The sequence below is a fragment of the Cedecea sp. Ae19-4 genome (genome assembly GCF_059801165.1).
This window is the reverse complement of the sequence record NZ_JBCHWG010000005.1, coordinates 1-55,385: the sequence shown is the minus strand read 5'-3', so window position 1 is coordinate 55,385 and position 55,385 is coordinate 1. Positions and strand designations below refer to the sequence as shown.

General features: G+C 56.5%; 60 protein-coding genes and 5 pseudogenes (1 of these 65 running past the window's edge). 7 read left to right on the top strand and 58 right to left on the bottom strand.

The window, feature by feature from the left end; all coding sequences use genetic code 11:
- From AAIE02_RS22985 to traM, 29 genes are all read right to left on the bottom strand, one after another.
- Positions 1-37 carry the 5' end (the start) of a fertility inhibition protein FinO gene (locus AAIE02_RS22985; RefSeq protein WP_498533341.1) on the bottom strand. Its footprint begins 686 nt before the window's first position, so only the first 37 of its 723 coding nucleotides appear in the window; its start codon is at positions 35-37; the stop codon falls past the left edge of the window.
- Positions 38-103: 66 nt separating this feature from the next.
- Complete coding sequence (traX, locus tag AAIE02_RS22980; protein WP_498533340.1) at positions 104-841, bottom strand: type-F conjugative transfer system pilin acetylase TraX; 738 nt, start codon at positions 839-841, stop codon at positions 104-106.
- 1 nt (position 842) lies between these two features.
- Positions 843-6,083: a conjugative transfer relaxase/helicase TraI gene (gene traI, locus AAIE02_RS22975; protein ID WP_498533339.1), complete on the bottom strand. Its 5,241-nt coding sequence runs from the start codon at positions 6,081-6,083 to the stop codon at positions 843-845.
- Positions 6,083-8,242 (bottom strand): type IV conjugative transfer system coupling protein TraD, encoded by a 2,160-nt coding sequence (gene traD, locus AAIE02_RS22970; RefSeq protein WP_498533338.1) that lies wholly within the window; start codon positions 8,240-8,242, stop codon positions 6,083-6,085. Before traD ends, traI begins: the two co-directional genes overlap by 1 nt.
- 371 nt (positions 8,243-8,613) lie before the next feature.
- Positions 8,614-9,345 (bottom strand): conjugal transfer complement resistance protein TraT, encoded by a 732-nt coding sequence (gene traT, locus AAIE02_RS22965; protein ID WP_498533337.1) that lies wholly within the window; start codon positions 9,343-9,345, stop codon positions 8,614-8,616.
- 69 nt (positions 9,346-9,414) lie between these two features.
- Entirely contained in the window at positions 9,415-9,912 is a 498-nt protein-coding gene (gene traS / locus AAIE02_RS22960) for a conjugative transfer entry exclusion protein TraS (protein ID WP_498533336.1), read from the bottom strand.
- 18 nt (positions 9,913-9,930) lie between these two features.
- Positions 9,931-12,789, bottom strand: a complete 2,859-nt coding sequence (gene traG, locus AAIE02_RS22955) for a conjugal transfer mating-pair stabilization protein TraG (protein ID WP_498533335.1) — start codon at positions 12,787-12,789, stop codon at positions 9,931-9,933.
- Entirely contained in the window at positions 12,789-14,159 is a 1,371-nt protein-coding gene (traH, locus tag AAIE02_RS22950; protein ID WP_498533349.1) for a conjugal transfer pilus assembly protein TraH, read from the bottom strand. Before traH ends, traG begins: the two co-directional genes overlap by 1 nt.
- Positions 14,159-14,707 carry a type-F conjugative transfer system pilin assembly thiol-disulfide isomerase TrbB gene (gene trbB / locus AAIE02_RS22945; RefSeq protein WP_498533334.1) on the bottom strand — a complete coding sequence of 183 codons (549 nt, stop codon included), beginning with the start codon at positions 14,705-14,707 and terminating at the stop codon, positions 14,159-14,161. The genes traH and trbB overlap by 1 nt, the downstream gene beginning before the upstream one ends.
- Entirely contained in the window at positions 14,697-14,945 is a 249-nt protein-coding gene (gene traQ, locus AAIE02_RS22940; protein WP_498533333.1) for a type-F conjugative transfer system pilin chaperone TraQ, read from the bottom strand. Before traQ ends, trbB begins: the two co-directional genes overlap by 11 nt.
- Before the next feature lie 16 nt (positions 14,946-14,961).
- Positions 14,962-15,705 carry a type-F conjugative transfer system pilin assembly protein TraF gene (gene traF / locus AAIE02_RS22935; RefSeq protein ID WP_498533348.1) on the bottom strand — a complete coding sequence of 248 codons (744 nt, stop codon included), beginning with the start codon at positions 15,703-15,705 and terminating at the stop codon, positions 14,962-14,964.
- Positions 15,706-15,726: 21 nt separating this feature from the next.
- The gene (traN, locus tag AAIE02_RS22930) at positions 15,727-17,580 is read right to left on the bottom strand and encodes a type-F conjugative transfer system mating-pair stabilization protein TraN (protein ID WP_498533332.1); all 1,854 of its coding nucleotides are present in this window, start codon (positions 17,578-17,580) and stop codon (positions 15,727-15,729) included.
- Positions 17,577-18,206, bottom strand: coding sequence for a type-F conjugative transfer system pilin assembly protein TrbC (gene trbC / locus AAIE02_RS22925; protein WP_498533331.1), 630 nt, complete (start codon positions 18,204-18,206; stop codon positions 17,577-17,579). Before trbC ends, traN begins: the two co-directional genes overlap by 4 nt.
- Positions 18,207-18,222: 16 nt before the next feature.
- Positions 18,223-19,218 carry a conjugal transfer pilus assembly protein TraU gene (gene traU, locus AAIE02_RS22920; RefSeq protein ID WP_498533330.1) on the bottom strand — a complete coding sequence of 332 codons (996 nt, stop codon included), beginning with the start codon at positions 19,216-19,218 and terminating at the stop codon, positions 18,223-18,225.
- Positions 19,215-19,862 carry a type-F conjugative transfer system protein TraW gene (gene traW, locus AAIE02_RS22915; protein ID WP_498533329.1) on the bottom strand — a complete coding sequence of 216 codons (648 nt, stop codon included), beginning with the start codon at positions 19,860-19,862 and terminating at the stop codon, positions 19,215-19,217. Before traW ends, traU begins: the two co-directional genes overlap by 4 nt.
- Positions 19,862-20,209: a type-F conjugative transfer system protein TrbI gene (gene trbI, locus AAIE02_RS22910; protein ID WP_498533328.1), complete on the bottom strand. Its 348-nt coding sequence runs from the start codon at positions 20,207-20,209 to the stop codon at positions 19,862-19,864. The genes traW and trbI overlap by 1 nt, the downstream gene beginning before the upstream one ends.
- On the bottom strand, positions 20,206-22,836 hold the full coding sequence (gene traC, locus AAIE02_RS22905) for a type IV secretion system protein TraC (protein ID WP_498533327.1): 2,631 nt from the start codon (positions 22,834-22,836) through the stop codon (positions 20,206-20,208). Before traC ends, trbI begins: the two co-directional genes overlap by 4 nt.
- A 78-nt stretch (positions 22,837-22,914) precedes the next feature.
- Positions 22,915-23,430: a conjugal transfer protein TraP gene (locus AAIE02_RS22900; protein WP_498533347.1), complete on the bottom strand. Its 516-nt coding sequence runs from the start codon at positions 23,428-23,430 to the stop codon at positions 22,915-22,917.
- A complete protein-coding gene (locus tag AAIE02_RS22895) occupies positions 23,423-23,653 on the bottom strand; it encodes a hypothetical protein (RefSeq protein ID WP_498533326.1) in 231 nt (76 codons plus the stop codon). The genes AAIE02_RS22900 and AAIE02_RS22895 overlap by 8 nt, the downstream gene beginning before the upstream one ends.
- A gap of 178 nt (positions 23,654-23,831) precedes the next feature.
- Positions 23,832-24,056 carry a TraR/DksA C4-type zinc finger protein gene (locus AAIE02_RS22890; protein WP_498533325.1) on the bottom strand — a complete coding sequence of 75 codons (225 nt, stop codon included), beginning with the start codon at positions 24,054-24,056 and terminating at the stop codon, positions 23,832-23,834.
- A gap of 119 nt (positions 24,057-24,175) precedes the next feature.
- Positions 24,176-24,703: a type IV conjugative transfer system lipoprotein TraV gene (gene traV, locus AAIE02_RS22885; RefSeq protein WP_498533346.1), complete on the bottom strand. Its 528-nt coding sequence runs from the start codon at positions 24,701-24,703 to the stop codon at positions 24,176-24,178.
- Between the two features lie 32 nt (positions 24,704-24,735).
- Entirely contained in the window at positions 24,736-26,130 is a 1,395-nt protein-coding gene (gene traB / locus AAIE02_RS22880) for an F-type conjugal transfer pilus assembly protein TraB (protein ID WP_498533324.1), read from the bottom strand.
- Entirely contained in the window at positions 26,117-26,860 is a 744-nt protein-coding gene (traK, locus tag AAIE02_RS22875) for a type-F conjugative transfer system secretin TraK (protein WP_498533323.1), read from the bottom strand. Before traK ends, traB begins: the two co-directional genes overlap by 14 nt.
- Positions 26,847-27,413, bottom strand: coding sequence for a type IV conjugative transfer system protein TraE (gene traE, locus AAIE02_RS22870; protein WP_498533322.1), 567 nt, complete (start codon positions 27,411-27,413; stop codon positions 26,847-26,849). The genes traK and traE overlap by 14 nt, the downstream gene beginning before the upstream one ends.
- A 14-nt stretch (positions 27,414-27,427) precedes the next feature.
- Entirely contained in the window at positions 27,428-27,733 is a 306-nt protein-coding gene (gene traL, locus AAIE02_RS22865; RefSeq protein WP_498533321.1) for a type IV conjugative transfer system protein TraL, read from the bottom strand.
- A gap of 146 nt (positions 27,734-27,879) precedes the next feature.
- Positions 27,880-28,230, bottom strand: coding sequence for a type IV conjugative transfer system pilin TraA (traA, locus tag AAIE02_RS22860; RefSeq protein ID WP_498533320.1), 351 nt, complete (start codon positions 28,228-28,230; stop codon positions 27,880-27,882).
- Positions 28,231-28,287: 57 nt separating this feature from the next.
- On the bottom strand, positions 28,288-28,512 hold the full coding sequence (locus tag AAIE02_RS22855) for a TraY domain-containing protein (RefSeq protein ID WP_498533319.1): 225 nt from the start codon (positions 28,510-28,512) through the stop codon (positions 28,288-28,290).
- Positions 28,513-28,598: 86 nt separating this feature from the next.
- The gene (locus AAIE02_RS22850) at positions 28,599-29,288 is read right to left on the bottom strand and encodes a PAS fold family protein (protein WP_498533318.1); all 690 of its coding nucleotides are present in this window, start codon (positions 29,286-29,288) and stop codon (positions 28,599-28,601) included.
- 188 nt (positions 29,289-29,476) lie between these two features.
- Positions 29,477-29,869, bottom strand: a complete 393-nt coding sequence (traM, locus tag AAIE02_RS22845; protein ID WP_498533317.1) for a conjugal transfer relaxosome DNA-binding protein TraM — start codon at positions 29,867-29,869, stop codon at positions 29,477-29,479.
- 431 nt (positions 29,870-30,300) lie between these two features.
- On the opposite strand from traM, the gene AAIE02_RS22840 reads away from it, so the two are divergent.
- Entirely contained in the window at positions 30,301-30,777 is a 477-nt protein-coding gene (locus tag AAIE02_RS22840; protein WP_498533316.1) for a transglycosylase SLT domain-containing protein, read from the top strand.
- A gap of 500 nt (positions 30,778-31,277) precedes the next feature.
- Here the strand turns inward: AAIE02_RS22840 and psiB (AAIE02_RS22835) are convergent, their stop codons facing one another.
- From psiB (AAIE02_RS22835) to ssb, 7 genes and pseudogenes are all read right to left on the bottom strand, one after another.
- Positions 31,278-31,700: a conjugation system SOS inhibitor PsiB gene (gene psiB / locus AAIE02_RS22835; protein ID WP_498533315.1), complete on the bottom strand. Its 423-nt coding sequence runs from the start codon at positions 31,698-31,700 to the stop codon at positions 31,278-31,280.
- A gap of 226 nt (positions 31,701-31,926) precedes the next feature.
- A complete protein-coding gene (locus AAIE02_RS22830; RefSeq protein WP_498533314.1) occupies positions 31,927-32,295 on the bottom strand; it encodes a hypothetical protein in 369 nt (122 codons plus the stop codon).
- Positions 32,296-32,356: 61 nt separating this feature from the next.
- On the bottom strand, positions 32,357-32,680 hold the full coding sequence (locus AAIE02_RS22825; protein ID WP_498533313.1) for a theronine dehydrogenase: 324 nt from the start codon (positions 32,678-32,680) through the stop codon (positions 32,357-32,359).
- Positions 32,677-33,405 (bottom strand): plasmid SOS inhibition protein A, encoded by a 729-nt coding sequence (locus AAIE02_RS22820; RefSeq protein WP_498533312.1) that lies wholly within the window; start codon positions 33,403-33,405, stop codon positions 32,677-32,679. The genes AAIE02_RS22825 and AAIE02_RS22820 overlap by 4 nt, the downstream gene beginning before the upstream one ends.
- Positions 33,402-33,833, bottom strand: coding sequence for a conjugation system SOS inhibitor PsiB (gene psiB, locus AAIE02_RS22815; protein WP_498533311.1), 432 nt, complete (start codon positions 33,831-33,833; stop codon positions 33,402-33,404). The genes AAIE02_RS22820 and psiB (AAIE02_RS22815) overlap by 4 nt, the downstream gene beginning before the upstream one ends.
- Before the next feature lie 42 nt (positions 33,834-33,875).
- Entirely contained in the window at positions 33,876-35,885 is a 2,010-nt protein-coding gene (locus AAIE02_RS22810) for a ParB/RepB/Spo0J family partition protein (protein ID WP_498533310.1), read from the bottom strand.
- Between the two features lie 193 nt (positions 35,886-36,078).
- Positions 36,079-36,486: pseudogene (gene ssb / locus AAIE02_RS22805) on the bottom strand (single-stranded DNA-binding protein); the annotation flags it as partial.
- Positions 36,487-36,771: 285 nt separating this feature from the next.
- On the opposite strand from ssb, the pseudogene AAIE02_RS22800 reads away from it, so the two are divergent.
- A pseudogene (locus AAIE02_RS22800) lies at positions 36,772-36,913 on the top strand (hypothetical protein); the annotation flags it as partial.
- A 371-nt stretch (positions 36,914-37,284) separates the two neighbouring features.
- Here the strand turns inward: AAIE02_RS22800 and AAIE02_RS22795 are convergent.
- From AAIE02_RS22795 to AAIE02_RS22785, 3 genes are all read right to left on the bottom strand, one after another.
- Positions 37,285-38,160: a DUF4942 domain-containing protein gene (locus AAIE02_RS22795; RefSeq protein ID WP_498533309.1), complete on the bottom strand. Its 876-nt coding sequence runs from the start codon at positions 38,158-38,160 to the stop codon at positions 37,285-37,287.
- Positions 38,161-38,215: 55 nt separating this feature from the next.
- Positions 38,216-38,446 (bottom strand): hypothetical protein, encoded by a 231-nt coding sequence (locus AAIE02_RS22790; protein WP_498533308.1) that lies wholly within the window; start codon positions 38,444-38,446, stop codon positions 38,216-38,218.
- A 91-nt stretch (positions 38,447-38,537) separates the two neighbouring features.
- Positions 38,538-38,756 carry a hypothetical protein gene (locus AAIE02_RS22785; protein ID WP_498533307.1) on the bottom strand — a complete coding sequence of 73 codons (219 nt, stop codon included), beginning with the start codon at positions 38,754-38,756 and terminating at the stop codon, positions 38,538-38,540.
- Positions 38,757-38,921: 165 nt separating this feature from the next.
- Here AAIE02_RS22785 and AAIE02_RS22780 point away from each other — a divergent pair.
- Positions 38,922-39,194, top strand: a pseudogene (locus AAIE02_RS22780) (hypothetical protein); the annotation flags it as partial.
- 193 nt (positions 39,195-39,387) lie between these two features.
- Here the strand turns inward: AAIE02_RS22780 and AAIE02_RS22775 are convergent.
- The 9 genes and pseudogenes from AAIE02_RS22775 to AAIE02_RS22735 form a co-directional block, all read right to left on the bottom strand.
- On the bottom strand, positions 39,388-39,759 hold the full coding sequence (locus AAIE02_RS22775) for a DUF1380 family protein (RefSeq protein WP_498533306.1): 372 nt from the start codon (positions 39,757-39,759) through the stop codon (positions 39,388-39,390).
- Positions 39,760-39,822: 63 nt separating this feature from the next.
- Positions 39,823-40,254 carry an antirestriction protein gene (locus AAIE02_RS22770; RefSeq protein ID WP_498533305.1) on the bottom strand — a complete coding sequence of 144 codons (432 nt, stop codon included), beginning with the start codon at positions 40,252-40,254 and terminating at the stop codon, positions 39,823-39,825.
- A 421-nt stretch (positions 40,255-40,675) separates the two neighbouring features.
- Entirely contained in the window at positions 40,676-41,443 is a 768-nt protein-coding gene (locus AAIE02_RS22765; protein ID WP_498533304.1) for a YubG family protein, read from the bottom strand.
- Between the two features lie 48 nt (positions 41,444-41,491).
- The gene (locus AAIE02_RS22760; RefSeq protein WP_498533303.1) at positions 41,492-41,902 is read right to left on the bottom strand and encodes a DUF1380 family protein; all 411 of its coding nucleotides are present in this window, start codon (positions 41,900-41,902) and stop codon (positions 41,492-41,494) included.
- 45 nt (positions 41,903-41,947) lie between these two features.
- Complete coding sequence (locus AAIE02_RS22755) at positions 41,948-42,169, bottom strand: YubE family protein (protein ID WP_498533302.1); 222 nt, start codon at positions 42,167-42,169, stop codon at positions 41,948-41,950.
- Positions 42,169-42,870: a DNA methylase gene (locus tag AAIE02_RS22750; RefSeq protein WP_498533301.1), complete on the bottom strand. Its 702-nt coding sequence runs from the start codon at positions 42,868-42,870 to the stop codon at positions 42,169-42,171. Before AAIE02_RS22750 ends, AAIE02_RS22755 begins: the two co-directional genes overlap by 1 nt.
- Before the next feature lie 390 nt (positions 42,871-43,260).
- A complete protein-coding gene (locus AAIE02_RS22745; protein WP_498533300.1) occupies positions 43,261-43,596 on the bottom strand; it encodes a hypothetical protein in 336 nt (111 codons plus the stop codon).
- Positions 43,593-43,826 (bottom strand): annotated as a pseudogene (locus tag AAIE02_RS22740) (hypothetical protein); the annotation flags it as partial. The pseudogene AAIE02_RS22740 and the gene AAIE02_RS22745, both read right to left, overlap by 4 nt.
- Positions 43,827-43,860: 34 nt before the next feature.
- A complete protein-coding gene (locus AAIE02_RS22735) occupies positions 43,861-44,805 on the bottom strand; it encodes a DUF1281 domain-containing protein (RefSeq protein WP_498533299.1) in 945 nt (314 codons plus the stop codon).
- Between the two features lie 530 nt (positions 44,806-45,335).
- On the opposite strand from AAIE02_RS22735, the gene AAIE02_RS22730 reads away from it, so the two are divergent.
- A complete protein-coding gene (locus tag AAIE02_RS22730) occupies positions 45,336-45,536 on the top strand; it encodes a hypothetical protein (RefSeq protein WP_498533298.1) in 201 nt (66 codons plus the stop codon).
- A gap of 32 nt (positions 45,537-45,568) precedes the next feature.
- Here the strand turns inward: AAIE02_RS22730 and AAIE02_RS22725 are convergent, their stop codons facing one another.
- Together AAIE02_RS22725 and AAIE02_RS22720 are read right to left on the bottom strand one after the other, a co-directional pair.
- Positions 45,569-45,799 carry a plasmid partition protein ParG gene (locus tag AAIE02_RS22725; protein WP_017694173.1) on the bottom strand — a complete coding sequence of 77 codons (231 nt, stop codon included), beginning with the start codon at positions 45,797-45,799 and terminating at the stop codon, positions 45,569-45,571.
- A gap of 52 nt (positions 45,800-45,851) precedes the next feature.
- On the bottom strand, positions 45,852-46,472 hold the full coding sequence (locus AAIE02_RS22720) for an AAA family ATPase (protein ID WP_498533297.1): 621 nt from the start codon (positions 46,470-46,472) through the stop codon (positions 45,852-45,854).
- A 510-nt stretch (positions 46,473-46,982) separates the two neighbouring features.
- Between AAIE02_RS22720 and AAIE02_RS22715 the strand changes: the two genes are divergently transcribed.
- Positions 46,983-47,900, top strand: a complete 918-nt coding sequence (locus AAIE02_RS22715) for an Rpn family recombination-promoting nuclease/putative transposase (protein ID WP_498533296.1) — start codon at positions 46,983-46,985, stop codon at positions 47,898-47,900.
- A gap of 159 nt (positions 47,901-48,059) precedes the next feature.
- Here AAIE02_RS22715 and AAIE02_RS22710 read toward each other — a convergent pair whose 3' ends face one another.
- From AAIE02_RS22710 to AAIE02_RS22685, 6 genes and pseudogenes are all read right to left on the bottom strand, one after another.
- Positions 48,060-48,836: a site-specific integrase gene (locus AAIE02_RS22710; RefSeq protein ID WP_498533295.1), complete on the bottom strand. Its 777-nt coding sequence runs from the start codon at positions 48,834-48,836 to the stop codon at positions 48,060-48,062.
- Entirely contained in the window at positions 48,833-49,555 is a 723-nt protein-coding gene (locus tag AAIE02_RS22705) for a hypothetical protein (protein WP_498533294.1), read from the bottom strand. Before AAIE02_RS22705 ends, AAIE02_RS22710 begins: the two co-directional genes overlap by 4 nt.
- A gap of 70 nt (positions 49,556-49,625) precedes the next feature.
- Positions 49,626-49,937, bottom strand: a complete 312-nt coding sequence (locus tag AAIE02_RS22700; RefSeq protein WP_498533293.1) for a hypothetical protein — start codon at positions 49,935-49,937, stop codon at positions 49,626-49,628.
- Positions 49,938-50,681: 744 nt separating this feature from the next.
- Positions 50,682-51,554 (bottom strand): restriction endonuclease, encoded by an 873-nt coding sequence (locus AAIE02_RS22695; protein WP_498533292.1) that lies wholly within the window; start codon positions 51,552-51,554, stop codon positions 50,682-50,684.
- 225 nt (positions 51,555-51,779) lie between these two features.
- Positions 51,780-52,265, bottom strand: a complete 486-nt coding sequence (locus tag AAIE02_RS22690) for a GNAT family N-acetyltransferase (RefSeq protein WP_498533291.1) — start codon at positions 52,263-52,265, stop codon at positions 51,780-51,782.
- Positions 52,253-52,553, bottom strand: a pseudogene (locus AAIE02_RS22685) (type II toxin-antitoxin system TacA family antitoxin). The gene AAIE02_RS22690 and the pseudogene AAIE02_RS22685 overlap by 13 nt, the downstream one beginning before the upstream one ends.
- Before the next feature lie 855 nt (positions 52,554-53,408).
- Here AAIE02_RS22685 and AAIE02_RS22680 point away from each other — a divergent pair.
- Both AAIE02_RS22680 and AAIE02_RS22675 read left to right on the top strand, forming a co-directional pair.
- Positions 53,409-53,642 carry a DUF2164 family protein gene (locus AAIE02_RS22680; protein WP_498533290.1) on the top strand — a complete coding sequence of 78 codons (234 nt, stop codon included), beginning with the start codon at positions 53,409-53,411 and terminating at the stop codon, positions 53,640-53,642.
- Positions 53,639-54,001 (top strand): nuclear transport factor 2 family protein, encoded by a 363-nt coding sequence (locus tag AAIE02_RS22675; protein ID WP_498533289.1) that lies wholly within the window; start codon positions 53,639-53,641, stop codon positions 53,999-54,001. The genes AAIE02_RS22680 and AAIE02_RS22675 overlap by 4 nt, the downstream gene beginning before the upstream one ends.
- Positions 54,002-54,027: 26 nt before the next feature.
- Here AAIE02_RS22675 and AAIE02_RS22670 read toward each other — a convergent pair whose 3' ends face one another.
- Complete coding sequence (locus tag AAIE02_RS22670) at positions 54,028-54,924, bottom strand: JmjC domain-containing protein (RefSeq protein ID WP_498533288.1); 897 nt, start codon at positions 54,922-54,924, stop codon at positions 54,028-54,030.
- Positions 54,917-55,339, bottom strand: a complete 423-nt coding sequence (locus tag AAIE02_RS22665) for an ATP-binding cassette domain-containing protein (protein WP_498533345.1) — start codon at positions 55,337-55,339, stop codon at positions 54,917-54,919. Before AAIE02_RS22665 ends, AAIE02_RS22670 begins: the two co-directional genes overlap by 8 nt.
- Between the last annotated feature and the right edge of the window lie 46 nt (positions 55,340-55,385).

Genomic DNA, 55,385 nt, shown 5'->3' with positions numbered 1-55,385 from the left:
GGCGCAGCGTCAGCGTGGGGCGCCCCTGCTCTTTCATCCTGCCTCCGGATAAATCTGTTTCACGTGTATCCCCCTGACTGACCTTATTCTGACACGGCAGATATCACATCACCATCAGTCCGATGACGGCCAGGTGCACCGCGTAGAACAGCGGGAAAAATTCGCGCGGCCAGAAGCGCGGCACGCGGTAACAGGTCCGGCTCAACACCGTCAGGGTAACGCCGGATATCACCAGACCCGCGATGGCAAAGGCGGCGCTGTCCGCGGCATTCAGCGCGAGTATGGCCAGCGCCAGACACAGCACCAGTCCCTTGCGCGTGGTGCGCCGGCCCGTCATACAGACGCCGCAGGCCAGCATCAGCATCACTACTCCCGCCAGCCCGTAGCTTCCCCCCGAAAACGGCAGCCAGGCCAGAACCAGCATCAGGGAGAGCGGCCACGTGCGCGGCCCGTGCCGCTGCATCAGCGCCAGTGCCTGTCCGCTGACCGCAAAGGCAAACAGGATATTGCCCAGGTCCGGGCGAAGCCCGGCCAGTATCCAGCCGCCCTGCGCCACCCCGGCCCATATCCAGAGCCGGTTCAGGGCGCGCTGCTCAATCTGCGGATGGCGGGCGAGATTCATGGCCCAGACCAGGCCAAAGAGCGGAAACGCTCCCCGACCGGCAAGACGCAGCCAGTCATTATCCAGTCCGCACAGCATGCTGATGTGGTCGGCCACCATCAGCAACAGCGCCACGGTTTTGATAAGGTCGGTCTGGCCCGGCGTCCACACAAGCAGACGCTGCTGCCAGCAGTCGGCCACCACCACAAGGGGGAAGAGCGGATGGTTTTCAGCGCGCATGTCAGTCTCCCCCCAGAGTTTTCTCACGCTCAAGGTCTCGCACCGTTTCGCGCTCCATCTGCTGCAGGCGGTCCCGCTGCACATTCTCGCGCACCACCTGAGACACCGCCTCATCCCGGCGGCGTTCTTCCGGCGCATCCGGCAGCGTGAGGGGAGGTGCCGGCGTTTCTTTTATCCGATCCATATCCCGCACCACATCCCGGACGGCGACGTCAGCCCCTCCGGCCGGCCTGTCGCCGCTGCGGGCCATCTCGCGGACCGCCTCTTCGGCACGCCTCTCCATCTCGCGCATCTGCCGCGCCTCGAGCGCCTGCTGTGCCAGCACCTCCGGCGGAACCGCCTCTCCGGGCTGCGTACCGGTGCCGTCGGGCAGGCTGTCGGCCCAGACCTGACCGCCGGTAATGGCGCCAGGGTTCCACGGTCGCGCCTCGCCTTCGAGCCGCACCACCACGCCGCTCTGCGGATTCTCCCTCGCGAGCCGCACGCCCTCTTCCATATCCCGCGCCAGCAGCGACTCGCCGTTACGGCTGGCCTGCAGACCCGCAAACGCCGCGTCCCCGCTGCCCATCACCCGGCCTTCACCAGCGAGCCCCTTAAGCTGCCCGTCTCCGGACGTCAGGGCGCTCAGCCAGACGCCCGCCTGCCTGCCGTTGCGGTCGAAGGCCGGGAGCGCCACGTGCGGCTGCGGGTATTTACGCCCCGGCGAGATAAATTTCGCCATTGAGCCCTCCGGTTGCAGCCCGGCCTGGCGCAGCGCGGCGCGACCGGCAGGCACCTCACCCAGCGCTTTAGCCGTCGCCGTCAGGCGGGCGGCATGCGCGACGGCGCGGTCGCCGCGCGGTTCGAGAATGTCATGCGCCGTACTTTTCGCCTGCGATTCTTCCATCGCGGCCACCCACTTATCCCGGTTGTCGGTATAAACCTGCGCGTGCTGCTTCATGCGGCTCAGCGCCACGTAGGCCGACTCGAAGCTCACCATCCGCTTACGTCCGCCGTCCGTGCCCTGCAGGGAGATGGAGAACGGCTCACTCGCCCCCTGAGAGCCGTTGACGGTGACGGCGTAAGCCAGGTCGATGTGCTGCTCTGCCTGCTCGGCTGACGGGGTGACCGTGCGGGTCTGTTTTCCGTCCGACAGCGTGACGCTGTCACCTTTTATCTGACTGACTTTCCAGACGCTGTTGGCCACAAAGCCCCGTTCATTGTCGCTTTTCGAAAAGCGCATTCTGTCGCCTTCCGACACGCTGATGGTGTCCTGCCTGTACAGCGTGACGCCCTCTGTCGCCGTCTGCGCGGGCGACAGGCTGCGGGTGTTGCCCTGCGCATCCTTCAGCGTCACCAGGTGCGCCTCCCTGTCCAGCGCCTCAATGTTGTAATAGGTGCTGTCCAGCAGGACCAGGCTGTCGCGCGATGCCTCCCAGGTATCCATGCGCCGCAGCTCGCCGTCGCGGATATTGGCAGGTGTAAGGACCGGCAGCGTGACCTCTTTTTCACCCACCTCGCCGGCACCTTTACGGGCATCATGAATCATGACATTCACCTGGCGGCGGTCGGCGTTCAGGGCAGTGATGACGATGGTCTGCGCCTGCGCCTCTGGCGTGCGCCCCGTGTAGTCCTTCACGATGGCCTCCAGCAGCGTCGCGGGCTGCCCGCCGGGCATCAGGTCGCCGGCCGCCACGGCTTTCGCGATGGCCTCCTCCCGTTCGCGGCTGAACTCCATGACGGAGCCGTCAGGCTGCCAGGCATCCGCCCTGCGCGGCACCTGTGCCGGGGCCACGTTCTCAATGGTCGTCAGGGCGCTGCCGATATCCCGGTCAATCAGGCTGTAGACGGCAGGTTTAAGTTCCGGCGTCTGGCGGACAATCTCCTGCATCACCGCCACGTCGATGGCGCTGCGCGTCTGCAGCAGGCGGAAGGGCTGACCCGGCGCGATGGACTGCAGCTGGTCGCTATCACCGCTGGAGACCGCCCGTCCCCCACCCCCGGCAATCAGGCTGTACGCCTTCGCCATGTCGGCGTTACCGACCATCGAGCTTTCATCCACGAGAAACAGCACGTTGCTGAAATCAGGATGCTCTCCGCCGCGCAGCTGCTGCTGCGTGTCGTGAATAAAGGCCGCCAGCGTCTGCGTTTCGGGCACGCCCGCATCGCGCATCTCGCTCACCGCGCGGTGGGTGGGCGCCACGCCGATAACGCGCGGCTGTTCTTTTTCAGGCAGCGTGCCAATGGCTGATATAACGGCACGGAACTGCGTCGTCTTCCCCACCCCCGCGTAGCCCTGCACCAGAGTAAAGCGGTCGGGGGACTCCAGTATCATGCGCGTGGCGTTTTGCTGCCCGTCGGTCAGGCCCGCCAGCTGCGCGTCCGGAACCTTATCCATCAGCGGGGTGACGGCCTCCTTTCCCTCAAGGACGTGGCGGATAATGCTTTTTTCAGCATTGTACGACTGGCGGGAGACCAGCAGCTGCAGGCCGTTTCCCGGCGAAACCGGCACCGACAGCAGGGCGCCGCTGCGTATCTGCCGGTCCGCCTCCTTTTCGATGACCTGCAGGCTGAGGCTGTCCTGCTCAAACTCTTTCGCGGCGGCCATCAGCTGCGGCTTCGTGAACGCCAGGCCGCTCCCCTCCAGTACCGGAATGGCCAGATGGATAGCCTGCTGCTCCGGCGTGTGCAGACCGGTTTTCTGGTGCGCCAGGGCATCAGAAAGCCTGTCATGCCCCGCCGCATCCTTAATCTGTTCAGACACGACGCTCCAGGCAGACTGACGCGACAGCTTCTCCGTCGTTTTCTGCGCCGTCTGCGCGGAGTACAGCCGCACCTGCGGACCGCTGAGCGCCAGCTTGTTCAGCGTGGTGTTATCCAGCTCGCGCTGCGACAGCGAGGCAAAGACCGTGGCGCTGTCGCTCACCGAGCTGCCCGGCGACTCCACCCAGCCCTGACCCACCTTCGCGGCGGTAAACGGGCTGTCGCCGGCGGGCAGGACCACGTCCGCCTTACGCCCGGGCAGGCTGACGACGAGCCCCGCCTCCCCGAGCGCCTTAACGGTCACCGTATCGCCTCCCCTGAGCCGCGTCCCCTGCGCCTGGCCCAGCACCGCCAGACGGTCGCCTTCGGCCACCTGCAGCGTGCCGGTGCGGTACAGCGACCAGCTGCTGTTGAGTTCAGACAGGCGGGTCACCCGCGTCTCACCCTGCGCGTTGCGCAGCGTCAGGCTGTTGTTGCGGCCCGTCACGCGGTCAATGACAAAGCGCTCCCGGCTGCTTGCTTCGGCATTCCAGCGCTCCATGACCATCCCCTCGCGGTAGTGGTCGCGCACCTGCTGATGGCGGCTGTCGAGCCAGACCGGCTCCAGCGTGGTGATACTGACCTCCCGCTCGCCCAGCACCTTTTCCGCCTTCAGCGCCTCGCGGACAGCGCCTGCCAGCACCGCCTGCTCGCGCGGACCGGAGACCTGCGCCACGCTGTGTTCACCTGCGCGGACGCTTCGGGCAAAGTCAGCGGCCAGGCGGTCATACCGCTGCCGCCGGTCAGGATCGCTGATAACCGCGACCTGCGTCTTCTCTCCGCCCTGCCACGCGAGCGTGCGCACCCCGGCCTCCTTCATGACGGTGAGGGCGCTGCCGGTCCCGGTGCGCTGGCCGCTGTCGGCTATCAGCAGCTGGACGTTATGGCGCAGCGCGCCGTCAAGCAGCGTGAGCGTTTCTTTCAGGGTCAGCTTCTCCCCCTGGTCAACAATCAGCGTGCTGCCGGGCGTAAAGGCCATGCCCTCCGTCAGCCCCCGCCTGTCGGTGATATGCTCGCCGCTGAGGCGCTCATCCTGCATAAGGGCGCTGCGCGAGCGCCTGTCGGCGGAGATAATCTGCACGTCACGCCCCTGCTCGCGCGCCATCATCGTCAGTTCCGCCACGCGCTCACGCTGACCGGCCGCCCCGCCCCGACCCGAAATGATGGCCACCGGCGGACGGTCCTGGGCCAGGACGCTCACGGCATCGCTGTATGACCGGCTGCGGGGCACGCCCCTCTCCGGAAAAATGTCAGCCTGCCCCGTCCGCTGTAAATCGCGGGTCATCGCCGACACCGACAGCTCGTCCAGCACGTGGATGTTCGAGGTAAACAGCCCCTTCTCTTTATCCAGCGGGATGAGCTGCTCATTTTTTATCGCCGCATCGATGCCGTCACGCGCCATCTCCACCATGCCCGACCGCGCGGGCAGCTGCCCGATGGTGGTGGCCAGCAGTTCGGAATACGTGAACCGCGCCCGCCGGTCGCTCAGCATCGCGATGGCCTGCCCGACGCTGCTGTTAATATCAATGGCTTCAGACATCGTTGCGGGGATATTCCCCTGCATAACCCGCAGGTCAGCCGCCTCCCGGTAGGACCGGATATCAAACCCCGTCTCTTTCAGGGTCTGCATCCACTCGACAAGACGCTGTTCGGGGTCAACCTTCTGCTTGGACTGGCGGGTATCGAGCGCCGCCACGTCGCGGGACTTCAGGGACGCGTCATCCCCGACCGCCGACTGAATGGCTTTGCTGCGGCTCGAAAAGGGCTCAGTGGGGACGTCTTTAAGCTCCCACATACCGTGTTTGCCGACCGTTTGCGGCTCATAGCCCATCGCCGTGACATCATCCTTCAGCGCGGCACGGTACAGGCGGCCAAAGGCAATCTGGTTCGCGTAGATATTCTCAATAAACCCGGTTTTACCCACTTTGTCGCTGCTGAGCGTGCGCCACTCATCGCCATGCAGAGTGGCATTGGCCACCACGGTGTGGGTATGCAGCTGCGGCTCCTGGTCGCGGCTGGTATCGTGGTTAAACAACGCCATCACCAGGTTGCCGGTCAGCTGCGTCTCGTTCCTGCCCTCCGTCATCACCCGCGTGGAAGCCATCGCCTCTATCTGCTTAATGGCGGTCTCCACAGCGCGGTTGTGGGCCTCAATAAGACGCTTGTCGCCACCGAGCATCGCCATCACGGAGACACTTTTGGGCGCTGAGAAGGTGAAGTCGTAGCCCGGGCGGTGTTTGTTCGCCCCGTCCTGAGTCCGGCTGAGGTCGCTGCCGTCCGGCAGGCGTCCCTCCAGAACCTTCGTAAAGATCTTCTGGTCCACCCCGCCACTGAGCCCCAGCGCTTCAGCCCCTTTTCCGGCCCAGCGCTCACCCATACTGCCGATAACGTAGTAGTTGTCCTTGTCGGTGTAATAATTACCCGCGCTGCCGGCGGATTTTACCGATCCGATGCTCATCATCAGATGTATCCTCCCGGCTCAAGATCCTTTTCAGTCACCCGGTGAACGTTGATGTTCACTTCTTCCCGACGCTGTCTCTCCTGAGGAGACTGTTCGTCCTGCTCCGCCTGCCACGCCTCCCATGCCGCCATATCCACCACTTCACCGCTTTCACTGATGCCGGGCGGCAGCTGCTCAGCCTCTTCCGCCTTTGTCTTCAGCTCAGGCTCCACGCCGCCGGTGCCTGCGGCACCCGCTGCGGATGCCGAAGCGGATGCAGTGTCTGCAGCGCAGGTCACAGACAACGGCTGTTGTGGCTGGCCGGCATTCTCAGCACCGCCCTCTGGCGCGATAACGTCTGCATCCGGTTCAAAGAGCATGCCGATGCTGCGGGATTCATGCTCACGTGCCGCCAGCGCGGCACTGAGACGCTCTTCAGCCTTACCGTCGAGAGGGCGAGGTATAAATTCCGGCGCCACCTTCGGCCGTGGCTGGTACTTCAACGCCATCTTCACAGCCGGATAAGGCCCGGGAAGCGTGACGTAGCAGGAGAGGTCAGGCAGCGTCTGGATATCGGAGTAGCTCACCAGGGTGACGCGCTCCATGTCCTTGCCGACCGAGGTACCGTCACGTACCGGGTCCACGCCGTAGGAATACTGCTCGGATGCCTTGAGGATTTCTTTTTCACCGATTTCGCCGGCGGCGAACTCGGCGATATTGCGCGACGGCGAGCGGAAGAAGGCCCGGGTGTTCAGCACGTCGAACAGCGTTTCCGCCGGCTTCTGCCCGTAAATATCTTCCAGCTGGGCGTAGGACTGAATGCCAATGACGTAGCAGCCGCCAAACTTACGCGCCTCCGGCAGGATCTCAACCAGGTCCGGCAGCTTGTGCAGGGTCGGCAGCTCGTCGCCGAAGATCCACACGCGACGGTTACGGTTCTCCCCCATCGCCAGCAGCCCGCGAATAGCGATGGACAGCCACATGGAGATAACCGGCTTGAGGGAAGCGTGGGTGTCGGCGTTGGAGGAGATAAACAGCCAGCCGTTTTTACCGTCCTCACGCACGCCGCGCATCCAGTCGCGGATGGTGAATGACTCGCCGTTATTTTCGATGCCCTGCAGGTAGCGGATGGCCTTGACGTAGTTGGTCAGCACGGCGCGGATGGAGATGGCCGTTTTCTCGATTTTCTCTTCCACCAGGTTCGCCGCCGGGGAGTTTTTCAGGTACGAGCGCAGCTTCTCAATCTTGATGGAAAGCAGCGTGTCGACCAGCTTGCTGTAGCTGCGGTCCTTATCGTTGCGCATCAGATAGGCGGCTTCGGCGAAGATGGTACGCCCCGACCCCTGCCAGAAGGGATCTTCTTTTGTCCCCATAGGGATAAGCGTGTTGGAAACATTGTCGAAGTCAGGCTGCGTCAGGCACTCCCGCCACAGGTCCCAGGCCGCGCAGCGCGCATCCAGCGGGTTAAGGATTTTATCCGTGGCCGGATCATAGTAGCTTTTGACGAACTCACAGGAGCGGTCATAGACGATAACCATATCGCCACGCTGGCGGGCATAGTTCATCAGGCGACGAATAACCTCGGATTTACCGGCCCCGACGGTGCCGTGCAGACAGAAGTTCTGGATCTCCGAGTCCTTAATAAGCGGCAGCTCGCCAATTTTGATGTCAGATGCGAGACCGACGCGCTTCAGCATTCTGGCGACCTCCTTTGGATCGTCAGTCAGCTGGCGTCCACCGGTTATCTCATCCTCACTCTGCTGTCTGCCGTGGCGGCCCAGAATCCAGGTGGTGAGAAAGAAGGTAATAACACACACCACGGCCGCGATAATGGCGGCAAGAATAAAGGCCGTCCAGACCTGGTCGGCGCACCACTGGATATACTTGTCCTGTAATATTTGTTGCGCGTTGTACTTCAGCTCATGGCCGTAATAACGGATGGTGTAGACAGGCTGGGATTTAAAAATATCGCGCATGGGGGCCAGCGTCTGACACCAGTAATACACCGAGCCGTTCACAAATGTCTGCCAGGTCAGTTTAACCGACAGCGTAATCGCGACAATGATGCCGAAGAGAATAACGAGGCAGTACACGATGATATTGGCGATCTGACTGAACATACGGATGCGCATGCTCGCGATCTGACCACCCTGGGTCATATCCTTTGCATTAAAACTCATGATGTATGGGTCCGGTATAAATGGAATTTAGACGGTTATGATAAGGCTACATTCAGGAACGGCTATTTACTGGCCCGGCAAATAAGAGATCACTTACGAAAAAAGGATATCCACAGCAGTATTAACAGAACTAAAAATGGAACAGCAAATAAAGCATTAGGATAATCACTTTCGATACTCACGACTAATGCAAATAGCGACATATTAATTCCTTTATTCACCGGCCCTACCGGCAACCCTTCCCGGCAGCACAAAGGATTTGCGCCACCGTTCAGCGTTTATCTGATATCAACAGAGAATGAGGAAAACAGATGCTATTCGGACTGAGTGACCCAGGGAAAAGGGCGGAAGAAACCGCCCCCTGGTATTAATTAAAGAATGTTCGCGATAGATTTAGCCAGCTGATCTTCAAGCACAGGCTGGGCTTCGGGGAATTTCAGATTAACTTTGTTCGCATTTGATACCACACGGGTCTGATATTTATGCTGGTTCCCCTGCTCGGTGCTGGTCTGAATTTTGGCGCCAGAAGTTCCCTGGCGAAGGGCGGCGATGTTGTCCGTGGTCACGGTCGCTTTGGTACGCTCGGCAATCTGCACATCCGTGATCATGGTGTAGTTGATGTCTTCGACCATCGCATCAGCGGCCATGCCAACAAGGCCGGCAGCAAGTCCTACGCCCAGAGTGGCTCCGGCAGAGCTGGAATTATAGGCGGTAATACCGGCACCCAGCGCGGCCCCTGCCGCTGCACCTTCGTAGCCACGGCTGAGCCAGCTTTGTGACTCACGAAGGTCCATTTTGTCGGCCTTAAGTACGTTCGCCTGAATCCAGTAGTAGGCTTTATCCGGCGAGGTCACGACCTGGTAGCCTTTGGCTTTAACAGCTTCGGTAATTTTAGACTGGAGACCGCTCATGTCTTTATCAGACGTGTTTTTGATCTGCAGGAAAACGGTACGCTCGCTTGATGGTTCAAGCCAGACCGTTTCGCTCATCTGCGTTTTGACCTCAAGGTTACGTTTCTTAATTGCTGTGCTCATCGCACCACACCCTGAAAGGGCCAGCGTGGAACTGACCAGAGCTACCATCATCATCTTTTTCATTAACATTATTTCCTTTGTTTATTATATCCATTCATAGCTTGGCGATTACCCATAATCTAATATAGGTAATGATATCTAACTGTCCGAGCTTCTGTATGATCCAGATGAACACCCATAAAAATTACCAGAAGTATCAACTAGCCCGCACATTGGCAATCCTGTAGCTGGATTCAATCCCACTGCCGCAGAATCGTGTGATTCGGATTCATAAGGAAATGGATCACATTGAAACGTACTGTCAAAATAAAACTGTTCTTTAAGCGATTCATCTCCAACCGTCACAGCACCTATTACACAGACCCTGTAGACCGAGAGTCCGATAAATATCAGTAGGGCCAGCACAGGGAAACAGAGCGCGGGAACTGAAAGGACCATGTACATTACCGGTGAGACATCGTTCTTACTATGCAAGTACTTCTGCTTGCGAACTCGATTATTAATCCATGCAAATATACCCTGCCATATAATTAACAACGCAAGTGTCAGGAGTATGACGGATGTTTCCCACCCTGCAAGCCAGCAGGCAATATACTGTATGAGCAGAACCCACATAATTCGTATCAGTTCTTTCATATCCGACAACCTCCCTGATTATTTTTTTCGATTATTCTCCAGTTTCTTTGCTTTTTCCAGAAGTTCTTCAGAACTGTCCGCCCCCGGAATAGCGTTCTGTGAGGATTTCTCTTTATCGTACATAATATTCTGATTATTCGCTTCCGACTGATGATGACGCTCCAGTGCCGAATACTGATTATCGACAGGCGTTGAAGCGCCCTTTATTTCACTTTGTGTTCCTGAAATATTATTTCTCGTCTCAGCCATCATACCGTCTACCGAGCCTTTCACATTCCCTTTAATACCAGCCCCCGACGTTGCACTCTCAATGGTATCCTGATGCGCCGCATGGTCGGATAACAAGTCCTGACGCCCGCCTCCCGCAGACACATTGTCCATACTTTGCCCCAGCCCGCCTTTCGCATCAGAATATGCATTCTCCACCGAAGGCTGAACCTGACTTTGCACAAATGACCAGGCGAGATCTCTGCGTTTTGCCGCAACCTCTGGTGAACCGGTATCCGTCAGCAAAGTATCGGCCTCATGCGGCGCCTGCTTACGAACATATTGGGCAAATTGTTGGTTGAGATCTTCGTTAACCTGCCCGCTCATGGTTTCCGTCCGGGATGCCATTTCAGCATATTCCTTGCTGCGTGCCTGGCTGGTCGAATACTGTTCAAGGCTTTGTTTTGCCGAACTCAGTGATGCGGACAACTGGTCCGCGCGTGAGGCGGCGTTGTTATCCGTATGACTGCCCGATTCATTTATCTTACGGCTGGTAAAGTAGTCGCTGGCTTCCTTAAAATCTTTCGTAGATTTGGCATCAATATCGTGACGCGCATCCTGGTTGGCTCTCGAGCTGCTACTTGCCTGATGAGAATCCAGATCGTCAAAGTCGATACCGGCTTTACCACCTGCCCTGAAGCTGACACCACCACCATTCCCAAAAGCCTTGATACCAAAACCTCCGTGTCCGCTTGCATCACCATATAATCCTGCAGAGGCACGAACACTGCGCTGTGCCAGTTCCTGAGTAGCCTTATCAAATCCAATATTATGCGTCTTCGCGTAGCTTTCTACTGCGCTGCGCATCTTGCTGGCCATCATGGAGTCCTGCGCACTCATCGTGCTGTCGGCGCCTTGCGTCATCGAGTCGCTGCTCCCCCGGTTGGTGCCAAACTGGCTGAGGGTCTGCCACGTGCTTGACATACTGCTACTAAAGCTCTGCATTGCACTCTGAGACTGTGTCTGTGCCTCGCGGGCCATTTCCTGCTGGGCCGTTGCTATCTGGCGGGCAAAGTTGATGTTCACCGGCGTTTTACTCGCGGCCTGCGTGGAGTCTGTCACCGTGCCGCCGTCACGCATCTGTGTGGATGTCGCTCCGTTTGCCAGTTGATGACTCATCTGACCGAACATGGTCGAACTGTTGGTATTCCAGTTGTAACCGCTCACGTTCTCTGTCTGCATATTCGAATAGGAATAGTTCCCGTCGATTGATCCTGCCGCCGCTGTGGCAGCCGGACTGATAGCGGATGAGGCCAGATGGCTGTAGAGACTCGAGAAGCTGGAGCCCAGACCTTTCAGCATGCCCCAGGCCAGCGGCGGTATCAGCATCGACAGGTACCCTGCCGTGGTGGCCAGGTCCGAGTATTTCAGCTGTACCTGCGACAACTCCGAGAGCACCACCGGTGAGCCGTTAGCCTTCGCATAAAAGGTCATGCAGCTGTTCAGGATGGCGTAAAGCAGCGGCCAGCTCTGCACCCACATGATAGCCAGTACGTAGCCCTTCAGCACGTTAAGGGTGACGGCGTTAAACATCCCGCCCAGCACCATCAGCGGGAATATCCCGATAATCAGACCGACGATCAGCGTCTGGGACATGGGCAACGAGCGCAGGGCCACCTGCCCTACGGTCGCATGCGCCAGGCGCTGCTTCTCCATCGATGAGGTGGTGGCGATGTTGAGCAGGCTCGAAGTATCGCCATTCCGTGCCGCATAGCCCATGATGCCGTCTCGCAGGGCATTCATCGTGACGTTCTGGCGGATAATCTGAGAGGCGCTTTGCCCGGAGTTATAAAAATAGTTATAGCTTTCACCGAGCATCTGACTCAGGAGAAGGTCGGGATTCGGACGTCCGCCAAAGAGCCATCGCGCGTAGTAACTCCAGCTTTTCCCTCCGGTCTGGGTATCAAGGCCCAGCTTCTGTTTGAGGATCACCGCAGCTTCTTCGCAGGATAAAAACGCCTTTATCTCCGTTCCTCCTTCGCCACTGGTCGTAAACTTCTTATAGTTCTGCACCTGACGCAGCGGACTGGGTTTAGAGAAGATAATGGTGTAGGGGTCGGTACTGTTCATCAGCTCGTCCAGGGTGTATTTGCCGTTCAGGAAGATGTCGCCCATCACGCAGTTCTGCACATAGTCCGTGAACAGCGTGGTGATTTCAGGGTTTTTCGACAGGAAGTCGGTGCTGCGCGAGACCAGGTTTGCGCCGAACAGCATCCCGGTTTTGCTGTAGGTGACGCTGTCGGGCTGTGAAAACACCATTTCATATCCCTGCACAAGGGCATAGCCGATTTTCGTGGTCAGCGATGCCGGCAGTGCCAGCCCGACCGGGACGTTGTCGACCTGATACACCCTGCCCGGATCGCTTATGTCGATAATCTGTACCGGGGTACGGACGCTGACCAGCAGCGACATCAGCACAATGACGCCTGCCCAGCCCAGCATGTCCATAATGTTGTGGCGTCGTATCCACGAAATGGCCACAACCAGCACAGAGAAAGCCGTCGCAATACGCCGGATAACAACCCAGTTCTCCGTCGACATGAACGTGACGATGGCATTCAGCGTCTGCGTCAGCCAGTCGCCGCCCGCGATGACATAGATTTCCTGCATCAGCGCGCCCCTCCGAAGTGATAGTTGTTCTGGTAGCGCTGCAGCATACGGGCCGAGACCTGCTGGCGCATATAGCTCATCTGGCGGTCAACAACCAGCAGCGCGTCCTGCTGCACCTGCACCTGTGCCTGGAAGGACGCTATCTGCCGCGTGGCTTCGTTAAGGTTGTTATTGATGCTGTCGATAACCGCCTGGTCATAGTTCCCGGTGGCCATCATCGCCCGGGCCTGCTGGACCAGCTCCTGGATGTACTGGAGCAGAATGTCGTAGCCGATATAGTCGGTCAGCTGGTAGACAAGGCTGTCAGCGATACCCAGCATCTGCGGGTCAACCAGATATTTGAATACCGGAATAGTCGTGCTGGTGATAAACCCCTTCTCCTTCTCCGTCAGCGCCTTATCAATGGCCACTTTGTTCTGAATACTGGAGAGGATGTCTTTAATCTGATTTTTCAGCGCGTTTTTCTGGCTGATGGTGACCTTTGCATCAGCCACCACCTTCAGGCATTTCTCGCTGTCGTTACAGTGATAAATCCGCGCCGTGCCGCCCTCCATCACTGCCCGTATCAGGTCGCGGTCGGTGGTTCTGGCAGGAAGCGGAGTGATATTGCCCTTTTCATCAAAGACCAGCGTACCGGTCAGGGTCATGATGAACTCCCGCAGCTCCTTATTACCGTCGAACATGCCGTTCTTACCCAGCGCGTTCCAGATGACGTTAATATTCTTCGTGATACGCTCCTTGTCCTTCTCACTCGCCTTGTCGCGCACCTTATCCAGGCTGCCCCCTACCGTGCAGCCCTGGCGGGAGGCCGCCCAGTCCGCAAACATGTTGCTCTCGCCGGCGATGTCCTGGCAGACCTTCTGTTGGGAAACCTGCGTGCGGGGGAAAAGTCCGCCGACGATGCCCTGTGCCGCCTGGCAGGAGCTGAGGTTCATGCTGTTAATGTCGCTGGCCATCTTCTGCAGGAAGTCCTTTGCCGTCTTGATTTCCGGTACGGTGGTCTGCAGCGCCAGATCGAAGAAGTATCCGGCCGCATTGGACATAATTTGTTTGGCGAAGCGCTGCAGCTGGTCGCTGTTGATAAAGCTGAAGGAGCCGAGATAGGCGTCGATACCGCCGCAGCCGGCGTTGATGTCCGGCAGCGTCATGGAGATAAGCTGGACGGTTTTCACCTGGGTGCGGGCGTAGAGCGAGCCGCCCGTGGCGTAGCCTGCGGCCTGCCCCTGCCAGACCTGTGGCTGACTGGTGTTGGAATCGAAGCCCAGCTTATTAAAGAAGCTGTTCATGTCGCTGTTCACATCAGCACCCACGGCGGTGGAGCAGGCAAGAAGCACGCAGCCCAGAACCGTGCGCGGTCGGAATACTTTCATCATTGTCTGGTGCCTCGCATCTGCAAAACCGTATCCAGGCGGGCCATAAAGCCCTGTTCGTCGGTGGCACCCTGCAGCAGCGGCAGAGCCTCAAGGGTATTTACGTTGACCAGAAAGGTGGTGGGGGTCGCCACGGGCAGGTTGGGGAAGAAGGTCTTCATCACCTCCGGTGGGGCGGGCAGCGCATCGGGAAAGGACGCATCCCCCTGACCGTCGATGGTATAGGCCATCACGCCAAAACCCGTCTTTGCCGCAAGCGACTTCAGCACCGGGTCAAATTTGTGGCAGTAAGGGCATTGCCCCTGCATAAACAGCACCACCTTCCAGTCCGCGAGGTTAACCTGACGGCCGTTGCTCAGCCGGTACCAGACGGGCGGCTTCGCCGGGGGCGGTTTTACCGTCTGGCCTTCCTCAGTCGCGGGTGGGGCTTCTGCCGCGCGCATTCCCTGCGGGTTCCAGAGCGTTCTGACTTCGTCGAGCGTTGCGGCCTGCGAAGCGAGGCTGAAAACCACGAGCGTGGCGACAAACAGGGATTGTCTAAGGTTCATGGCGCGTCTCCCCGGCGTCCTGCGCGTTTTCAGCCTCACGGGCGGCGTCAATCCAGCGGTTAATAATGCGGTAGCCACCCCAGAGCGCCATCGAGACGCCGATGACCTGGGCGAGCAGGACCGCCATCTCCGGCTCACGCCGTACCAGGCGGGACACAATGTGAAACCAGACGCCGAGGCTCAGCACCCATAATCCGGGTACGTCGAACTCGGGCAGGCGAAAACGGAATTTGCGCATGCGTACTCTCCCTGTATCAGAAGTTGGGGGCAAAATCGGTGGAAACGTTGAGGAACTGCTTCGCCAGGTCATCCTGGCTGATAAAGCCATACGAAACAGGCCTGACCGTGCCGCTTTTCGGGTCAGCCAGCATCAGCGCCGGGAAGTGGCGGATTCCCAGCCGGCCTGCCTGACCGCCATCCATCCGGGTGTCCGGCAAAAGCGGATTGACGATGCCGTCGACGGAAACCGGAATGACGCTGAGGTGGTACGTCTCGCGGAAGTTTTTCACCACCTGAACCAGCTGACCGTCAATCGGGTCCTGTCCGCGGTAGAAGAACATCACGCCGTAATGCTGAGCCAGGGTTTCGATGGCGCGGCGCTGGTCGGCAAAGTCGGCGGCCAGCTGGTTACGCACCGTGCCGTTGTAGTGGCTGTGCTGCAGGTTGTAATCAAGTTCAGGGTGTTCGAGCATGGCCTTTTTGGCACTCATCGAGAACAGCCCGGCCTGCTGAGTCCAGTAGTTCTGCAGCCGGAAGTAGCGGGTGAAGTTTTCCACTCCCGGATACAGAATCGCCTCGTACATCGCCCGTTTCGTGGCCTGCTGCAGCGTGGCCAGTTTATCCATGATGTCGGGCTGGCCTGCGGGCGGGGCGGATGACGCCCCCGGGTCCTCCGACTGCAGCCTGCGGGATTCGTTATACCACTGCCAGCCGGCGTCCTTCGCGCGCAACGGCGGGCCTGTCATCAGCATCAGCCCTGCACAGGCGACATATATCATGCGTGTGTTCATGGCCACTCCTCACTTATTCTGCAGCTGAGATGCGACCTGCTCGCGGATACGTTCAGTCAGCGCATTATTGTCGGGGATATTCTTGTTGTGCTGCAGGTCTTCATAGAAGGGGGTGAAATCGAGCCTGTCGAACTGTATCTGCTGCAGTTCAGTCTGGGTGATGCCGCGACAGTCCGGGCTGCTGGCCTTACCAAAGCCGATGTGAAGCTGGCCGTTACGCCCCTGCTGCTGCACTATCCGGGCAAGTTTCGAATCGAACTGGCAGTACCCGCGCTTTTTCTCAAGACAGATGCCAAGCACCTTCTTCGAGCAGAACTCTCCCACGCTGACGGTAAGCTTATTTTCTTTGGCCTTGCCCAGCGCTTTCTCCTCGCTGCTGCAGCTGGCCAGCCCCACGTCCTGCCCCCAGCCACCGTCCTGACAGCAGTTGCTGAAACCCGCCGCGAACTTCTTGCAGAACTTCGCACTGCCGGTAAAGGCACGAACATCCACGCCATTGAGTGCCGCGACATCCTTACCCGCTGCCGCCAGGGCAGCGAGAGCAGAAACCACCGGCGCGAAGTCGTTATTTTTCCCCTGCTGCGCCCGCTCACAGTCCCCGTCAAGACAGAAGGTGTCGCCGCCGCAAATCATCACCTGCCCGGCGGTCCGTGTTTCACAGGAGTACGTCGCGTATTCATGCAGGCAGCCGCTGCCATCTTCAGCGCTGAAGGCGCAGACACGTGACGCAAGCGTACAGGCCGGATTGTCCATATACGTCTTACAGGTGCCATTGTTCGCCGCCTGGGTCATGTACGTGTCTTTGTATTGCCAGCATGCCTGCGTGACCGGGTATGACACGCCGTCCACCACCACCGTTTTTGTGCTCCCCGGCTCAATACATTCGGTCTTTTTGAGCGTGCCTTCGCTCTTGCTGAACGGGCAGGATTCATTCCAGACCACGTCCGGCACCCATTTTTTAGCCGGCACGCTGATGCGCAGCGTGACGGTGAAGCTGTAGCGCATATTCCTGCTCTTCCAGATGAAGTCGATGGTCGGCTGATTGTTGCGTGTGCGTATGGAAAACGTCACCACCTGTCCGGCGGTGAGCTGCATGCCGGTGCTTAACCCGCTGCTGCCGCTTTCTTCCTCCATGGCAATCAGGCCGAACGGAGTGGTCACATGCATAACCCAGTTGGGGTTGCCAAACGCAAGGCGCTTGTTCCAGGACCATGTGGCGCTCGCTGCGCTTACCGTGCCGGACAGCGGTGCCGTCCACGTCCCGGTGTATCCCGCCGCAGATGAGGCGAAGGAGATATTCTGTGAGGGTATCACCACCTCTTTAATCTCCGTGGCGTCCTCATAATGCCCGCTGATGGTTGCGCTGCGCGTACAGAACTGCTCCACCATCAGGTCCCGTTCGCAGGTATAATTCGTGAACTCGCTGCGGTTGACGGTCTGCGCCTCACAGTGTGTCTGCCCCGTTTTGCCGATAATGGTGTCTGCCCGGGACTGGATATCCTGGCTGGCTTTAATGAACGGCGCGTCAGGAGAAATGGGCTCTTTGGGATTGTTGATAAACGAATCCGTCACCGCCTTTGTCGCTTCGTTGCTGGTCCATCCGGCTGTCCCGTCCGCTTTCAGAGCGCCATCCCCTGTCGACGTAACGCCGCCATAATATTTTTGCGCCCCCGGTGTGGCGGTATAGCCGGGGATACTGGCCTCCGGGTTGAAGTTATTCAGACTGCTCTCCCCCTGCCCCTTCACCTGTTTCGCAAAGTCAGCGCCGGCCCTGTACTGCGCATCCGCATCGGCCAGGGTGGCCGGACTGAAGGTAACAACCGGCAGGGTCAGCAGCACACAGACCAGTAACGTTTTGCTCATTTGTCCTCTCCTTTCGCCAGCAGCTGACGTGCTTCGTCCCGGCAGTCGCCTTTCTCCACCACCTTTTCAAGCGCCTGCTTCAGGCGCAGGTTGCCGCGAATAATGTCGTGCCCGGCTTCGCAATAGACGACCAGGGCCGGCACGCTGGTAATGCCGAATGTCCGGTAGCGGTCGGGGTCAATCGACACCCCGGTGGTGACACCATCTTTGACCAGCGCCGTCACAGCAGCTGCAGTGGTCGCCATGTCGTTTTTCACCATGCCACGCAGGGTCGCAGGAATGTCGTAGCGCCGGGCTTCTCCAAGCATGCGTTTAAGCCCTGTCTGCGGGATGGAGAAAGAGACGAAGTACAGGGCACCGTGGGTCGGCCTGCCCTGCTGAGTCTCATCCTGTCGCTGTTTAAGGTTCCCGATAAAACGGGCATCGCTGTCTGACAGGGGGTTCTGGCGTATCTGCTGCTCCAGCATCTCGCGCAGCGGGGCATTGTCCTGATTTCTTAACTGCTGGCTGAAAGACTCCTGCTGCCGGATAAATTCACGGTTCGCATCATCAGCCCCGGACGCCAGCGCAGTGCAGCAGTGGGCTGACAGCAGCAGGACCGTAGTCAGACCGGACAAAGTTTTCATTGAAGGTTCCTTTTTCTCAGAGGAAGACGCAGTTACGCTTACGCCACAGCACATAGCCGTAGTTTTTCCGGGTGTTCGGTGGGTTACGGCCCGTTTCCCAGCGCATAACCGTGCGTCCGAAGGGATGGCACTGCGCCGCATCCGGGTACATGTTCACCATCTGATAGCGCCAGCGCTCTTTCGGGATAATGGGAGACGGGTACTCAAAGCAGACCGCCCGATCCGCCCCCACGCTCTCCAGTATCTGACCCTGCCGGTGCAGTTTGAACGCCATGCGCTCGCTGACCAGCACCGAAGACTGCAGGGGGCTGGACTCGTTGCTCACCCAGCCATTGAAGGGGTACATCGAGCCCTGCGAGCCTGCGCACCAGAACAGCGGATCAAGCGGTTTATGAACCGCACTGGCTATCGCGTCGGCAGCGCACGCCCCCTGAGCGATGGGGTTGGCAAAGATAACGGCCTCAGGATTCAGGATGGATGTCAGGGCGCTGTCCCCCCAGGTCGGGTCTATCTCCGAGAGATACCCGATATCCAGGTCTCCGCCCTGCAGGCAGCCGAGGGAGGTGATGATATTAAGCCAGTATGTCAGCGGGTACTTGTACCAGTGCACATGGTAGAACGCGCCGTTCACCTGCTTGTCGTCCTTTTTTGCAGTCCCCATCCCCATCTTGCCGAGATTAATGCTGAATCCCCCGAGGTTCACCATACAGCCCGGGTTGCGGGTCACATCCGTCATGGCCATCGGTTCCCAGTACCCGATGGCCAGACCGATACGCTGAAAAATCGGCGGTGGCATTGGACAAAACTGTATCGGGCTACCGGGATTGGACGTGTCCGGTAAATCCCCGCCCGTGACTTTTGTGCTGCCGAGCGACAGGGGGAACATGCAGCGCCAGCAGATATCGGTGATCGGATTAACAAACCGGCCCTCACAGGCCACGTCAGCGGCCATCGCGGTCTGGCTCATGCCCCACAAAAACAGGCCGAAAAATGAGATAAAAATTGCCTTCACTTTGCCTCCCCGCTGTCATACTGCGCCATCTCAGGCGGGATAAACTCCACTTGCAGACGCTGTCCGCTGGGTGCCGCCGTCACCCGCGCCGGCACCTGACTTATCCCGAAGCGGGCGGTCATCGCCCCGTTCTGGTCGAAGAAGATCCGGCTGTCGAGTGCCGCTGACGTCTGTGGGATGTCACCGCGTACCAGAATAATGCGGGTTATCAGCGTGGCCGGCTTCTGGCGGCGTACCCATGCCAGCTGGTCAGCATCATCTCCGTCGATAAACAACAGGGTCTGGTTAAAAGGCACCACGTCCAGCGGATTAAAAACCTGCCCCGCCCGGGCAAAGACGTTGCCTTTGTCGTCCGCCAGCGTCTTGTCCACCCGCACGCTCGGATCGAACCAGCGACGCTCATAGCGCTCCGCGCGGGATATTCCCTCAACGGCCGGCGGGCGCTGGCTGTTGCGCACCACGCGCGCTTTGAACTCCGCCATCTTTTTGTCCATCTCGCCCGACTGCGCCAGCGCCTGCAGCCGGTTTTCGATAACGGTCAGCATATCCGGTTCATCAACCGGCCAGAGGTCGCCCCAGGTCCCCAGGTCAGCGGCCGTCACGCTGCCGGTCAGCAGCGTCAGGCCCAGGGCAAGGGCGCGCATCACGCCCCCTCCTTCATCCGGCGGGCCACGTCAGTCTGGATTTCACGCGTGATATCCGGCGCGCCCTGCACCACGGCAGGCGCCACCAGGATGAGGGCGCGGTGGCGCACCTGCCAGTCCTGCAGGCTGGCTTCCAGCGACACGTTAAACCGGTCTGACAGCGCTTTTGTCTGCACCTCGTCGAGCGACCGCCGCCCGGCACTGTCAAAGAAGGCATCCACCGTGGATTTCATGTTGAAGGCCACAACCACAGGGCGGGTCAGCCAGCAGGTGAGCCAGCTGACGCCTGCGCTGGCGACCAGCGTGCCGGCAATCAGCGCGGCGGTGATGAGCGTGTGTTTTTTCATGAGACCGTTCTCCCTTCATGCTCCTGAAGCCAGCGCTCAAGCGAGGCCATTTCCGGCCCGGACTTCTTCCAGGCAAGCTCCCAGACGGCTTCGTGGATGGTTAACCCCTCCCGGCGCCGCTGCTGCAGAAACTCAAAATCTGGCCCGTCCGAGGAGTACATGGCCCGGCTCAGCGGGTCGACGAACAGTCGATGCCAGGACGTCAGGTGCTCTACCGAGAGCATAAAGCTGCTGAACCACTGCTCTTTCGCGCTGCCAAACCGGGCTATCATGTCGCGCTGCAGCTGTGGGTACTGGTCCGGATACAGCTGGTTGTACTTGGCGAACTCCTTGGCCGACTGCTTGAGGATAATTTTGTAGGACGAGTTGCCCCATGCGGCACGGGCGGCGCTGGAGGCCGTTTCCGAGTCGAAGTCGACAATGTTCTGCGTGATGGTGATGTACGACCCCGTATGGCGGCGGGCGGTACGGTAGCCCTTCTCGATAAACGCTCCGACCTTGTTGTTCTTAAAGTCCAGCAGGCGCCAGCCCTCATCAATCACGTTGAGCTTCTTCAGGCTGCGCGGCGTACGGTACATGCGGTTTTCAATGTAGAGAATGAGCGAGAACATCACCGCCACCAGAAGCGAAGGCCGGTCCTCCAGACCGCCCAGCTCCAGCACCACCATCCGCGCCTCATCCTTCAGCGACGGTTCGTCCGAGTTGAAGTAACTGCCGTAGACGCCGTTGCGGGTGTACTGGGTCAGCAGCACCACCATTTCATCGAGGCGACTTCGGATGGTCGGGGAGCCGTTGTACTCCTCACTGTCGCGGGACATCACCAGATACTCCACGACGTCGTCGATACGCGCCTGGTTTTTCTTCGCAAGCCAGGTGGCCTTGACCGCTTTGAGCAGCAGCCCCTCATGGACCTCGTCGAGGTTGCCGTTGGGGCTCGCCATCACCGAGATCTGGTCGCGCAGACGTTCGGCCATTTCGTCGATGTTATCGTCGGTGATATTGGCGAACGGATTGAACTTGAGCGTTTCACCGTCCAGATACACGCCGCCCATGTTCTCGCACAGGGACTTATAGCCATCCCCCATGTCGAACACGACCGCGAAACCGCCGGAGTCGATAACGCTGCGTATCAGCGGCTGAATCAGGCCCGTTTTGCCTGCGCCCGAGGTGCCGCACACCGCCATATTAAAGTTGGTGTTGCCCATGCCGCGGCTGAACAGGTCAATAAAGGCCAGCTGGTTACGGTAGGTCGGCGCCAGCAGGCCGGAGGACGACAGCGGGCAGTCCGCGACAACCGGCAGCAGATTGGCGACGTTGAAACTCTCCGCCCGCTGCACCACGCCGGAGGCTTTCAGCTGTTTAAACAGCCCACCACCTGCGGTGAAGGGCAGGTTGACGAGAAAGTTGCGCATCTGATTAAAGCGCGGGGAAATCAGCTCGAAGCCATTTTTACGAAAGCTGTTGAGCACATCCTGCTCGACCTTCAGCGCCACCTCCTGGTCATCACGGCAGAACACGCTGATGTTCAGGAAATAGCTCACCAGTGAGGACTGCCCGGAGGCGAGACGCTGGCGCAGGTCACCCCACTCTTTCGCCTCCTGACCGACCCCGGGAAAGAACTTGCCATAGCTGGTTTTGGACTTCTTTTCGAGATCCATAAACTTCAGGTTGGCCTCGTTCTGCGACTTCACCTGGTCTTCCACCGACAGAACCAGCGTCAGGATAAACGGGCTTGAGATGGACAGCTCCGGGTTCAGCAGGTTGCTGTAGTTGTCGGGCATGTTCCACAGAAACGCCATTTCTGGGTTTTTGGTCAGCTGAAAATTCATGATGCGGGCGCTGCTGTTTTTGCCGTTATCCCGCAGCCCCAGGGTCATGTAATCCGCTTTCACTTTCAGGTCGAAGGCATCATCCACGCACTGGTAATTCAAATCCTTGAGCGGGTCCAGCTCGCGCACGGTCGGGTACATCGCGTCCGGGTTATGGTTGATCATCTCGCCGCTAATGCGGATAAAAGCATCCGCATCGACGCTGCGCGTGGTTATCTGCGCCCCCTGCAGGGAGGCACGGATGATTTTGACCTGATTTTCCATCTCCATGACGCTTGCCTTACTCCCGCGCTTGCGGGGGATACAGCAGGAGATGTACACCCGGTAGTTTCGCAGCGTCAGCGGCAGATTGAGGTGATCGGGCAGCGGGAAGCCCTGCTCTGCAGCCCTGAGATAGTAGGCGCGGGTAATGGCGTTGAACTTATCGGCCTCTTCGCCCGTCCATGAAAGCTCCCGCAGACCATACTCAATGTCCTGCCCCACCAGGTGGCTGGACACCAGATGAATGGCCACCGGCACTTCACGGGGCAGCTTGGTGCGCATCAGGTTTTCAAGTGAGGCGACTATCGTTTCATTCGCCCCGTTGATGGGCTGCGCTTCCAGCATAAAGCCCATCGTCTTTTCGTTCATAAACAGGCCCGTTTCCGCATCGTAATCACGGTACGGCAGCACGCGGCTGAACTGCGGGAAGTTCATCTGTCCGAGAACATCATTCGCCTCGGAAGACGCATCCGGCATCTTCAGCGCCGTGACCAGTGAGTTGACCGTTCGGGTAACAGCCTCAAGAGGATTATTCACACAGGCACCTTAGTCATATTTAGAATGTAAAAACGTTGCGGCCGGGAGGATGAACAGCGGTTTTCCGGCACTGTCGCCTCAGTCATGCTCCCTCTCCCGTTTACTGTCATTTTTTTTGTCCTCAACTGCCCCGGACAGGGCACGACTGACGGGCATGCCATAGCGACAGAGCGCCGAACGGCTCTGATCGTAGTCGCAGAAATACGGACGACATCCAGTAACCAGCGCCAGCCCTGAGAACACGAACGCCATCAAGACCCAAAACTCCGTCACTACCTTGAGTGAACCGTTAATATGCGCGGCATATCCCTCTGCGCCAGTGACACGGCTTTCCAGGTCGCGACACACCACATCCGGTTTATCGACGGATGAGGCCGTATCCCGGCAGGCAGAAATGCGAAACTCGCCGGGACTGACGTTGTGGGTGACGCTCGCAATTTCCTGCGCCAGCGCTTCGCCCGGGGTCATGTGCTCCATCCGGAACAGCATGACGGCCAGCAGCATCAGCGTGGCGGCAGGCCATACAACCGAATATGTCAGCAACCATCCGAGCCACCTGAGCACGTACAGTGAGACAGAAAAGAATTTAAGCATCATGCCCGTTACCTCCTGCGTGCAGTGTCAGCCTGACGCTGCAGTTACTCAGTATGCTTTCCGCCAGCCTCTCTCCTTCCCCCCTTAGCGCGCTGACATCCGTGTACGCCAGGAAAATAACATCCGTTCTGTCCGGTTCGCTGACGCGGCCATCAGCAAAACTGCTGCCGGCGATGTTGCGTTGCTTAATGTTCTCCATACCGCCGTTACCCCTGCCTGTCATGGTGCTCTCCTGAATCATTGTCATTATTCTGAGTGTTTGCTGGTACGCCGTGCCCGCTGTCTGAATGCGGTTCTGACAGAAACACCTGTACCCTCTGAGCGCAGAAAACTGTCTTACCGCTTCCCGTGCTGCCCAGGACTATAAAATTGCCCTGCTCAGTGATTGCTTTACGCATCGCTCACCTCACAAACTGTTTTTGCCGGATTTCCAGAACCCGCTGGCACTCTGTGCAGGTCCGCACGCCCGGTATAGCCTGCTGCCGCCTGACAGGTATGGCATTACCGCAGCACTCACACCGGGTAAGGCTCACTCCCTGCCGGCAGCACTGCTGCCGGGCGGCCTGAATATGCAGCTGGTTCAGTAATTCGTCCTGCTCCTGCAGGAGATCGAGTTCATCTGCCATTGACGCTCCCTGCTCACTCTGTCCGGACACGCTACCGCCCATCCCTTTTCACGTTTCAGGGCACGCGTGATAACGACAGGTTGTAAAAATGGGTGCCACACACGGTGGCGGCCCAGGACTCAGTTAACGCGCGGAGTGCCCCACGCTGAGGGTTTAACCACAAAAAACACCCGCGTCGGCTGGTGATAAACGTCCTGCGTATCGATATAGGGCGCGATCCACAGCCCGGCCGTCTTTTCACCGACGCGCAGCGGCCTCGGATCAACAATCATTTCCCGCGTCGGTTGCGGGGAAAGAACCGCCGAAGGAGACGTCACGCGTCGCTCGCCTGTCGGATGCGCGGCCTGACGTAACGCCGGTTGTGTGCCCGTCAGCGGGGTGTTCCGTGAGGCCGTCGTTGTTGCGGGAGCAGCCGGTGGGGTCAGGGACTGCGCGGAGGTGGTCCGGAAATGGCCCTCAGCCAGGCGTGGCAGCGACGCCGCACCCGGCTTTACCGCGCTGGTTTCCTCCAGACGTTTGGCTTTCTCATTGGCCTGCTCAATGGTCAAACAGGTGTCAGAGGTGGTCGCGTTACACTCAAAATCACTCGCCGTCCCGGCACATCCCGACAGCGTCAGGAGGCCTGCAAGTGCGAGCGTAATGGGCATTATCTTGTTCATTCGCTGTTCCTTTACGTGGGTTACTGTGCGTCGGGTTTGGGCATAAACTGACTCTGGTTCAGCTTGCCCAGCTGGTTGAGCATCTGGTCGGTGTTAAAGCCGTTCATGCCGCCCTGCGGCACGGACGGCGGCGGAACCGGGCTGCGCTCCTCGCCCTCCGCCTTACGCCTGTCATTCTCATGCGCCAGCTCTTCGATGGTTTTCAGCTGGAAACCGTCCTGAAAGACCACGGTCACTTCGTTGCCCGCACCAATCGGAATGACGGGGTGATACTGCTCTGCGCGTTTGATGTAGTAATCGCTGAGGGTCTGGGCGGCTTTTGACGCTCCGCCGCCCATCCCCATTTTCATCACATCGCCTGCGCCCAGGGTCGCCGTGGCGCCAAGACCAACGGATGGCTGAGATGCGCTCTGCACCCCCTGTCCGATACCGTCGACAAATCCTGCACCCCATGCCCAGCCGAGGATTTTGCCGTTACGCATCACCACCTCCCCCTTGATGCCGTTCTTGCCCATAAAGCTCACGTGTCCGGCGATGGGCTGGTCGATAGTGACGCCGTGCTTCAGGCAGCTGATGTTGCGGGTGCGGACAATGGCGCGTTCGCTGGAGACGTCTCCCCAGGCTTCAAGACCGATAAAACAGCCGGTGAGGTCGTAGTTCTTGCTGTTGGGCATCTCGACATGCCCGGTGATGCGCAGCTGCATCGGCACCGTCGACTCATTGCCGGTTACAGAGGCGTTGGCGTCAGCCCCCTCAATCAGCATCGATTTGGCGAAGCTGCCCGACGGGATGTACGGCAGGGACGGGCCTTTCTTCCCGTCATCGCGTGAAAAGGACTGACGGCGCAGCTGATTAGGTACAGGGATGGCGTGGTACTGCACCTGCGGCGGCGGCGTGACGCCGTTACCCGGATAGAACGCTGTGGGCGGAGGGACGCTTCCCGTCTGCGGCGGGAAGCCGGCGGGCTGAGGCTCCCCTTCCGGCCCGGGAGCCGGAGACGGCGGTCGCGGCGCAGGCTCTCCCGAGGCGGTGACGGGCTTTGCGCCGAGCGCACTGACCTGCGCCGTCAGGGCCGCGTTGTCCTGGCTGAGTTTGTCTATCTGGTTCTGGTACCCGGCCTGCCCTTTGCTGAGCAGTTCAAGCTCGCGGCGCATTTCGGCGTACTGCTTTTGCATTTCTGACGCAGTGGCCTGCATCTCCGTGGTGGCATGCTGCTGCACCTTCTGGTCAAAGGTGCTGTCCACCACCCCCGTCATATCAGGTGCAGGCTCGCCGGAGGTGGCCGCGTCACCGCTCCCCTCATAGCGGGCATCGGCCAGATACCAGCCACCGCCGCCCACGACGCCCACGGTCGCCAGCACAATTCCCAGCCAGATAAACTGTTTGCGCTTCACCACTGAATTAATGCTGGCCATCAGCCGCACCTCCGCTGCTGATAATGAAGACCTGCAGGGCACCACCCGCCATCAGCTGGCGCGAAGGCTCACCAAACAGCACCCCACGAATACCGGGCTGCCAGAAGTCACTTTCCGCGATATTTCGCGCCGTGCCGGTATCGTTGGTGACGCGAAATCGCACCACCTTCAGGTGATTACCCACCCAGACCCGCTCCGGGCGGGCCGTCAGCCCTGCAGGGGCAGACAGGGACTCGCTCGTCACTGGCATGGCCTGCCAGCCTGATGGCAGCTGCCCGCCCAGAAGATGCTGACTCAGGGACACCAGTGTGGCTTCGTAGGGAGAGGACTCTTCCCACGTGCGCGCCGCTTCGCCCGTGCCCGACAGCTCGCTGACCAGCCGGATGGTACGCCCCACGCCTGCACGGGGAACGGCCTGTACCGAGAAGTTCAGGCCGCGTTCCGTTTCAAGAATGAAGGTGAAGGGCTTTTTGTTGAGGGTGCTGACAATCACCCCGCCGCTTGCCGTCTGCTCCTGACGGGTCAGTTCGCCGTCAAGGCTTGTCAGCGCCGTCACACGGTCACCTGCGACCGTAAAGAGGTTCGGGTCGGTGTTGCTGACCGCGATGCTGGCCTGTCCGCCATTTGCCAGCGGGACAAGGGTCGCAGAAAGCGCAGCAGGAGCCGCGACAGTCTGGCCAGAGGCGAGCATCAGCAGCGCCGTCAGCGCCCGGCGACTATTTATTTTCATCGGTGATTTCTCCGAAGTGATTCAGCCAGCTGATGCCGTCCTGGCGCTCGAATGTCATGACGTACTGCTTCAGCTCGGGATAGGGTTTCGAGTCGCCAATCCAGGTCTTCAGCTGGCCGCGCACGTCGACCCGACTGCTGGCCGGATAAACCTTCACGCTGGTCATATAGAAAGACGAGTTAACGTTGTTGTCTTTGATACGTCTGGCATCTTCGGCCAGCCTGATTTTCAGCGCGTTCTGCGCAGCCGGTTTGACATAGGCCAGCAGCTGTTCGTGCGAGGCATCGACGGTCTCAGGCGTGACATTCAGGCGAAGAGCGATAAGGGACAGGGCCATCTGCTGCAGGTAGGAGGCATCCGCCTGATTCTGCGACACGGCAAACGGCGCATTAAAGAGCATCGGCGTGACAATGGCTTTCTGTTCATTCTGGAGCCGGTAGTTATTAACCGCCTGAATAACGTTGGTGGTGATACTGCCAAGAATAAGTACGCTCATGGCAATAAAGCCGATGGCGATAACCCGTTGGGTACTTAAGCGTGCTCCATGTTCCATCTGCGTATTCCCGTCTATTTAATCCACTGGCGGTAGCAGGAGTCGGGGACATCGTGGAAAATACCCCTCAGCAGTGAGGTCGGCATATACCAGTAGACCAGATCCCGCAGCCATGAACTGCCCCGCCCTTTTTTCAGTTTTTTAATTCCCAGATAGGCCAGTACGGCGGCGACAATTCCCGGGATATAATGCTGAGTCCAGAACCCCCACCCCAGGCAGACAATCGCCGGAATAAGCTCATCGACAGGTAAACCAAACCAGCGACTCTGGTTCGTCAGGGTTTCGGGGAAGCGGTATTTCTTGAGGGATTCATCTGCCATAATGTGTTTCTCTGGAATAACTGGCAGAAAGGAAATATCTGCCAGCCGGGTTTCAGGCAAAGCTCTCCCGTGAACGCTCATATAGAGCATTCTTAAACAGACTGAATGTAATATTCGGGAGAGGGTTAGTTCTGCATGGGGAAATATCAGTATCCCGCGACAGACATCCCTACCGTGACGAATACAGACAGGATGGCAAAGCCTGCCAGGAACTTAAGGTTCTTGGTGGTCATATACATCACTGCCCCGACCAGGACTTCGGCCAGAATAACCCACTTAACCACGCTGGAATCTTTACCAAAGGTTCCCTTGACTGTCGCATCGCCGCTGGACATCAGATCTTTCCCCGCCCCTGCAGCCAGCACGGTTTCAGGGAAAAATGCCGCAAGCGTTGCCGCAGGCAGGGCGAATTTGAGTGCTTTCAGCAAGGAGACCTTGTTGAATTTCTTTCTAGATTTATCAGTAGGTACTGTTTCGATAATTGATACATCAGTCATTTTCATTAATCCTTGAACTAGACCAGATAAATTTGTTAAAAGTAAAATTCCTAATTATTAGCTTTGTGACTTTAAATCAATATTATTTGGGATCACCTCCGCCATTTCAGAGTTGTAAAAATCAGGGAATTTTTCCAGGTGGTCACGTAGCCGAATCAGCGCTTCAGCTGATTTAGAACGACCACTTCTGTCCTTCGCCTTCAAAATAAGAAGATCGGTTTGTGGGTCAAGGTAGATCGACATAGTTACCGTTGGGCCACGAAGCCTGTGACGTCTAATCATGTTTTCCCTCTCAACATATTCCTGCGTCAGGATAGTGACACATTGAATACAATTTATTCAATACGCGAAAAATTCCACTACATTTCTTACATAAATTTAACATTCAAAATTTTAAGGACAACCATTCTCACCTTTCTGTATACGTCCATTCTCATGCAGTAGAATCTGAAGTCATCAAAATCAGTAAAATATTTCGCAAGCTCATTCTTCACACTAGAAAGTCTGCTTGAAATTGCTTTTTCAGAGACACCTAAATATTGCGCCATCGTATGAAGCTGAAAACCAAGAATTGAAAAACACAACGTAATCATTTTCTTATTTGTCAACCCCGAAAGGAAAATATCAAAATCAAACTCATCATTTTTTATCCTATTCGAGGTATTGAATAAAGCTTGATAATCCGGGAAGAAATTAATAAACCAGAAAGCATATAATTCTTTATTTACCATACGAATTTCGACACGTAGCTGATAAAACTCACCATTCAAATTAAAAGTTCTACAAATAGCTGTATCTGGCCCCATAACAAAGGCCTCCAACTCAATTATCGACAAATCAAGCTCAACTTCATCAGGATCAAAACTGACACCTGAAAAACACTTTGATAATGGGTGAAAGAAATCTAAATATGCATCATTTTTATATATTGGGTTTCTGGATTGATTCCGAATGCAAAAAGGCAAAGGCGAGCACTTATAAAGCGCATCAAAACGCTTCACAGTATCATCTAATGATTGACTTGGTTCGGAGAGATCTCTAGGATCGCGCGGGTGCATTGAAGCCTCCTCTGAAGGTTTCTGTGTATAGTCGGTACACCCGGGGGTCTAGCCCGGTGTACCGGCGACCCGCCAAATTGAATGGCGGGCATCAAATTTTACTTATGTCTGCATAAAATATATCAATTGCTGACGACAAAGTCACTCAAAAACAGCAGTTCTAAATATTATTTATAAAACATTTTCAGCTAATTATCTTGAGACTCTTCCTCCTGTGGGAAGAATTTTTCAACAATCTGTTGCACATCTTCACGTATACACGTAACCATATCCCTGAAATCAAATTTTTCATTTCCTGCGAGATGTGGACTCAGCGACTCCATCGCCAGCAGCTTGCTGACGATAAATTGAGTTTTAATTACATTTTCAAGGATAGTTTTATTATAGAGCGACTGATTAAAGGATGACTCTTTTCTTTCCATTTGCGCTTCATAGACCCGAAGACCAAGTTCGACCAGCATTGATGCAATGCTCGAAAAACTTACATCTTTATCTCTCGCTCCTTCAGCGCGACGTTTTTCAGCGATTACTCTTATTTTCTCTGAAACTTCATCGCTTACATAGACCTGAACTCTGGCCATAATTTTCTCCTTATTTATATTTCCAAAACTTCTGTACAACAGAATATTTTGAAAAGCTAAAAATACACGACTCGGCACAGACTCGCTGCCAGAAAAAAGACGACTTGCATGCCGACACACACTGTAAAAATTCACGACTCGAATATAGACCCGCCGTAGTCATAACTCAATGGATTTATTAAAAATAGTCACAAATGACTCTGAGCAGAGTTTTTACCGAGTCGAATAAAACTCACTACCGAGTCGTTTACACACATTAAAATAAATTATTTCACATTACTTTTTCTCTAACTGCATGATTTAAAGAGCCAATCAGCAAAATTTTAATTTTGCGTGGGGTGTGGTGATTTTTGGAGTGATGAGTGCATATAATTTGAGTATTAACCAGGGATAGGTTAACGTATTTCCGGCATAGTGCCCGGAGGGAAGGAATGAAAAGGATATCTGTCACAGTTTTACCGTTTTTATTTTCTGGTTCGCTTTACGCTGCTGACTGCTTTGATTTAGCAGGCAGAGATTATGCAATAGATCCTGATCTTCTCCGGGCTATCGCCTGGAATGAATCTCGCTTTGTTACTACGGCAATAGGCAGGAATACAGACAAGAGCATTGATGTAGGCGTGATGCAAATCAACTCCCAACACTTTACAAGTCTCAGCAGTGTGGGGATCACAAAACAACACCTTCTTGGTGATGCATGCATGAATATTTATACGGGGGCTTATTTCCTTGCACAAGCATTTAACAGGTGGGGAGTAAGCTGGCAATCTGTCGGTGCGTATAATGCAGGATTTCGTAAATCCGAAAAACAGGCATTAAGGAGATACCAGTACGCAAGCCGGATAGCATCCACATATCATGCGATTAAGCACAGCAAGAACATTGCCTCTGCTGAATCAAAAAAATAAAGGCAGACCTCCTGGTGAAGTCTGCCTTTAATAATCCCTATCTCGTCTTTTTCGTGGAACGGAACAGCAACTGCAACTTAGTTCCGTGGTTTATTCTCAGTTTTTTATTCAGCCAGTGCGCAGTGATAACTGAACTGATTAACTTACTCTACTTTGTATCTCAACACCCAACCCCACTGCTATAACTTAAATTAAAACCTTGACTGTCGACAAAAGTGATACTCTCCCCCTCCACATCTCGGGTCTGACTCACATCTTTGCGTAATACTGGAAAATTAACTAGCTGGTCAGAAAACCAAAGACATCCCAAAGATAATATTTCTGGTGAATGAAACAGAATAGTAACCAGCGCTTACTACGGGGCATGTGTATCAGGGTTCGCGGAAGGTATTATTAGCGACCAGAATGCATTGACTTAAATAAACGCTTCCGCTTTCCCCTGCGATGTTTTTTCCCGAATGTGTACATAACTTAACAGGCCAGGCCATACAAACTTTTTCTTACCCTAATGCCAGAAGTGCATTCCTGATATGAGCGTATGTATATCCCTCTCTTTCCAGATTTGCAGCAAGGCTCAGTACGCTGTTAATTAACACTGGGTTGAAAGCTGAGTGTGTATTTATGGTCGTCATGGAAAGACCATCGGGGGTCATCAATACCATCATCCAGTCCTCGCTGAACTCTCCCGGACTGCAAAGTGCAATATAAAAATGATGGTTTAACGGGTAAAACCTCAACTGAACCGGAAACAGCCCGCCGAACTCATTGCGATATTCACCGTTTACATCCCATGCATCAGGTAATGCCAGGGAACGCATAACATCATGGGTCAGGTTTCTTCTGTCTTCATGCCCGGCCTCACGGCACACGACAAATTCTTCGGGGGTCATACCAGAAAGGTGCTGTGATGTGTAATTTTCCATTATTCATTCTCCATTAAGTTTTCCGTTTATACAGGATGAATACCGGGCGAATGGCATTCAATATACAACCTCAAGGAAGATTAAAGACCGACAATACACCCCGAATTAAGGCAATAATGTTCAGAACCTGAGCACCCTGTGTTCATCGTGGTTTTACAATAAATTCACCCGTGTTACAAATATTATCCAGAACGCAGAGGGCACCGCTCTTTTTACTCTCCTGCCCTCACGCTGGCGTATTATTTCCACTGACCAGAATCAGAACACCGCTCAGCACCGCCAGATTCGGCAAGATGGTGTCGAACGCGCTGCTGAAAATTTCATCGGGGTTATGTTCCCCCCAGAATTCCAGCTTGTATCCGATACCCCAGATAAAAAACGCCAGACCTGAAGCCACAATTCCCCACTTAAAGAGAAACAATAGCACGTTGTCCAGCATACCAGGCGGATCGCGCCAGGTGATAACCAGCGCAATCAGGGCACAGATTGCAACCCCGGCATAGTACGCCGTGCTTCCGAACATCTCCGGCGTCGCGAAATGTATGACCAGCGTAAACAGGCCATTTAACAACGCGACCAGTATCCAGTATCTCATCTCTAAATTATCCCTTTTAAGCACCCTGCCGTCCGTGTTCTGGCAGGATATGATATCAGACTCAGTGAGGCGACTTTCCCCGAAAATAATCCGGTCGCGCCGTCAGTTCCCGCTCGATGAGTTCATCCGCGAACAGGGGCGCTTTCCGGTTTATACGCTTCTCCAGATTCCGTCTGCGCGCAGCGGCCTTTCGCTCATCACTCCAGCGCCTGACGGCCCTGTCGTCCAGAAAGTCGATACATACCGCATAGCCCGCACCAGCCACCCAACGCGACATCACGTCATCGGGCGCACCCTGCCCCACCTCCACCACTTCTGACGCAAGCTCAGGCTCACCGGGACAGGGACCGGGACGCTTCCAGCGCAGTGAGTAACGCCACTTCATCCCAGACTCCGTGCCGTCAGCTTGTTCGGAACCATCCAGCGCTCCAGATGCCTGACAGGCTCAGTGCTTTCCCGCGCCAGCGCATCCGTTTCAGCCATCACCGTCCAGAAAGGCTGACTCTCCATCGTCCAGCGCTCCATTGGCGCCAGTGACGGGAAACGCTCGCTCCAGCGCCAGAACATATCTTCAAGGTCATACTGGCGCAGCTCAGTCCCCGACCAGCGTGCGCTCCAGCTGCTGGCCGTTTCCGGTGTATGGAATGCCAGCTCAATCTCCGCCTGCCCCGCCAGCGCCTGGTACGCCCGCTCACGCTGGCACAGTTCCTTGTGGCGCTGGCGGGTGTATTTCTCATCCCGCAGCGCGTCCTGACAGCGAACCCGCTCAGTCTGCTGAAAGGCCACCTCCGGAAAGAGGCGCTGCCCCGCACAGACAGGAAGCGGCAGCCAGCAACGCGTCCCACGACTTTCAATCAGCGCTTCGATGGCACTGAGCCAGCTGTCCCTGCTGCCCCGCAGCTCCCGCGCCGTCAGCACCGGCGCAAAATGATGGATTTCCCTGAGTGAGATACGCGTGCTGCCCATGAGCCGACGAAAAAAGGCGCTGGCATACGGGTACGCCGTTGACACCGCGCCGCGCGACCGCCTGCGCTCAACCTCAGCGATGGCCTCCATCGCGGCGCGTCGCTCAGGGCTGAAGGGAACCAGTGACAGGTTCGCAGGTATCATGCTGCCCCCTCCGCTGCCAGAATGCTGATGATGCTGGCCTGACTGTAGCCGTCCGCATCGAGACGCGCCATCAGGCTGACGGTGTGGCTGACAAGCTCCGGCTGGTAGCCGTTCAGGGTACGAATGACGGAGAACGGGCGACCGCTGGCGGGCACAAACACCACCATCCACGCCGGACTGATGGCACCGGGACTGCACACCGCAATATGGTAATTACCGTGCGAGGGGGTAAAGCGTATCTGTACGGGGAAGAACCCACCAAACTCACTCTGGTATTCACCGTTTATATCCCAGTTTTCAGGGCAGGACAGGTCACGCATAACGGCGTGGGTCAGTTCACGGCGGTAGTCTTCGCCGCTGTCGCGCCAGTCCTCAAACTCATCACAGGACATAGTCTTCAGCACATCGGGGGTCAGAACAGTTCGCATAAATATCTCCTTATCACCGCCCCGCAGGGCGGCGTTCCGTTATCAGGCGGCGTGTGCCGTGTTGGTGGTGTCGTTGTCAGTGCTGTCGGTATCTGAAACAGCGTCGTCAGCACCGGACTCACCCGCTGACTCAGGTCCTTTCAGCCAGGCCGGAACCCAGCGGGTGTGCTGCATGAAGTGCTCCGCATGCCCTGCTGCATCGCCCTTCTTCATTTTCTCCGCGTCACCCGCCGCGCCTGTCAGACCCGCCTCTTTCAGGGAGGCCACAATCTGCGGATGTTTCAGGCTGCCGAAGTAGTTGTCCTTCGTCGGCTGCCACCAGTCGCGCAGGTGGAAGCCGATTGCCGCCTCGACCGCATCGAGGGTACTACGCGAGGTGTGTCCCATATCGCGGGTCTGTACCCCGTCAACGGAACAGGCCGTGCAGAAGGCCATCAGCGACATCAACACCCCGCAGTCAAGTGCAAAGAAGGTGGTGAAGTCCTTCTCCCACCCTTCCGGCAGCAGGGCTTTCAGCCTTGCCCGTTTGGTCATCAGGATGTCAAACGCTGCGCCATCCTGACCGGACGGGGCGTTCTCCGTCAGGCTGCCGTGAGACACGGTCAGGCTGATACGGAACGGATGCGTCGTGGTCAGACAGCCCGAAAATACGCAGGTACACATGCGCCAGACCATCAGCGCCACCGCCTTTTCGGGCTGCTGCATCAGCGCCGCCTGGACTGCCAGGGTACGCTCGGAGGTCATTTTCGTGAGTAGCGGGACACTGATCCCCTCTGCGGCGTCGGGCTGGCGCGAGGTGAACGGCACCGTTACGCTGCTGGTTTCGGTTTCTTCCGGCATATCTGCTTTCAGGCGCACACCGCGTTGCACATACACCTGCCCTTCATACAGGCTGACCATCACTCCCGCGCCTGACTTCATGCCGTCGGTCCACGCGCTGACTTCTGCCGCCACCTGAATGGCGAGGATGTCCGCTTCGATCGCATCTGACTCGTCGCAAACGCTGTCAAAGGTGTCGTACTGCTCCCGCAGCGCATCAAGACGCTGCTGCTGCTCAGGGGTGTACACCGGATCAGGTTCAACAGGCTGCACGAACTCCTTACCGTCTTCACCGTGGTACCAGATGCGGGCTGCGCGTCCGCGACCCCATGCCCAGCCCTCCCGCTGCTGAATGTCAAGGCCGATACGCTCCAGCTTCTCCTGCACCAGACGCTCAACCAGGACGCTGTCTGCCGTGCCGTCGCCTTCGTCCTGGCTGAACAGATCTTCACGGACGTAACCCCCTGCCGCCTCGTACGCTTCGCGCCCGATAAACCGGAATTTCGCACTGTCGGTGCGCATCTCGGTTTCGGTAATGGCACGTTTAATCAGGTGCGCGGGTGCGTTCGACCAGCTGGCTTTTACACTTTCGAATACCTCAACCTGACGGGCAGGATCGTCCTCGAGACAGAGCGCCTGACACTGCTCCACGGTAAGTTCGTCCTGCGCGAGCTTCTCCATCAGGGCAGGTGCAAGGTTTGCCAGCTTCAGCATGCGCTGCACGTGGCGGGAGCCGAAGCCGAGGGCATCGCCAGTCTGTGCGGGAGTTTTGCCCTGCTCTGCCAGCGTACGGAAACCTGCAATCTGCTCGGCGGGATGCATGGCGGCGCGCTGTTCGTTCTCAGCGATGGAGGCAAGGGCAGCTATGTCGTCAGAGACGCGCTTCACCATGACGGTATGGTCAGCAGAGAGACGCCCTTCCTGCGCCAGCAGTTGCAGGGCAGTCAGTCGGCGGCCACCTGCGGCCACGCCGGATTGTCCGTCCGCGAGGGTGTGAACAATCAGGTTCTGCAGCAGTCCGAGGGCCTCGATGGAGTCAGCCAGACCGCGAACGCTGTCCACGGAATACGGGATGGTGCGCACGTTCAGAGGGGATTTAACGAGACCGGACAGCGGCACGTATTCAACGGCTGCGGCCTCAAGGGCGACTTTCAGGGCATTCTCCTGCGCCTTCGTAATTTTTTTTATGCTCGCTTTTTTCGGTGATTTTGCTTTAGAATCTGCGACTGACATAATTGATACTCCTTCCAGATATTGATGAGTCTCTGTCGGACTGGCTGAATCCGGTCTGGCAACCTTTGCGACACACTTCACTTTTGGATACCGTCATACTCTCCCGTGTAGCACGACGATATCCGCTTAATGCCCCACCCCGCGGGGCTTTTTCTTTCCTGCGTCAGAACGGTATATCATCTGAAAACACATCTTCCGGCGGCATTTGTGCTGGCTGAGGCTGCACAGCGCTCTGCGGTTGCCCATCGTCCCGACGTCCGCCCAGCATCTGCATAGTGCCGCTCTGGCCGACCACCACTTCGGTGACGTAGCGCGTCACGCCGCTGTCGTCCTGCCAGCTACGGGTACGTAACTGACCTTCGATGTAGACCTGTGCGCCCTTGCGCAGGTACTCCCCCGCCACTTCCGCAAGCTTGCCGAACAGCACCACCCGGTGCCATTCTGTTTTTTCGCGGGTTTCCCCGCTCGCTTTGTCACGCCAGGACTCCGATGTGGCGAGGCTGAGATTAGCCACCGCGCCACCGTTGGGCATATAACGCACCTCCGGGTCCTGCCCCAGATGGCCGACGATGATGACTTTGTTGATACCGCGTACTGTCATGTTGAATCTCCTTACATCCTGATTTATTTGCTTTTAAAAACCATCACCCGTTGAGTTGTCGGGGCCGCGGTTTTGACGTTTTGCGGGGTCCTGCTGAACGCGCCCGCTGGTTGTTACCTTCACCCGTTTGAGAGCCGTTCGCCGCGAGGGCGTCAACCAGCGCGGACGATGGCGGCTGTCCAGGGCGCGGTTTATCGCGTGCCATTTACCCTGGACGGCAGACAGCGGCTGTGCTTGTCTCAGCCCCGGCGACAGGACTCAAAAGGGTGAAATAACCAGGAGGAAATGAGCAGGCACCCGCCGCAACGACGGAACGCGCGGGCGCGAAACGGCGTTGCGCCTTACACCCCGGAGTCAGTCTGCCGGGGTGCGGACAGCGCAGGCCACGGCGCGTCAGGGCGGCGTGACCGGTACGGTCGCAGCAAGCCTGCCGTTGACGTCAGCCTTCAGACACTAGCGCCAGCCCGAAACCGCCCGCGGGTTCGGCGTAGCCTGGAGGGTGCGGAACGCAGCCGCCCGGCGAAGTGTGGCTGACGACTGAACCGCCCCAGCGGGTCAGGAGCCGGAGTGAGGCCGCCGACCAGGGTGGAAGTATCGCCACCGCAGCAGAAAACAGACAGCAGGAGAAGGAATCAGCGTAATAGCCAGGGCAGTATTTATCAGCACAAACCCCGCACACATCTGTACAACTGACAGAGTGGCTATGGCGGCGCGGCAGCGCAGCCAGGCCACCGCGCCGCAGGCGCAGGGTGTTTTCGCGCGTGCAGACAGAAGCAGGGGGAGATCCCCCCTGGACTATCAGACAACCGGCGGCAGCGCCCCCGGATAGAGCCGGGCAATGATGTCGTTGACCTTTTCCACCAGGTCAGGCCGGGTAAAGGTGATGTGCGCCGAACCCTTTTTGAACGCCCGGACGGTGAAATATTCGCATGTCAGCACCTCGCCCACGCTGTCAGCGCCGCCCTGGCGGATGAAGTCGCTGAGCTGTACCCCCTCCGAGACGCGAAAATCCGGCACGTTTTTGCCGTCGAGCAACCATAACGGGCGGGCGAGATCGTTGATACGGCTCTGCGCATACGTCCGCACGGAAAAATACCTTCCCCGTTGGTGCTCGAGAACGCCGTCGATGATGATGCGTCTGCCGAGAAAGCGTGGGTTGTTGGTTTTATAGTCCCATGAAAGATTGCGAAACACGTCGATCACGCCCTGCTCAAACGTCGCACCTTTGGCGGCGTTGAGCTGGCGGAAAGTGGCCAGTACATTCTCCAGCGAGATTTCCGGGCAGTCGTCACTGTATAACTGCCTGTCCCACTCCTTGCGCTGCGCCTCACTCATCAGCGTGAACATTCCTGTATCATTCATCAGCCGCGTCCAGATATCCTGATCGGCACAGCGGCAGATGCGGCGACGTATGGCGGTGTTTTTCGCTTCGCTGCGATCTACGCTGAGGCTGGCACCGACAATCTCCGCAAGCCAGGTATAGCCCATGCGCCCTGACGCCACCGCCAGGGTGGTCTGTGCCTCACGTATCAGGGCGATACCGTCCAGAAAGGCCGTCACTCCGCTTTCGCGCAGCGCCACAATGCGCTCCACGGGCACGGACGGGATGAGTTCCCCAGCCCCGTCCTGCGGGTGAATATCCGTGGTAAGTGCCTGCGTGGTCGTCTGTATCATCCGGGTTTCTCCTTCCTTTTGTTGCCGCCCGGCAGCAGCGGGGCGGCTCACCTTATCAGTTAAATGCGCGTTTCAGTTCAAGGGTGCGGAGCACCTGGCCGATGGCGGCGTTTTTCATCGCGGGGATATGGACGCTCTGCCCCTTGCGGATACGTCTGGCGATATGCCGCCCGAACGCCTTTAAGGCCGGATCGATATCCGGTGCAGAAATATCTGCGCGGGGGATGCGCGCGTGGCGGCGGGGCTTTACAGCCTCAGCGGAAGGTGAAACAATACTTATCGTCATTGAGTTAACTCCTTGTGGTAGTTGATTTAGCCGTAAAGCCGTTCCAGCGGCGCTTACGGCGTGGATAAAGCAGGGATTCCCCTGCTTTTTTTCATTTCTGACCTGCTTCTTCTGCCTCCTTTTTCAGTTTGTCGGTAATGTCCTGCGGATCGCCTAAAAACCAGCCCTCAACGGGTTTGTGCCGCGTAATGAACGCCCGTACCGCCCCTTTTCCGGTCGCGGCCTGTATGCGGGAGTACATCGGCAAAACGCCCTTTGCATCCCGTCCACTGAACACAATCTGATAAACACGCATCGCCTGAGCCTGCATCTTTTTTCCTCCTGTTTTTTTAAAGAACATCACCCGTTGAGTTACGGGAGCCGCGGTGTTGACGTTTGCGGGAGCCTGCTGCAAGAGTCCCGGAGCTCATGAACTTTACCCGTTTGAGAACCTTCGCCGCAGGGGCGTAAACGGGTGAACGGCGCCGGGGTGGACATGAGCAGGGTTCCGCCGCAGCGGCGGAGCGCGGCACGCGAAACGGCGGTGCCCCTTACGCCCCGGCGTCAGTGTGCCGGGGTGCATAAAGCGCAGGTCACGGCGCGACAGGGCGGCGCAGCCGGAACGGCTGCTGCAAGCCTGCCCCTCGCGTCATGGGATGGAAGCCCGTCAGGGCGGAGACGGTTTACTGGCTCCGTTCACGACAGCCCGCCCGGACGCCCGTGGTGCCGGTTAGGGTATCCACGTTCAACACCACCGCAGGAAGAACATCCGCCGTACCACGCAGTCCGTCATCTTCACGCCCGAAAGGTCAGTGAAACGGTGCTCCCGTACGTCAGCGCGGCCGCTGGCGGCAGGCCCGTGGCCTGCGGAAGGGGTTTTCGCGCGCGAACAGACGGCGGCGGAATAACACCGCTCGTACGGGGCGGCGCAGGGGTTACGCAGAGGGGGAGCCGAGCACCAGTTACAGCGTTTCCACTGCGGCGCAGGCCTCACCCGATATGTCATCGACGTGGCTCATTCCCCTTTCTATCAGCGGCAGCAGTAGGCGAAGTTCGTTTTCAGGAATGGCTATCTGACGCGGCGCGCGCTCTGCGGCAATCTGACGCAGCTCTCCCGAAACAAAGTCCTGGCCGATGCCGTAGCGATACAGAATATCGCAGTCGGCCTCCCCGATAGCCTGAAGTACACGCTCTGCTTCGGTGGCCGTCGGGTTGTACTCCGCGCCCGCCTCGCGCACGTCCTCCGCAGTCCAGGTGATAACGGCCATTTTTTCGTTGTTTTCGTGCGTTTTCAGTAGCGCAATGCAGATTTCACTGACGGTTCCGTACATCATTTATGCTCTCCGGTTAATTGGTTGTTGTCGCATGAAGGCGGGGCGCGTCGCGCCCCGTCGGCATCAGTCAAGGGCGCGGTAAATAGCGCCGGCCTCACGGTGGGTGGAAACAAAGGCCATTAGCTGCTCGTAGCGGGTCACGTAGTGGCGGCTGGCCTCCGGCTGGTCGTGGTGGCTGTGCATCCATGCGCGATGGTTAAGCACCATTGCGGTGATAAAAATCCCCGCCGCATCGCCGGACATTTCCCCCTCAAACCCGTTATCAGGATTGCTGACCACAACGCGGGTTTCTTCCGGTGCAAGGCAGCCCGCCCCGTCCGGTAGCTGGTTAAACGTCCATTCACCGCCGCAGTAGCCGCGCAGATATTTCTGGGCGTAGGCAAAAATGCAGGCTTCGGCGGTGAGGTAGTCCGCGCCAAACAGCGTGGGAAGAAAATCAAACAGGGCAGACGGGCGAACAGGGGTAGCCGTGGTAGCAGATTGCGCGTGTAACATAATGAGCCTCCGGTCATACATGAGATGCGACACCGGGCGGTGCCGTGACTCCAGACAAGACGGGCGGTCAGTCACGAATGCAGGGGCGCAAGGGAAGCCGCAGCCTGACGCACACGGCGGACGGGAGTTGTAGGGTGAGGCCGCGAAACCTGAGCGGGCGAACAACCGGAAAATCACGGCCGGCGGGAAGGAAGGACCGGGTGACCGCCGCGTTCACTTTACCCTTGCATTCGTGACAGCCCGGCTAAGATGGAGTCACGGCACAGCCCGCACGCGCACGGTGCAGGCAAAGGGCGTTTATCACCACAAGGCCCGGCAACCGTCGGGCCGGGTAATGCGGAGCCGGACGGCGACATCCTTATTGCCTGTTCTCATCCCGCACCGGTCAGTGCGGGGAAGGGCCTTCCCTTCCCCGTCATGATTACTCTGGCCGCGCAGGTGTCGCCCGGGCCTCACTCATCACCTCCCGCAGTATGCGACGGTCGAGCCAGCGGCGGGCCGGCTCGCCGGGAAAACGCAGCACGTCAGTAATAACGCCAGCGGCCTTAATATCCTCTTCCCGCTCGTTAACCACGGTGAGCAGCACCGGACAGAACCGCGCCCCGCGCACCAGTACCGCGTCAAGGACGCCATCCACCTGTTCCGCGTCGTCCTCATCGAGCCAGTTTTCGTGGTCGTACTCGTCGGCGAGAATGCGCCAGTCACCGAAGCGCCTGTCCATCAGTCGCGGCGTGGCGGAGGGTTTCAGAGCCGCTGCAAGGCGGTGTGCATCCTGCCTGACGATTTCCGCAATCCGGGCCACGGAATCTTTCAGAAAAGCCAGCAGGTCGTCGCATTCCGCCCCCGTCAGCCATTCCTGCGCAAAAGGCAGATGAATCGTCTGGGCGTCCGCCAGTTTTTCCGGGTGCATAAAGCCCTTTGCCGGGTACAGATACAACCGCGCGGGGGTGCCTGTCAGTCGTCGGGCGCTGGCGGTCAGCAGCGCCGCCCGGCCATACGTCAGCGGCTGGCAAAGGTGCGTGACCAGCGTCAGAATTTGCGCGGCATCGAGCGAGCCGCAGGCGACAAGCCAGCCGGGCATCTGTTCGGGCGCGACGGGCATCATATCCACGCAGGGCGGCCAGCCCGCATCCTGTAGCATCCGGTCGCCGTGGCGCAGTATCAGCGCGTTCAGTGTGTCATTTCTCATTGTTCTGCTCCTTCTGATACCGCCCCGCCGCTCTGCGGGGCGGTCGGGTTATGCGGCAACCTCGCGTTTCAGCCAGGCGATTTCTGCGTGAGCGTCGGCGACGCTCGGATAGTGGTCTGCTGCCAGGGGCCACGCCTGCGCATCTTCCCCGCTGAGCGCCCGTGCAGCGATATCCGCCACCCGCGCCAGCGTATCGACGGGGACGCTCACGCACGGGGTGTTCGTGCAAATCCCGGCATACAGCGCCTGAACGGTGCGGAACGACACGCCGTCTTCGGTGTGTTCCCCCGTCCCTGTGCGCCCGATAAGCGCCAGCAGCGTGTCGGCTTCGGCCTCTGTCATATTCTCCGCCTGCGCCATGACGTCCTGCCTGGTCCAGACCAGCAGGGCGTAACGTTCTTCATTGCCAAACATGCGTTTCAGCTTTTTGTTCAGCTCTTTACGGGTTCCGAACAGCATGATTTTTTCTCCACTTTGCTGTGGGGCGGCCTCGCCGCCCGGGGTTCAGTCTCTGAATGATTCGTCGAGTAACAGGGCGATGTTGAATGCCTCGTCCATCAGGACGCTGATACGGCGCAGGCTTACGCCCGCCAGCCGTTCCGGCAGTCCGTCGTGCTGCCAGTGATACCTGTCTTCCAGCACTTTGAGGGTGGTTTTCAGGTCGCACATGGTGCTGGCCAGTCCGGCGATATCACGGCGCAGGGCATCGCGTCCGTCGTAGTTCATCAGGCGGCCTCCGGCATCCACTCGTCGTTCGCAGCCGGGGTGTTCAAGGCGCGGCGCATCGCGGCAAGCCGTTCAGTTCCGGCCCGGTGGTACTGCTCCAGCATTTCGATGCCGATGTAGCGGCGTCCGGCGCGGTGTGCGGCGACGCAGGTCGAACCGCTCCCGGCAAACGGATCGAGCACAATCGCGTTCGGCGCACTGAATGACTCAATCAGCGGCTGTAGCGCCTCCACCGGTTTATGGGTCGGGTGTAGCGGGTTGCCGGAATACGGGAACGGCAGCACGTCCGGCAGCGGGTTAAGCGGCGGGGTCGGGCGGCCTTTGGCCAGCAGGTACGCCCCTTCATGGCAGTAATCCACAAACCCGCGGCGCGCTTTCGCGTTGCGGCCGTTTGAGGCGTACTTTTTGGTGAACACAAGCTGGCCCACGGCATAAAAGCCCGCCGCCTTCCACGCGGCCATAAATCGATCCACGCGGTTCCAGCCGTAAAAGCTCACCATCAGGGCATCTTTTTTGAGGACGCGGTACATCTCATGGCAGGCCGGTTGCAACCATTCATCGGTCACATCCCCGGCAATCTGGCGGCCCTGACGGTCCTTAAAGCCGACGAGGTAAGGCGGGTCGGTGACAATCAGGTCGATGGCGCGGTCGGGGAATCCACGCATCACGTCAATACAGTCCCCGAGAATGAATCTGGACATAGCAGCACTCCTGTAGTCAGAGGGGAGCAGGAGGCATCACCGCGATACCGTTCCCTGCCGCACGCTGCCTGTTCATCGCGTCCGGTCACGGGTCAGGCCGACCGTGGAATACCGCAGCCGCCAGGCTTTTCTGGCGGCAAGGATATGCCGCGAAAGCGGCTTGAAGGGCGTTCCTTAAAAGGGCGAGGGACTGGCGCAAAATACCGGCGGCGCCGGGCCTGAGCGGAAAAGCCGCCCGTCCCGTAACAGGCCGGACGCGAGACACTGGCAGCGGGTGGCAGGCTCATCCCCCCGCGCCGCCCGGCGGTCGCGGAAGAAAAGCGGAGCCGCGAAAGGCGACGGACGGAAAGGGCGAAAAAAACCGGGCAGCGTGCCCGGTCAGGAAGGAAGTCAGCGGGTGATATCCCGCCAGTCATTACCGTACTCATTGCAGAGGCCGGGCGTATCCGTTACGCCGGTTACGGCCCACGTATCCAGAAACTTCAGTCCGCGCAGGATACTGCTCTCCACGTCATCGAGCAGGATGATGCTGTTAAACCAGACCACGCCATCCGGATACAGCCAGCGGTGACGGTCATCCTCGCGCAGCAGACTCTCCCACCACGTCCGGCCCATCTGTATGGCGCCCGATTCTGCCTGCGCCAGGCCGGTTGCTGATATCATGTGATGCACCATCATTTCCACGCCGCTAATTTCAACGGCAAAGCCGACCAGCCAGGTATTCATACACGTTTTACCTCATCAATCGCCGCCTGCAGGTGGCTCCAGTTAAATCCGTCATTCGCATCATGGCTGTCCTGCGCCCGCTCCATCGCTGCATCGATGTCGCTGTCCGTGAGCGAGCCGTCCAGTGAGAGAAAATCATCGGCCAGCCAGAACGTGCCGCAGCACAGCGCGTCGTCGGGGTACTGCGACAGCCTGTTTATAAAGGCTTTCACGGTCATACGTCTTTCCATCTTTCGTCCGGGCGGTTTCCCGCCCGCCTCCTGTTCAGCCGCCAAAGTGCGCGATGTTATCGATAAGCCATGCCGGGCCGGTCACGTCCGGGCAGCAATCCTCGTCTTCCGGGTCAGGCTTTCCCCATTCTAGGCTGTCGCTGAGTTGTTCTGTGATTTCACCATTCAGGTAGCGTCCGTAACCGCAGAAATCGCATCCCTGCTCGGCATACCAATGTTCAACCTCTGCCCCGTATCGCACACTCAGCGCCGCCACCACGTGCTCGCTCACCGGACTCCAGGGCGTGTCAAAATCCACCGTCAGCGTCGGGTCGACGTCGAAACAGATGTTCATGTCGTAGCCAACCGGCCATTTGCAGCCATACTGGCTGATATAGTGGCAGTATGAGGACGGGACTTCGTCCAGCAGACCGCCGTTGAAGCCGTTTACCTCTATGTCCAGGCGGGTCGGCAGCACCAGACGAAAATCCATCTGTTCTCCCTGCCCGTCATAGCCATAGCCATAGCCATAGCACAGCGTGTTCCACCAGGACTCCGGGTCTTGCGGACGGAAAATATTGCTCCAGTCGCAGGACTTCTGGCGGTACAGGCGTTCAATTACCGATGTTGTGTACTCATCCAGCATCTGCCAGCTGGCGTCGCGGATGCCCGAATCCAGCCAGCACTGGTGCAGGGTCTGGCAGGTGTCGGCGTCCAGCTCTGCGCCTGCGGTAAACAGCGCCAGCCAGCGGGTGAATGCCTGCGAGGCGGGCGTGCTCTCTGCCGCCACGCCGTGCACGGTCAGCGCCGGAAAAACCGGACATGGCGAATCAGTGTCCGGTCGCAGGAGGCCAGCGCAGCCTGCGAGGAAAAGCTGAATCCCTTCCCGCTTTGCCCGTCCAGGCAGCGACGATTTCTCGCCTTTGATCCACGCGCGCAGATCGTCGGTATTGTTTTGAATCCCGCTGAACGTCAGTCGGTTAGCACACCAATTCGGCATGAGCAGCTCCTCTGTAGTCAGAGTGGGCAGGAGGCATCACCGCGATACCGTTCCCTGCCGCACGCTGCCGGTTCATCGCGTACGGTCACGGGTCAGGCCGACTGTGGAATATCGCAGCCGTCAGTCTTTTATGGCGGCGAGAATATGCCGCAAAAGCGGCTTGAAGGGCGTTCCTTAGCGGGGCGAGGGCATGGCGTAAAATAGCAGTGATGCCGGGCCTGAGCGGAAAGGTGCCCGTCCCGTATCAGGCCGGACGCGAGACACTGGCAGCGGGTGGCAGGTTCATCTCCCCGCGCCGCGGTCGCGGAAGAAAAGCGGAGCCGGTGAGGGCGACAGCTGATTTCATCGTCGCTGTCCACAATTTCGGTGGACAATCCTGTGTATAAAATGAGGGTATTCCGCGCAGGTCGCTACCACCAAGGATGACAGCGCGCCTGATAAAGCGGTTATCTTTTAACCACACTACGCAGACTTCACTTTTCCTGGTGTGGTATGTTGATGCTGACTGTAAAAAACCGGAGCGGAGAAAGATGGGCAGAGAAATGCTGGCAGAGTGGCTGCGGGATATTGCCCAACATATAGAAGAGGAAAGTCCACTGATTCGTGATGTCAGTGTGGATGATGCCTTTTCTGATGAGGGGCTGGCCAGAAAGATCATCACCATCACGTTCAATGCGCCTGGTCGCGCCCCACAGCCTGAAGAGGACGCCAGCAGTATCCCTCGACACTGACAGTCCGATGTACATTACTGCTTAAATGGCGGTTATTCATTTTCTTTAAGCCAACCATCTACAAGTTGGTTGATGACATCCGTTATTGAAGTTCCATTTCTCACGCAGGCGGCTTTAAATCTGGTGTGTTTATCCTCATCAAAATTGACGTTAACACGCTTAACTTTTCCTGATAGGGCTGGCGCAGAAACCACCCTATCGAGGTCTCTGTTCTCACCGAATGTCATTTTTTTGCTACCACTATGGGCTTTTTCAAGTGCCATACATTTACTCCTATCATCAATTACTCATTTGAGTATATAAGTAAAAACACAATTACTCAAATATGCTAACTATCTCTTTTGTAAGGATTTCTATTTCACCTTTAGCCGCTCCATCACTAGACTCGAACACGCTGTCACCATCAAGAATCGATTTGACGTAAATCTGACGCTGGGTAATAGCCGTGCGGAACGATTTAACTCCAGTGTCCCTGATGCTTTCTTTTAGGACACTAAGCATGGTTGCCTGTTCGATTTTTCGGGTAATGAGAAAACGAGCTTCAACTTTCCGGCTATATGCCTGCGCTTCAAGGACAGTGACAACGCTTCCTGCTGCAGAAAAATCAAGCGGGCTGGGAGTAACCGGAATGATAACAAGATTGCTGACCATTACCGCAGCAGATGTAATAACGGAAAGCGAACCGGCACCATCAACGATGACAAAATCATATTCAGTAAGGTCTTTCCTAATGCCATATACATCTTTTTCAGAAGCGGCTGTAAACACATCAAATGCAGCCTTCCCAGATTTACTCCAGGTTGTCAGGCTCATCTGAGGATCTGTATCCACAACTGCGATGTTGTATCCCGCTCGAGCCATTGCAGTACTCACATTGATTACTGCCGTGGTTTTACCTGAACCGCCTTTAGGGTTAAGAAAAGAAATCACCTTCATACTCAAAAACTCCTTTTGTGTATTTACTCAATTACTCTTCTGAGTTTTTGAGTTTACCATCTCAGTTAAATGAGTAAAAGCAAAAACACACATTTACACAAAGGCTCATATACTCAAAAAATCACGGAGTAAGTAAAAACTCAAATGAGTAAAAGAAAGACACGCATGACGGTATATCAAAATGTGAAGGGATAACCGATGTCATATTAGGGTATGCCTCTGTAGTACCGGCTTGGGTCCGTACTCCACAACTGTAGTGACCACATAAGCGAGACCATTAATTATCTGACCAGTTAAATATTACCAGCAACATTTCGTCATAGCATGGCGGCTGTAATATGGTGTCTGAGTTCAGATAACTTCCAGCCTGGCTGAGTGAATATAAAAGGAAGGAGGGGACAGAACCACCCCGGCACTGCCCCCAGAAGGAATTGCAATTCCATTCCCCGCCAATGTTAGCATTTTTTGTCTGTGATACTATGAACGGGTCATTTTTCAGAGCATGGACAGATGAAAAAGAAAAATACTACACCAACTCCCCACGACGCCACGTTCAGGCAGTTCCTGACGCAACCGGATATTGCACGGGATTTCATGGAAATCCACCTGCCCGCAGATCTGCGTGCTGTCTGCGATCTCAGCACGCTGAAACTGGAATCCGGCTCGTTCGTTGAGGATGATCTCCGCCAGTATTTCAGCGACGTCCTCTACAGCCTGAAAACAACAGCCGGCGATGGATATATTCATGTTCTGGTCGAGCACCAGTCAACGCCGGACAAACATATGGCTTTCCGCCTGATACGTTATGCGGTAGCCGCCATGCAGCGACATCTGGAGGCAGGGCATAAAAAATTGCCACTGGTGATACCAGTGCTGTTCTATACGGGTAAACGCAGCCCGTATCCGTACTCCACCCGGTGGCTGGATGAGTTTGACGATCCGGCGCTGGCAAGCAAACTCTATAGCAACGCTTTCCCGCTGGTAGACGTTACGGTCATTCCGGATGATGAAATTGCTGGCCATCGCAGCATGGCAGCCCTGACTTTACTGCAAAAGCATATTCATCAACGGGACCTGGCAGAACTTGTGGACCGCCTGGCACCCATTTTACTGGCCGGATATCTGCCTTCATCGCAGGTGATATCGCTGGTACACTATATAGTACAGGCAGGCGAAACAGCCGACGCCGAAGCCTTTGTACGCGAACTGGCACAGCGTGTGCCGCAACACGGAGATGCTCTTATGACCATCGCACAACAGCTTGAACAAAAGGGTATAGAGAAAGGCCTTCGTCAGGGCAGACAGGAAGGCCGGAATGAAGGCAAGCTCGAGGTTGCCCGCAGTCTGCTGAAAATGGGGATGACTCATGAATCCGTGCTGGAAGCAACCGGTCTGACAGAGGAAGAACTGGCGCAAATCCGCCATTGAGTATACCCGTCAGCCTGATAATCTCCCCTCCCTCCCCGGCAGAAGCTGGCTGAGGTTACCGCCTCTCTTTCAGAACGCGTCGTTTGTTCAAAACTCGTTTTTGAGCAAACGACGCGTTGGGCAAGCCCGCCGGGCGCGTCAGGCCGCTATTATCAGCATTTACACCCGACGTTTCAGCATGGCCACTGCCTCAGTCTCCGGCATCTGAAACTGAACCCGGTGGCGTGCAGCCACATCCAGTGCAAACACCTTCGTGTACACTTCCGTTGAACTGACCGACTTATGACCCATCAGGCTCTGCAGCACCTTCAGCGGTATACCGGCATACAGCATGTGCATGGCGTAGCTGTGCCGGAACGTGTGGGGGGTCACCGGCACAGAGAACGTGACGCCGTCGGTGGCCGCGGCCTCTACAGCTTCAGCCAACCAGGTGCGGACGGTGCGGTCGGTAATCTCCCACAGCCGCGCTTTCTCCATTCTGCCGCTTCGTTTATTGCGGCGTTCCAGGGGGATCTTCAGCGTGGCCACCATCATCTCCAGCTGGCTGACGTAGAGCTCATCGGACAACGGCACGATGCGGTGTGGCACCGTTCCGGCCGGCGCACGTCCGGCGCTGCGGGCCGCTTTTTCTGCCCGTTGCTTGAGGGTCGCCAGCTGCACAAAGGGGTAGGGCGACGCCAGGGTAAAATCGGCCCGCGTCAGCGCCAGAGCTTCGTTGATCCGCGCGCCGGTGTTCCACAGCGTGGTGAGCAGCATCTTACGGTGCAGGTCAGGCACGTAGTGGAGCAGGGCGCTGATTTCCGGCGCCAGCAGATACTTCGGCAATTCATCCTGCAGGGCGGCCAGCTGACGCAGCGCGAGTGCCGCAGGCACATCGATGGCCACGGGCAGCTGCGCAGGTTGTTGTGCATGAGCATAGGAAATAAGACCACTCATTGCGCTGGGCTCTCTGTGTTGTCCCGCAGGATTACCACCGGCTCGTCCCCGTGCCAGTGCAAGTTTCTGATTCTGATAGCTTCCTCAGTCCGTCTGTGACGCTCCCGTCGCCAGACTCTCCTGAACACGGCAACCGCAGACCATTCATTGTCGACAAGACGCGTCTCCGGCAGACCTACTTCCCGGCGCAGTCGGACAGCAAGAATGACGGCCCTGATACCCAGGCGGGTGAACTGGTACTTCCGTTCCCGAAAATAGTCTTGATGCCAGGGAAGAGCGGGTATTTCGGCGGCATATGCAATCGCCCTGTTTGCCCTCTCCTGCAGCACCGGGAATTCGCGCAGACGGTACAGATGGCGTTCATTTAAAACCCGCCAGTCACCGGAAACATCTGCCAACTCAAGCGCAGGCTCTTTCGTCTGAGGTTCAAGCTCAGCCCGGGGCGTATCACTATAACAGCCATTATCCTCTGCAACCCGGGCGCATCCCTCTGCATAGCGTTCTAGGCGAAAAACCAGTTCAGTGGCAATGTAATGCAGCTCTTTCTTCCTGGCATCTTCTGACTTCTGCTTATCGCGCTTATGTGTGAGATGATGAGTAAAGTAAACGCCTCCCAGCGCAGCACCGGCAGATGAAACCGCCGTGATGATCTGCGGCCATAGACTGGCGCTGTCTTTAACAATCTTGACGCCTTCGGTTGCAAGAAACCAGTCAGCCATGTTTTTTCCTTTATTGATGATAAACCCCACCTGCACATTACTCTGTGCGCCGGTACGGTCGTGAAATCCGTCAGTCCTGCTCAGGCATGCAACGCGATGGCTCAAACGGCCAGTGTTTACCGCCCAGGGAACAAGCCTCGTCCCATTCCAGCTGTCCGCGGGCGAAATACAGGTGATAGCACTGACGGGCGCACACAGTGATGCACCCGTCAAATCCGATCCCGGTAAGTTCATCGGAGTCATCCGGCCAGCGGAGCAGATGTCCTTCAGCGGAGAGCTCGTAAAATGCACATTCGCAGTCCAGGTCTTTGGTCTGGTATTCAGATTCTGTTTCACCGTCCGGCATCCGGTAGCGAAAATTCACCGTGTCAAACATTCCCATCCTGACGCTCCTTTTTAATATCCAGTTAATAATCACTCTTTGCAATCATTCCCTCCGTAATCACCAGAGTCCTGATCGCTCTTATATTTACGCGATGTAAAAATCACTCACAAGATAATGAGCAGGCATATAGCCACTCAGTTAAATTACCTGATGCCGGTTTTCACCTGATCCGACTTTCTGCGTATAAACGACTTTCCGGAAGTGTGGCACGGCAGAGTAGGCACCGCAACGGCGATTTCCGGGAGTGAGCGGGCGGTCACGGGGCAGGGGGATAACCCCACATATAGCGTCATCATAAGCTGATGGAGACACCACATGTAGTGGTGCCGGGCCGGTGAGCGGGGTGGGGGTTGATGAAGATCCGGAACTGCCGGTTTTCGGATCTCAGGATAAGGAGAAATGGATTATTGCAGGATGAGCACAAAAATAATCGGATTGTTGTGATTTATGGATTATTGCAGGCAAAGCAATAATTATGAGCATTATTTGCTGATATGGCACTCCCCCGGGGCAGTTGTGCCAGCCCGTCTGATTTGCCGTTATTTCCTCTCCCGGTGAAAGGTTTTCCTCCTGAGCCCTGCTGGTCTCAGGAAAGACCATTCTCGCACCTCTGGCGCTCCCGCACTTCAGATGCTGAGAACGCGGTCACGCACCAGGAGGGCGCCGGAGGCAGGATGGCAGACCGCGCGACGTTAGTCCGGCTCTGTATGGATAATGTCTGACGCCGGGCGGCAGGCGGTTTCAGCTCGCCTGCATCCTGTCTTTAAGGGCAAAAAGACGGTCAAGTTTCGCACAGGGCTCTCCCGTTTCCGCCGCGTGCCGGAGCTTGGCATCAAGCAGATCGGGCAGCGCGATGCCGTGGCTGAGGGAATGGTAAAGATCGTAGCCGCTGACACAGATCACCCGCTTGCCTTTCCCGAAGGCAGTCAAACCTTCGGGCGTAAAGCCCATCCAGCTGATGAACACTCCCCGTGTTCCTGATGCTTTGGTACTGAGTTTCCCTTCAAAGATATGCAGATCGGCCGCCGGCGTCCGGTTCTGGTGCCATTTCGCCTCCAAAAGAAAAAAATCCTCATTCAGCCGGAAGCTGCCGTCGATCTGTTCGCCCGTATTACGGAATGATCCGCGGGGAGAAAGCTGAAAGACGGTGAACAACTCCGCCAGCCAGCGTTCAAACCTGAACCCCCTCGGGTGCGGGGGCATGGTTTTCATCTCGTTCATTTCGGCTATCAGTGAAGGCCAGTCCACACTGTGCCAGAGTCGGACGGGCCTGGCACCTCTGGCTGCACCGGCGTCTGCATTTTCGAGGCGGGAGATAAGGGCATGATAGTCCTGACGACTCAGCTCTGCCTGCTCTGGGGTGGACTCCGTTTTATGCTGCCAGAGGGCGGCCAGCACCCGCAGGACGGTGTCACTATCCACCTGTTTCAGCAGGCATCTGACCCGTCTGGCTTTTGACTTTCCCTCCGTCTGATAGCGTTCATCATCAATATTAATGTTCAGCTCTTCATTAAAAAAAGCCGACAGCCTACGGTTGGAAAAATCGAGTATCCAGCCTGGTTCGCTCTCAAAGACTTGGTTAAACAGTTTCAGATCCTGCACTTTCAGTTTCACGCCAGCCTCCTGTTTTTTTAAAAGTATAACCGCATGAAAGGGCCAGAGGTACTGAGGCGGCACCGGAACGCCATTGCAGCCTGCACAGGGAAGAATTTCCCCTAACTACTAAATGGGTAAAAGTGACATCAGAATATTGCAGCTACAGCCTTAGTGCGTGTAATCTATCTTATGTTAAATATAATCTTTAAATCAATTTGTTACGAGTTGTCTTCCGCTCACCTTCTATTGAGATAGCCTGAGAAACAGGGTCCGCGCCTGTGTCTGAGATGCCTTAAAGCCATGATGAATATAAAAAGCTTTCGCTTCATCTGTCAGCGCGTGAACCATGATTGCCCGCACGCCAATATTCTCTGCAACCCGATAGCAGCGCAGCACGGCATCAGACAGTAAATCAGCGCCAAGTCCTTGTCCGTGGAATGTGATGTCAACAGCCAGACGAGCAAGTATGATGACGGGGATCGGATCAGGCATATTGCGTCGGAGATTCCCCGTGGCTTCCACATGGTTAACACTGCCGGTGGCCAGGGAGTAAAAACCCACAACGCGCTTCGTCTCTGCTTTACAGACAACGAACGTGCGGGCCGCCCCGAGGGCCTGATTTTTTAGGCTTTTCTGTCTGAGCCAGTCATCGAGCACAACTTCTCCACTGATGAACTCCGCAACCTGATGATCGCTGGATAATGGGGCTGGCGCGGTTACACGTCCCACTGAGGTTTCCTTGTCAGCAGTTTGTTAATCGCGGGCTCATCCGTGACAGGGGCCTCAAGCATATCGATAAACTCGACATACTGTTCATCGTTGAAATTGAATACACGGCGGTCGAGGATCACGTTCTCTGCAGCCTGACAGGCCATTTCCAGAATGAAGTCTGTACGTGATTTATGGAGGATCTCTGCCGCAGCATCAATAAGCGCTCTTTGAGATTCCTTCGCTCTGAGGTTGAGCTGAACATCTGATTTCATGTGTGCACTCCTTGTATAGTAATTGCTTTACAATAATAGCACAAATGTTATGTATAGCAATCGCTATACGACTGAGACAGATCTCCTCCCTGACACTCCGGGCCGTAAGCCATTCTGTCGTCACTTCAACGATGAACGCCGGATGACTGACCTCTATCACAGATGTGATGATGCCGTTACAACAGAGAACCAGAGCGGTGGGAGCTATAAAAAAGCGCCTCTTCTGGTATTGATCTGCTTTCCACCTGCTTATTGTAATTGACTATACGGATTGCCCTCACCTCTTACTTCTACTTCCGAAAACCTCCGGCAACAGGGACTAACCTCCTGAAAAAAAACATATCAAACTGATTTAATTTAACTATTTAAAATATTCTTATTGCGTGCATTACGATCCGACTCCACACGAAAACCCGTTTTCCCGGAAGATTCTGCTCTGAATAAAAGCCCCCCAAAGGGACAAATTTTGCATCTTATCAATTAGTTATTTTCATATCCACGTCCAGGGGTTTTCGGATCTGTGGTGAAAAGATGAAGGATTATTGCCGTAGAGTCACAAAAAACGTCGGATTGTTGCGATGAGTGGATTATTGCTGCTGAAGCAATAAAAAATTAATTTAATACTACAAAGGTAAGATCAGGCAGCAACACATTGTGTAAGGTTATGTGGCCATGGAGTTCTCTGTTAAGGAAACGTACAATATTTCAGTCATGATGCCATTACGAAGCCCCTCATCATGGGGACAGGTATGATGACCTTCCTGTTATAGCCGAACCTGGAGCATATTGCTGTATTCAACCCTGCGGGTTCTGATATCATATAAATGTAGTCAGCAGTACAATTAACCATACAGTGGATCCGGTCCGTAGCGGAGAGGGAAATATAAGCATGCCAGATTTAAAAAAAGAAATTTATAACGAACTTGCAGAATCTATCACATCACACATGATGACTGAACATGACCTTCACCTTGGCCAGTTTGAATCTGAAGCCCTGCTTGATGAATTGCTCAAGAAACTCATGCCATCAGTTTATAATATGGCTATCGACGATGCAATTCGGTCACTACGGGGCGCAGCAGAAAAAATTGAAGAGGAATTATATTTAAGGAAAATAATATGAGTTTCAAGACAGATCTAAATTTGATGCGTAAGGAATGGCATTACGCATTTTATACCGGTAACGTCGAGCAGCTGGACTATCTTGAGACTGAATGGTTTATATCCACCAATGGCCAGAAAGTGATTTATAAGAAACACCAGTTACGCAAGGTAGAAATGCGCCCTGCAGAACAAAAAATCTTATCGTTAACGAGAAGGGAGTATGATGTTGAAACTCGGGAGTTCAAAGGCATTGCATGCGTATCTGGTAAAGCAGCATTAGAGAACGGCGATGATACCGTGCACATCGGGTTTGTTGAAAACTGGATTATGGTCAACGGCGGCTGGAAACTACAGTTCGTTACTTTCGAAGAACTGTAAAGGGAGGTGTTCCTCCCTCAGTTAAATTAATCAAGCAATTCCAGGTTAATATGCTTATACGCAGGCGCGTTACACTTTATTTTTAACATCGTTTCGTTAAGCTGTATATCAAACTTCTTGACTGCCTCGTTAATCAACTCCCGAAGAGCAGTATCATCCGATAGCCTGTCTCCAAACTCAATGGGTGCACGAACATATTCATTACCTGATAATTCATCAAGTAGCGTTCTGAATATATCCAGACGCCGGGGTCTTATTACTGTGTAGGAAAAGTGAAGGGAGTGCTTACTCTGGGTTGAGACGTTATGCCAGTACCCCGCGGGGAGATAGATTGCCTGGCCTGGCTCAACATCAAATACAAAATCTGGCTCCGTTTTGGGTGCAATAAAATCGAAGCTACGCTCATGCTCCAGTGGGTATGAATATGTCGGCTTATGTACGGTCCATCTTTTAATACCTTCAATCTGTACGGCAAGGACATCATGATTATCAAAATGAAGGCCAAAACTGGGTGTCGGCGTAAAGGCTGCATACAGGTTGGCGCTACATGAACACTCAAGCTGAGAGGACAACCATTGCCTCATGTGATCCACTGAGTCAAAAAACGCCTGGCAGCGATCAAGAACAAGTGTTGATCCTTCGCGTAAGCATTTATATAACTGGTGTCTGTTGATATGGGGCGTCCTGTCTCCGGACTGGCTGTAGGAATATCTGACAAAACCGCCATAGCCCCGCATTTGCGGCCAGTTATCATTGGCAAGCCTTACTCTGGGGTAATGAAGGATGTCCTTCTCCAGTGTCTGGTTTAATGCCTGCCAGCTCACCAGTCTACTGGCGTCGACACCAGTCAGTACAAAAGGCGATTTTTGAAAGTGTTCTCGGCGAAATTTTTCCATAATATCGTGGCTAATAAAATTATTCACAGGCCAGCTCCTTGCTGTTGTTCATTCGTACCATGCTTGTATCAGAATACGAACCCAGTAACCGCTCATCGTGTGTGATTACAAGTACATATTTGTCCTGGGTCTCATGCGACAGATATTCACGAAAAGCATTTACTCCGGTTTCATCAAACCCTTTAGTTGGCTCATCAAACACGATGAGGCTGTACGGTTTGCCATATGAGAGCATGACGCCTAACTTCTGCTTCTGGCCACCCGACAGATTACTGCCGAAACCACGGATAACATGGTCGAGCGGCTTATCGAACCCGAGCCTCTTCAGCCATTCAGTGATCGCACTGAGGTGAGTTCTGTCAGCAAAGTGAGAGATATTATCCTCTATAGTGCCAGGCAGGAGCTCAATGTCCTGTGGCACATACAGTACATTCGGAGGCACTGTTGCAAAGATCTGTCGATGGTAAACTGATGCCACTGTTTAGCTG

Excerpts from the sequence above, each read along its gene's own strand:
- traX (WP_498533340.1), bottom strand. The coding sequence starts at position 841 with ATGCGCGCTGAAAACCATCCGCTCTTCCCCCTTGTGGTGGTGGCCGAC.
- traI (WP_498533339.1), bottom strand. The coding sequence starts at position 6,083 with ATGATGAGCATCGGATCGGTAAAATCCGCCGGCAGCGCGGGTAATTAT.
- traD (WP_498533338.1), bottom strand. The coding sequence starts at position 8,242 with ATGAGTTTTAATGCAAAGGATATGACCCAGGGTGGTCAGATCGCGAGC.
- traT (WP_498533337.1), bottom strand. The coding sequence starts at position 9,345 with ATGTTAATGAAAAAGATGATGATGGTAGCTCTGGTCAGTTCCACGCTG.
- traS (WP_498533336.1), bottom strand. The coding sequence starts at position 9,912 with ATGAAAGAACTGATACGAATTATGTGGGTTCTGCTCATACAGTATATT.
- traG (WP_498533335.1), bottom strand. The coding sequence starts at position 12,789 with ATGCAGGAAATCTATGTCATCGCGGGCGGCGACTGGCTGACGCAGACG.
- traH (WP_498533349.1), bottom strand. The coding sequence starts at position 14,159 with ATGAAAGTATTCCGACCGCGCACGGTTCTGGGCTGCGTGCTTCTTGCC.
- trbB (WP_498533334.1), bottom strand. The coding sequence starts at position 14,707 with ATGAACCTTAGACAATCCCTGTTTGTCGCCACGCTCGTGGTTTTCAGC.
- traQ (WP_498533333.1), bottom strand. The coding sequence starts at position 14,945 with ATGCGCAAATTCCGTTTTCGCCTGCCCGAGTTCGACGTACCCGGATTA.
- traF (WP_498533348.1), bottom strand. The coding sequence starts at position 15,705 with ATGATATATGTCGCCTGTGCAGGGCTGATGCTGATGACAGGCCCGCCG.
- traN (WP_498533332.1), bottom strand. The coding sequence starts at position 17,580 with ATGAGCAAAACGTTACTGGTCTGTGTGCTGCTGACCCTGCCGGTTGTT.
- trbC (WP_498533331.1), bottom strand. The coding sequence starts at position 18,206 with ATGAAAACTTTGTCCGGTCTGACTACGGTCCTGCTGCTGTCAGCCCAC.
- traW (WP_498533329.1), bottom strand. The coding sequence starts at position 19,862 with ATGCGCGCCCTTGCCCTGGGCCTGACGCTGCTGACCGGCAGCGTGACG.
- trbI (WP_498533328.1), bottom strand. The coding sequence starts at position 20,209 with ATGAAAAAACACACGCTCATCACCGCCGCGCTGATTGCCGGCACGCTG.
- AAIE02_RS22900 (WP_498533347.1), bottom strand. The coding sequence starts at position 23,430 with ATGCTTAAATTCTTTTCTGTCTCACTGTACGTGCTCAGGTGGCTCGGA.
- AAIE02_RS22895 (WP_498533326.1), bottom strand. The coding sequence starts at position 23,653 with ATGACAGGCAGGGGTAACGGCGGTATGGAGAACATTAAGCAACGCAAC.
- AAIE02_RS22890 (WP_498533325.1), bottom strand. The coding sequence starts at position 24,056 with ATGGCAGATGAACTCGATCTCCTGCAGGAGCAGGACGAATTACTGAAC.
- traV (WP_498533346.1), bottom strand. The coding sequence starts at position 24,703 with ATGCCCATTACGCTCGCACTTGCAGGCCTCCTGACGCTGTCGGGATGT.
- traB (WP_498533324.1), bottom strand. The coding sequence starts at position 26,130 with ATGGCCAGCATTAATTCAGTGGTGAAGCGCAAACAGTTTATCTGGCTG.
- traK (WP_498533323.1), bottom strand. The coding sequence starts at position 26,860 with ATGAAAATAAATAGTCGCCGGGCGCTGACGGCGCTGCTGATGCTCGCC.
- traE (WP_498533322.1), bottom strand. The coding sequence starts at position 27,413 with ATGGAACATGGAGCACGCTTAAGTACCCAACGGGTTATCGCCATCGGC.
- traL (WP_498533321.1), bottom strand. The coding sequence starts at position 27,733 with ATGGCAGATGAATCCCTCAAGAAATACCGCTTCCCCGAAACCCTGACG.
- traA (WP_498533320.1), bottom strand. The coding sequence starts at position 28,230 with ATGACTGATGTATCAATTATCGAAACAGTACCTACTGATAAATCTAGA.
- AAIE02_RS22855 (WP_498533319.1), bottom strand. The coding sequence starts at position 28,512 with ATGATTAGACGTCACAGGCTTCGTGGCCCAACGGTAACTATGTCGATC.
- AAIE02_RS22850 (WP_498533318.1), bottom strand. The coding sequence starts at position 29,288 with ATGCACCCGCGCGATCCTAGAGATCTCTCCGAACCAAGTCAATCATTA.
- traM (WP_498533317.1), bottom strand. The coding sequence starts at position 29,869 with ATGGCCAGAGTTCAGGTCTATGTAAGCGATGAAGTTTCAGAGAAAATA.
- AAIE02_RS22840 (WP_498533316.1), top strand. The coding sequence starts at position 30,301 with ATGAAAAGGATATCTGTCACAGTTTTACCGTTTTTATTTTCTGGTTCG.
- psiB (WP_498533315.1), bottom strand. The coding sequence starts at position 31,700 with ATGGAAAATTACACATCACAGCACCTTTCTGGTATGACCCCCGAAGAA.
- AAIE02_RS22830 (WP_498533314.1), bottom strand. The coding sequence starts at position 32,295 with ATGAGATACTGGATACTGGTCGCGTTGTTAAATGGCCTGTTTACGCTG.
- AAIE02_RS22825 (WP_498533313.1), bottom strand. The coding sequence starts at position 32,680 with ATGAAGTGGCGTTACTCACTGCGCTGGAAGCGTCCCGGTCCCTGTCCC.
- AAIE02_RS22820 (WP_498533312.1), bottom strand. The coding sequence starts at position 33,405 with ATGATACCTGCGAACCTGTCACTGGTTCCCTTCAGCCCTGAGCGACGC.
- psiB (WP_498533311.1), bottom strand. The coding sequence starts at position 33,833 with ATGCGAACTGTTCTGACCCCCGATGTGCTGAAGACTATGTCCTGTGAT.
- AAIE02_RS22810 (WP_498533310.1), bottom strand. The coding sequence starts at position 35,885 with ATGTCAGTCGCAGATTCTAAAGCAAAATCACCGAAAAAAGCGAGCATA.
- AAIE02_RS22795 (WP_498533309.1), bottom strand. The coding sequence starts at position 38,160 with ATGATACAGACGACCACGCAGGCACTTACCACGGATATTCACCCGCAG.
- AAIE02_RS22790 (WP_498533308.1), bottom strand. The coding sequence starts at position 38,446 with ATGACGATAAGTATTGTTTCACCTTCCGCTGAGGCTGTAAAGCCCCGC.
- AAIE02_RS22785 (WP_498533307.1), bottom strand. The coding sequence starts at position 38,756 with ATGCAGGCTCAGGCGATGCGTGTTTATCAGATTGTGTTCAGTGGACGG.
- AAIE02_RS22775 (WP_498533306.1), bottom strand. The coding sequence starts at position 39,759 with ATGATGTACGGAACCGTCAGTGAAATCTGCATTGCGCTACTGAAAACG.
- AAIE02_RS22770 (WP_498533305.1), bottom strand. The coding sequence starts at position 40,254 with ATGTTACACGCGCAATCTGCTACCACGGCTACCCCTGTTCGCCCGTCT.
- AAIE02_RS22765 (WP_498533304.1), bottom strand. The coding sequence starts at position 41,443 with ATGAGAAATGACACACTGAACGCGCTGATACTGCGCCACGGCGACCGG.
- AAIE02_RS22760 (WP_498533303.1), bottom strand. The coding sequence starts at position 41,902 with ATGCTGTTCGGAACCCGTAAAGAGCTGAACAAAAAGCTGAAACGCATG.
- AAIE02_RS22755 (WP_498533302.1), bottom strand. The coding sequence starts at position 42,169 with ATGAACTACGACGGACGCGATGCCCTGCGCCGTGATATCGCCGGACTG.
- AAIE02_RS22750 (WP_498533301.1), bottom strand. The coding sequence starts at position 42,870 with ATGTCCAGATTCATTCTCGGGGACTGTATTGACGTGATGCGTGGATTC.
- AAIE02_RS22745 (WP_498533300.1), bottom strand. The coding sequence starts at position 43,596 with ATGAATACCTGGCTGGTCGGCTTTGCCGTTGAAATTAGCGGCGTGGAA.
- AAIE02_RS22735 (WP_498533299.1), bottom strand. The coding sequence starts at position 44,805 with ATGCCGAATTGGTGTGCTAACCGACTGACGTTCAGCGGGATTCAAAAC.
- AAIE02_RS22730 (WP_498533298.1), top strand. The coding sequence starts at position 45,336 with ATGGGCAGAGAAATGCTGGCAGAGTGGCTGCGGGATATTGCCCAACAT.
- AAIE02_RS22725 (WP_017694173.1), bottom strand. The coding sequence starts at position 45,799 with ATGGCACTTGAAAAAGCCCATAGTGGTAGCAAAAAAATGACATTCGGT.
- AAIE02_RS22720 (WP_498533297.1), bottom strand. The coding sequence starts at position 46,472 with ATGAAGGTGATTTCTTTTCTTAACCCTAAAGGCGGTTCAGGTAAAACC.
- AAIE02_RS22715 (WP_498533296.1), top strand. The coding sequence starts at position 46,983 with ATGAAAAAGAAAAATACTACACCAACTCCCCACGACGCCACGTTCAGG.
- AAIE02_RS22710 (WP_498533295.1), bottom strand. The coding sequence starts at position 48,836 with ATGAGTGGTCTTATTTCCTATGCTCATGCACAACAACCTGCGCAGCTG.
- AAIE02_RS22705 (WP_498533294.1), bottom strand. The coding sequence starts at position 49,555 with ATGGCTGACTGGTTTCTTGCAACCGAAGGCGTCAAGATTGTTAAAGAC.
- AAIE02_RS22700 (WP_498533293.1), bottom strand. The coding sequence starts at position 49,937 with ATGGGAATGTTTGACACGGTGAATTTTCGCTACCGGATGCCGGACGGT.
- AAIE02_RS22680 (WP_498533290.1), top strand. The coding sequence starts at position 53,409 with ATGCCAGATTTAAAAAAAGAAATTTATAACGAACTTGCAGAATCTATC.
- AAIE02_RS22675 (WP_498533289.1), top strand. The coding sequence starts at position 53,639 with ATGAGTTTCAAGACAGATCTAAATTTGATGCGTAAGGAATGGCATTAC.